Raw genomic sequence first — 47942 nt, forward strand, 5'->3', positions numbered from 1 at the left:
GGGAGGCCGCCCAGGCCGAGGCCCGCTGGGCGGCGGCGCTCAAGCCTGCCCGGTCGGGCGGCTCAGCCTACGCCCGGAGCTGGGCGCGGCTGAACCGCGTGGCGGCGCTGCCGCGTCAGCCCATCGGGTAGAGGATTTCCTTGGAGATGGCGTCGATCTTCGACAGCACTTCGGCCGACAAGGTGACGTCGGCGGCGGCGAAGATGTCGGGGAGTTGCTCTTCCTTGGAGACGCCGACGATGGTGGAGGCGACGAAGTCGTGCTGCTTGCTCCAGGCGGTGGCCAGGGTCACCGGCGACATCCCGGCCTCGGCGGCGACGGCGGCGAAGCGTTCGGTGGAGGCCAGGGACTTCTCGTTGACGAAGCGTTGGGCCATCACCGCCTGGCGCCCGCCGAGCGCGATGTAGCGGGAGAAGCGCGCGCCCTCCGGGGTCGCCCCGCCCTGGTACTTGCCCGAGAGCACGCCGCCGGCCAGGGGCGAGAAGGGGATCAGGCTGACGCCCTCCTGGCGGCAGGCCTGAGCCAGCTCGTCCTCGAAGCGGCGGTTGTTGAGGCTGAAGTTGTTCTGAATGGTCTGGTAGCGGGCGACGCCGAGGCGTTCGGAGGTCGCCACGCTCTTCATCAGGCCCCAGGTGGTCTCGTTGCTGCAGCCGATGGTGCGGACCTTTCCCTCGCGGATCAGCTCGTCGAGGGTCTCCATGGTCTCGTCATAGGCGACGCCGTGGTCGGGCCAGTGGGTCTGGTAGAGGTCGATATAGTCGGTGCCCAGGCGCTTGAGGCTGGCCTCGACGGCGCGGGTGATGTTGTGGCGGTCGAGCGCGGTCATGCCGGCCCGCTGGGCGCCCTTGATCCAGCCGTGGCTGGGGCCGCAGACCTTGGTGGCGAGGATCACCTCGTCGCGGCGCTTGGTTTTCAGCCAGCGGCCGACGATCTCCTCGGTGCGCCCGGCCCATTCCTCGCTGGGCGGCACCGGATAGTTCTCGGCGGCGTCGAAGAAGTTGATCCCGGCCTCCAGCGACTTGTCGAGGATGCGGTGGGACTCCGCCTCATCCACCTGGGAGCCGAAGGTCATGGTCCCCATGCAGATCTTGGAGACGACGATGGCGCTCTTGCCGAGGCGATGGGTCTGCATGAAGGGGTCCTTGAAATGGGAGCGTGGCCTGGGCCGGCGTCAATGCCGCGCAGATAGGCGCAAGGTCCCGGAGCGCGCAAGCGGGCGGCTGGCGGTCCCGGGCCGAACGTGATTGCCTGGGCTCGCCAAGGAGATCCCGAGCATGAGCGCCGACTTCGGAGACAACCACCCGGATTTCGCGGCGTGGTGGATGCCGTTCACCGCCAACCGGCAGTTCAAGGCCGATCCGCGGCTGCTGACGGAGGCCAGCGGCATGTACTACCGCGCCGCGGACGGGCAGGAGGTGCTGGACGGGACCTCGGGCCTGTGGTGCGTCAACGCCGGCCACGGGCGGGCGGAGATCGCCGAGGCGGTGGCCCGCCAGCTGATGACGCTGGATTTCGCGCCCTCGTTCCAGATGGGCCATCCGATCGGGTTCGAGTTCGCGCAAGCCCTGACGCAGATCGCGCCAGCCGGCCTGGACCGGGTGTTCTTCACCAACTCCGGCTCGGAGTCGGTGGACACCGCGCTGAAGATCGCCATGGCCTATCACCGGGCGCGCGGCGAGGGGCAGCGAGTCAAGCTGATCGGGCGGGAGAAGGGCTATCACGGGGTGGGCTTCGGTGGCCTGTCGGTGGGTGGGCTGGTGAACAACCGGCGCAGCTTCGTCACCCTGCCAGGGGTGGACCACCTGCCGTCGACCTATGACCTGGCGCGCAACGCCTTCTCGCGCGGACTGCCGCTCCACGGGGCGGAGAGGGCCGACGCCCTGGAGGGGCTGATCGCCCTGCACGGGGCCGAGACCATCGCCGCGGTGATCGTCGAGCCGGTGGCGGGGTCGGCGGGCGTGCTGCCGCCGCCGGTGGGCTATCTGGCGCGCCTGAGGGAGATCTGCGACCGGCACGGCATCCTGCTGATCTTCGACGAGGTGATCACCGGGTTCGGGCGGGTCGGCGCGGCCTTCGCGTCCCAGGCCTTCGGGGTGACGCCCGACATCATGACCACGGCCAAGGGTCTGACCAACGGGGTCATTCCCATGGGGGCGGTGTTCGTGCGCCGGGCGGTGCACGACGCGGTGGTGCAGGGGCCGGAGGGCGCGATCGAGTTCTTCCACGGCTACACCTATTCCGGCCATCCCGTGGCCTGCGCGGCGGGCCTGGCGGTGCTGGAGATCTATGCCCGCGAGGACCTGTTCGCCCGGGTCGCGGCCATCGCGCCGCTGTGGGAGGCGGCGTTGCACGGGCTGCGCGCCGCGCCCCACGTCATCGACATCCGCAATGTGGGGCTGATGGGGGCCATCGAGCTGACGCCCCGCGACGGGGCGCCCGGCGCGCGAGGCTATGAGGTGCTGGTGGGCGCGCTGAAGGCCGGCCTGCTGGTGCGGGCGACCGGCGACACTATCGCGCTGTCGCCGCCGCTGATCATCTCGCAGGCGGAGATCGACAAGCTGACCGGGATCCTGGGCGGCGTGCTGGCGGGGATCGCCTGAGCGCGGCTATAGAGGGGCCGCCCGTCGGAGAGCCCCATGCCCCACACCGTGCTGATCTCCCACCCCATGCTGTCGCTGATGCAGGCGAGGCTGGAGGCGCATGGCTACCGCGTCGTGCGGCGCTGGGAGATGGCAGACGGGGACGCCCAGGCGGTGGAGGCCATCGTCCATGCCGGCGAGATCTATCTCACCGCCGACTTCCTGGAGAGCCTGACCAACCTCAAGCTGATCGCCAATGTCAGCGTCGGCTATGACGGGGTCGACGTGCCCTGGTGCCGGGCGCGGGGGATCGAGGTGTCCCACGCCGACGGGCTGAACGCCGAGGACGTCGCCGACCATGCGCTGGGCCTGCTGATCGGCGGTTGGCGCAACATCGTGGCCGGCGACCGGATGCTGCGGGCGGGGCGCTGGAACCATGACCGCCTGGAGGTCGGGCAGGGGCTGAAGGGCCAGCGCGTGGGGATCATGGGGCTGGGCCATATCGGCGTGGCGGTGGCCAGGCGGGTGGAGGCCTTCGGCATGACGGTGGCCTGGTGGGGACCCAACGAAAAGCCGGACGCCGCCTGGCCCCGGGCCGAGAGCCTGCTGGCGCTCGCCCAGGACAGCGACATCCTGGTGGTGGCCTGCCGCGCCGATGTGTCCAACCGCCAGGCGGTGAACGCCGAGGTGATCGAGGCGGTGGGTCCCAAGGGGATGATCGTCAATGTCGCGCGGGGCTCGGTGATCGACGAGGACGCCCTGATCGCGGCGCTGAAAGCGGGCCGGCTGGGTCGGGCGGGCCTGGATGTGTTCGCCACCGAGCCGACGCCGGCAGAGCGCTGGGAGGGCGTGCCGAACACGGTGCTGACCCCGCACAGCGCCGGGGGCACGGTGGATTCCCTGCCCTCGATGATCGGTCAGACCTTCGAGAACCTGCGCCGCCATTTCGCCGGCGAGGCCCTGCTGAGCCCGGTCGCCTAGGAGGCAGGATCATGGCCAAAGCCCTTGGAATCGGTGGGGTTTTCTTCAAGACCTCAGACCCCGGCCAACCTGGCCGCCTGGTACGACCGGGTGCTGGGGTTCGGCGGCGGGCCCTGGCCGGGCGCGATGTGGCCGCACGGGGACAAGGGCTACACTCTCTGGTCGCCGTTCAAGGCCGACACCACATATTTCGAGCCCTCGGCCTCGCCGTTCATGATCAATTTCATCGTCGATGATATGGACGGGGTCTTGGCCCGCGCCGCCGCCGAAGGGGTTGAACCCACCGGCCGCGACGACTCCGATCCCAACGGGCGCTTCGCCTGGCTGATGGATCCGGCCGGTCTGAAGATCGAACTCTGGGAGCCGGCGGTCGCCCCTCCCGAGGCTTGACATAAAGACATAAAGATATCTTTATGTGCCAATGAGTCTTTCAGCGATCCAGGCTGTGGAAGTGTTGCGCGCGGCGGGCGAACCGACCCGCCTGCGCATCCTCGCCCTGCTGTCCCACGAGGAACTGGCGGTCCTGGAGCTGTGCAAGGTTCTGGACCAGAGCCAGCCCCGTGTCTCGCGGCACCTGAAGCTGCTGGCCGAGGCCGGTCTGGTGGAGCGGTTCCCGGACGGGGCCTGGGTCTTCTACCGCCTGGTGGCCGGCGGCCTGGCGCGTCGGCTGGCCGACGAGACCTTGGCGGTGGTGGACCTCGCAGACCCCATCCTGGCCCGCGACGCCGAGCGGCTGCAGGCCGTGCGCGCCGAGCGCTCCACCGAGGCCGGGGAATACTTCGCCCGCAACGCCGCGCGCTGGGACGAAATCCGCTCGCTCTACGTGTCGGAGACCGACGTCGAGGCCGCGGTGCTGGAGGCCGCCGGCCCCGGACCCTTCAAGCGCCTGGTGGACCTGGGTTCCGGCACCGGCCGCATGCTGACCCTGCTGGGGCCGCATGCCCAAGCCGCCGTTGGGCTGGATCTGTCGCAGCAGATGCTGAACATCGCGCGCAGGCATGTCGCCGACGCCGGGCTGGAGCGCTGCGAACTGCGCCACGGGGACATCTTCGGCACCCGCTTGCCGGGCCAGAGCGCCGATCTGGTGGTGGTCCACCAGGTGCTGCACTATCTGGGCGATCCGGCCGCCGCCGTGCGCGAGGCCGCGCGACTGGTGGCCGAAGACGGCCGACTGATCATTGTCGACTTTGCGCCCCACAGCCTGGAGTTCCTGCGCGAGCAGCACCAGCACCGCCGCCTCGGTTTCGCCGAGGCGGAGATGGAGCGGTGGCTGAACGAGGCGGGCCTGACCAAGGTCCGCGCCGCCGCCCTGCCACCCGCCCGGGGCGAGGGTTTGACCGTCAAGATCTGGACCGCCGAGCGCGTCCGCAAAGCTGTAAGGAGCGCCGCATGAGTCCGCTGGAAACCGCGCTGGGACCGGTGGCGCGCGCCGGCGCCGGCCTGGCCAAGCGCCCCTCCGTCTCCTTCGAATTCTCGCCGCCCAAGGGGCCCAAGAGCGAGGAGAGCCTGTGGGAGGCCATCCGGCGGCTCGAGCCCCTGAACCCGTCCTTCGTGTCGGTGACCTACGGCGCCGGCGGTTCGACCCGGGACCGTACCCACCGCACGGTGGTCCGGATGCTGCACGAGACCACCCTGCGCCCCGCCGCCCACCTGACCTGCGTGGAAGCCTCCCGCGCCGAGGTGGACGAGGTGATCCAGGACTATTGGGACGCGGGGATCCGGCACATCGTGGCCCTGCGCGGCGACCCGCCGGGATCGCTGGGCGGCGCCTATACGCCCCGCGCCGATGGCTATCAGAACGCCACCGAGCTGACCGCGGGCATCCGGGCGATCGGCGACTTCGACGTCAGCGTCGGGGTCTATCCGCAGATCCACCCGGAAAGCCCGTCGGTGGACCATGACATCGACGTGCTGAAGGCCAAGATCGACGCCGGGGCCACCCGGGCGATCAGCAACTTCTTCTTCGACATCGACGGCTACCTGCGGTTCGTCGAGAAGATCCGCAAGGCGGGGATTACGGTTCCGATCCTGCCCGGCATCATGCCGGTGAGCAGCTATGAGGGACTGAAGAACATGTCCCAGCGGATCGGGGTCAGCCTGCCTGGTTGGCTGGGAAATCTGTTCGAAGGCCTCGATGACGACCACGAGACCCGCAAGCTGCTGGCCTGCTCCGTCGCCGCCGAGATGTGCGCGCGGCTGGTGGAGGAGGGGTTCTCGGACTTCCATTTCTATACCCTGAACAGGGCCGACCTCGTTTACGCCATCTGCCGGGTGCTGGGCGTGCGAGAAGAGCCGACGGAGAAAGCCGCATGAGCCCGCGCTCAGAACGTATTGAAAAGCTGAAGCAAATATCTCGTGAGCGCGTGTTAATTCTGGACGGCTCCTGGGGGGTGATGTTCCAGAAGCGCAGGCTGGACGAGGCCGACTATCGGGGCGAGCGGTTCCAGGACCATCCCGGCCAGCTGAAGGGCAACAACGACATCCTGTGCCTGACCCGGCCGGACATCGTCGGTGACCTGCACGACGAATATTACGGCGCCGGCGCGGACATCAGCGAGACCAACACCTTCTCGGCCACCACCATCGCCCAGGCCGACTACGAGCTGGAGAGCGCGGTCCGCGACATCAACTTCGAGGGCGCGCGGATCGCCCGCGAACGGGCCGACGCCTGGACCGCCAGGGAGCCGCACAAGCCGCGCTTCGTGGCCGGCTCGGTGGGGCCGCTGAACAAGATGCTGTCGATGTCCTCGGACGTGAATGATCCGGGCGCGCGGCTGGTGACCTTCGACGAGGTCTACACCGCCTATCGCGAACAGATGATCGCCCTGCACGACGGCGGGGTGGACCTGTTCCTGATCGAGACCATCACCGACACGCTCAACTGCAAGGCCGCCATCAAGGTGATCCTCGACATGGAGGACGAGGGCTACGAGCCCCTGCCGATCTGGATCTCCGGAACCATCACCGACCGCTCGGGGCGCACGCTCTCGGGCCAGACGGTGGAGGCTTTCTGGAACTCGGTGAAGCACGCCAAGCCCTTCGCCATCGGCCTGAACTGCGCGCTCGGCGCCGACCTGATGCGGCCGCACATCGCTGAGCTCAGCCGCGTGGCCGACACCCTGGTGAGCGCCTATCCCAACGCCGGCCTGCCCAACGCTTTTGGCGAGTACGACGAGGAAGCCCACCAGACGGCGCACGAGCTGCACGAGTGGGCCTCGCGCGGCCTGGTCAACATCCTGGGCGGCTGCTGCGGCACGACGCCGGACCACATTCGCCACGTGGCCGAGGCGGTGAAGGGTGTTAAGCCCCGGCAGATTCCGGAACGCCCCAAGGCCATGCGGCTGGCCGGGCTGGAGCCCTTCGAACTGGCTTAGGCCGGCGGGAAGACACACCGATAGATTTGACAGACCCTCGATCCCGCCCCGCGGGGTCACCGTCTCCCGCAAGGGAGCGGACCGGGCAGCGAGCGGAATTGATGCGACCCATCTTCATAAATGTCGGCGAGCGGACCAACGTCACCGGTTCGGCCAAATTCCGTAAGCTTGTCGCCGAGGGGGACTATCCCGCGGCGCTGAGCGTGGCGCGCCAGCAGGTGGACGCCGGCGCCTCGGTGATCGACATCAACATGGACGAGGGGCTGCTGGACAGCGTCGCGGCCATGAAGACGTTCTTGAACCTGATCGCCGCCGAGCCCGACATCGCCCGCGTTCCGATCATGATCGACTCCTCCAAGTGGGAGGTGATCGAGGCGGGCCTGAAGTGCGTCCAGGGCAAGGCCATCGTGAACTCGATCTCCATGAAGGAGGGCGAGGACAGGTTCCGCGAACAGGCCAAGGCCTGCCTGCGCTATGGCGCGGCCGTGGTGGTGATGGCCTTCGACGAGGTCGGCCAGGCCGACACGGCGCAGCGCAAGATCGAGATCTGCACGCGGGCCTATCGGATCCTGGTGGACGAGGTCGGCTTCCCGGCCGAGGACATCATCTTCGACCCCAACATCTTCGCCGTGGCGACGGGGATCGACGAGCACAACAACTACGCGGTCGACTTCATCGAGGCGGTGCGGGTCATCAAGCAGACCCTGCCGCTGGCCCGGATCTCGGGCGGGGTGTCCAACGTCTCGTTCAGCTTCCGCGGCAACGAGCCGGTGCGGCGCGCGATCCACGGGGTGTTCCTCTATCACGCCATCGCCGCGGGCATGGACATGGGCATCGTCAACGCCGGCGACCTGCCGGTCTATGACGACATCCCGGAAGAACTGCGCGAGGCCGTCGAGGACGTGATCCTCAACCGGCCGCAGCGGACCAACATCTCCAACACCGAGCGGCTGGTGGAACTGGCGCCCAAGTACAAGGGCGGCAAGTCGGAGGCCAAGGGCCCCGACCTCGCCTGGCGCGAACTGCCGGTGGAAAAGCGGCTGGCGCACGCCCTGGTGAACGGCCTGACCGACTTCATCGAGGCCGACACCGAGGAGGTGCGCCTGTCGGTGGAGCGGCCGCTGCACGTCATCGAAGGTCCGCTGATGGACGGGATGAACGTGGTGGGCGACCTGTTCGGCTCGGGGAAGATGTTCCTGCCCCAGGTGGTGAAGTCCGCCCGGGTGATGAAGCAGGCCGTGGCCTATCTCATGCCGTTCATGGAGGCCGAGAAGGAGGGCAAGCCGCGCGAGAACGCCGGCAAGATCCTGATGGCCACCGTCAAGGGCGACGTCCACGACATCGGCAAGAACATCGTCGGCGTGGTCCTGCAGTGCAACAATTACGAGGTCATCGACCTGGGCGTCATGGTGGCCTCTGACCGCATCCTGGACGAGGCCATCGCCCACAATGTCGACATCGTCGGCCTGTCGGGCCTGATCACGCCGAGCCTGGACGAGATGGTCTATGTGGCCAGCGAGATGGAGCGGCGCGGCTTCAAGATCCCGCTGCTGATCGGCGGCGCCACCACCAGCAAGACCCACACGGCGGTGAAGATCGAGCCCGGCTATCAGGGCGGCTCCACCACCTATGTGCTGGACGCCAGCCGCGCCGTCGGCGTGGTCTCGGGCCTGCTGTCGAAGACCGAACGCGACCGGATCCAGGCCGAGACCCGGGCCGACTACGCCAAGGTCCGCGAGCAGTTCGCCCGCGGCAACACCAACCGCGCCCGCGCCACCCTGGCCGACGCCCGGGCCAACGCCTTCAAGGTCTCCGGCTGGCAGGCGACGCCCCCCAGCTTCATCGGGACCCGCACCTTCACGGCCTATGATCTCGGCGATCTCGCCAAGCACATCGACTGGACGCCGTTCTTCGCGTCCTGGGAGCTGGTGGGCCACTACCCCGCCATCCTGGAGGACGACGTGGTGGGCCAGGCCGCCACCGACCTCTTCAAGGACGCCCAGGTCATGCTCAAGCAGATCGTGGACGAGAAGTGGTTCGAGGCGCGCGGGGTGGTGGGCTTCTGGCCGGCCAATTCCGACGGCGACGACGTGGTGGTCTGGACCGACGAGACCCGCACCGTCGAGCTGACCCGCCTGCACACCCTGCGTCAGCAGATGTCCAAGGGGGAGGGCGGCCGGGCCAATGTGGCGCTCTCAGACTTCGTGGCTCCCATGGGGGAACGCGACTGGATCGGCGGCTTCGCGGTGACCGCCGGCCACGGCGAGCCCGAGATCGCCAAGGCCTTCAAGGACAAGGGCGACGACTATTCGGCCATCCTGGCCGCGGCCCTGGCCGACCGCCTGGCCGAGGCCTTCGCCGAGGCCATGCACCGCAAGGTGCGCACCGAGCTGTGGGGTTACGCCCCCGATGAGCCCTTCGATATCGAGGCGCTGATCGGCGAGAAGTATCGCGGCATCCGCCCGGCCGCGGGCTACCCCGCCCAGCCCGACCACACCGAGAAGGCAGAGCTGTTCCGCATCCTGGACGCGCCCGCCCAGACCGGCATGGAGCTGACGGAGAGCTTCGCCATGAATCCGCCGGCCTCGGTCTCGGGGCTCTATTTCGGCCACCCGGAGGCGCACTATTTCGGCGTCGGGCGGATCGAGAAGGACCAGGTCGAGGACTATGCGCGGCGCAAGGGCTGGGACCTGAAGACCGCCGAGCGCTGGCTGGCCCCGATCCTGAACTACGAGCGGGGGAAGTAGGGCGGCGAGTTTGGGCTTGTCCTGAGGACCCATCCCTCGGCCGCACGACGGTGGGGTTCTGAAGACTGGAACCACGAGCCGCACGAACCCCACGAACGGCGACCCGATGACCACCTTCAACGAAGCCGCTCGCCTGGCGAGCCTGCACGCCGCCCAAGGCCGCGCGGCGGCCCTGTTCGCCGCCATCGAGGCGGGCGGCCTAGTGCGCGCGGGCCTGCGGGAGAGCGAGCTTTCCAACGAGATCCATGCCCTGGCCGCCGGGCAGTTCGGGGTCGAGGCCCACTGGCACAAGCGGGTGGTGCGGGCCGGCGCCAACAGCGTCACCACCTATCATGACGACCCCGCCGACCTGGTGATCGCCGCCGACGACATCCTGTTCGTGGACCTGGGCCCGGTGTTCGACGACTGGGAGGCCGACTTCGGGCGCACCTTCGTGCTGGGCGATGATCCGGTGAAGCAGGCCCTGCGCCGCGACCTGCCCTTGGTGTGGCAGGAACTGCGGGCCTTCTACGAGGCCGATCCCCACATGACCGGCGCGGCGCTCTATGCGCAGGCGCACCGGACCGCCGAGCAGCGCGGCTGGACATTCGGAGGCAATATCGCCGGCCACCTGGTGGGGGAGTTCCCGCACACGGCCTTCCCCGGCGAGCGTTCGGTGTCCCTGGTGGCGCCCGGCAACGACACGCCGATGCGCGACCCCGACGCCGATGGGCGCGAACGCTACTGGATCCTGGAGGTCCATCTGGTGGAGCCGCAGGGGCGGTTTGGCGGGTTCACCGAGGAACTGCTGAGCCGGTAGGGGCGGGGTCAGAGTTCACAAACCTCGAGGCCCCTGTGGGGGGGCGCCTGTCCCGCATGTGAAATCCGGACGCTCAGGTCGGGGGATGGAGCCTGGTGTCCAAGGCGAAGGGCTCCTGCAAGACCACGTCATAGCCGCCGCTCGCCACCGTGGCGACGAACACCAGGTTCCAGCTGTGGACCGAAACCGCGCTTGGAATAGCCATGAAAGCGTGGGTGTGGAGGATGTCGTCTCCGAACCTCTGTTGACCAGCACTCGGTACGCCGGGACGGATCCAGTTCGGATTAGGAACATCTTCGGGCTGAACAATCCGGACGGACATAGGGTCCCTGATGCGGAGGGCGGTCAGGACGTGGGGAACGGTGTCCAGAGTCCTGAAGCCCTTGTGCACAGCCACTTCAAGAATGGCCGTTGACGGGTCGAGCGCACAGTAGACGGATCGAACGCCTTTGCTGTTCCAGCGTCCGCCAAAGAGGTATCCGCCTTCCCCGCTGTCCCAACTTGGCGCGAAGCGAGCCTCATCCAGCCGCCAGGCGATGACCTCAGGCGCCCCCAAGGGGGAGGGCAGCGGTGTCACGCGTAGACGCCGTACTCAAGACGTCCAAGGTGCTCCTCGACGGCCTCGATCCCTGCGGCTGTGGAGAGCAGGTCGAGGGGCTTTCGCTGGTTCAGGCCCATGGCGGGATGCTGTAGCCACTGCTCCGCCTCCAACTGCGAGCCGAACACCGCCGTCGCCTTCGCAAGGATTTCCGCGAACTTCCACGTCCGTCCGCCCTGCTCAGGGTTCAGCGGCCGATGAAGCTCCTCCCGTCGCCGTTGGAGCGTGCGTTGGCTCATACCGACAGCCTTCTCGAACTGATCGGGGGAACGGAGCAGTCGTACGTGATCAACGAGGTGCGTCAGCGCCCGCGCGGGCAGGCCGGCCTGAAGCAACTCGTGCGCGTCGAGGGGGCCGTCCACGTCGCGACGCAGGATGTCTCTGCCGCCCAGGAGGGCCGAGACGCGCGTCCAGATTCCGGAGAGCCGGGCGCTCTCCGCGATGGCCATGTTCGCGTGTAAATTGGCTTCCCCGACTGACTGCGCGTAGGCAATCTGGACCTCATGGCCGCGATCCAGCGCCGCCATCGCCTGATCCGCTGGCTCCCCGAAGTGTCCGAAGTCGGGGGATGCCTCGGGTTCTATCTCGTCGAGGATGGCCCTGTTTAGCCATTCGCCAAGCGATATGCCGGAACGGCGCGCTTGGCTTTCCGCCATCTCGCGCGCTTCGGGATTAATCCCTTTCACACTCCACGGGTCCGCTCCCGTCGAATAGCCGCCGCCGATCCTCACCTTGTCACGGGGGCTATGAGGCTTGGTCGCCACGTTGGTTCCTATATCTATTCCGCATCTTGCGTCAGATGTCATATTCCAGAGTGACAGCTGTCGCCGGGGATTTCAAGGCGCCGAGCCTGCGAAAATCGGGCGGACCTCACTGTCCGCTGAGTGCTGACCAAGAGAATAGATGTTCCTGTTTTGTTCTTGACGGATCGACCCGTCCGTGAGAGGCTGCGAGCCTCCCCGAACAATCCCCAGAGGCCCATGTCGTCCAAGTCGCCGCCGTTCGGGCGTTCCGACCGCCGTCCGCAGGTGCGGTACTCGCCGGCGCTCGGCAAGCTGATCTGCGAGCGGATCGCGGCTGGGCAGAGCGAGGCGTCGCTGGGGCGGGAGCCGGGGATGCCCTCGGTGCAGGCGATCTACAAGTGGCGCGAGCGGGAGCCGGGGTTCGGTGAGGCTTATGAAGCGGCCCGCGACCGGGCGCGGCGCGAGCGGCAGGCCAGCGACCGGGCCCAGGATCGGGCGCAGGACGAGGACCGCCGCTGGCGCCAGGCCCTGCGGCCGCGCAACCGCCAAGGGCGGGTCTCCACCTATAGCGACGAACTGGGCGGGGTGATCCTGCGGCGGATCGCGGGCGGGGAGACGGTGCTGTCCATCGGGGCCGACGCCGACATGCCGTGCGCCTCGACCATCTATCACTGGATCCGGGCCGACGACGGCTTCCACGACGCCTATCTGAAGGCCAAGGCCGTGGCCGCCGACATCTTCGCCGACGCCATGCTGGAGATCGCCCTGGAGTCCACCGAGAGCACGGCGCGGGGCGACGCCCTGCGCATCAAGACCCTGCGCTGGACGGCCGCGATGCTGGCGCCGAAGAAGTACGGCGCGCGGCGGGCCCTCGCGCCCGAGCCGGAGGAGGAGGCGCAGCAGCCCATCGTGGTGGTGATCCGCAAGTTCGGCATGAGCCACGACGAGGCGCTGGCGACGGTCGGGCGCGGGCCGTTGGCGGAGAAGCCTGAGCCGGAGCGGGATTGGTGGAGTACGCCCAGCTGAGGCGGGCGCCGGTCCGGGCGCCGCCGGTCAGGGCCCGGTTGCCCGGCTGACGCCCCTGATCTAGGCTTTCGGCAGAGACAGGCGCCGCCCCAAGAGCGCCCGGAGGAAGCCCATGGCCGTCGCCACCCTTTCCAAGCACGTCCCCATCGCGGGCGAGCGGCGCACGCAATACGGGACCTTGCGGGTGACTCCGATCTCGCCCCACATCGGCGCGGAGGTCGAAGGCGTCGATCTCTCCGGGCCGCTGTCGGCCGAGCAGCTGCGGGACATCCGCGCGGCCTGGGCCGACTGGATGGTGCTGGTGTTTCGCGACCAGCATCTCGACCGGGAGGCGCACAAGGCCTTCGGCCGGCATTTCGGCCGCCTGCACGTGCACCCCATGAACCACGGCCGTCCCGGCCAGGACTCCGAGGTGCTGGTCGTCAAGACCAACGCCCAGTCGGCCTATACGGCGGGCGAGGGCTGGCACACCGATGTCACCTGCGACGAGATCCCGCCGCTGGGCTCGATGCTGTACATCACCGAGACCCCGGAATGCGGCGGTGGCGACACGCTGTTCGCTGACATGTACATGGCCTACGAGATGCTCTCGCCGCCGATGAAGGCCTTCCTCGAGGGCCTGACGGCGGTGCATGACGGCGCCTTGCCCTATATCGGCAACTACCAGTCCAAGCCGCCGGAGGGGGGTTATCCCCGCCACGAGCATCCCGTCGTCATCCGGCATCCGGACACCGGTCGGAAGGTGCTGAACGTCAATTCGGGCTTCACCACCCACATCGTCGGACTGCAGCGCTGGGAGAGCCGCGCCCTGCTGGACAGCCTGTTCGCCCTGTTGCCGCGCGAGCCCAAGCTGCACTGCCGGGTGCGGTGGGAGCCCAATACCCTGACCTTCTGGGACAATCGCTGCACGCAGCACCACTCGGTCTGGGACTACTATCCGCACTCCCGATACGGGGAGCGGGTTTCCATCGTCGGCGAGCGCGCCCCGAGCGCCGCGTCCGCCGGCTGAGGCCGTCGGCGAGAGGGAGGCTCAGGCCCGGTCGGTCGCGCCGGGGTAAAATCGGATAAAAAGGCTATAATTCAAAATGTTAGAGCAATTTTCTATCCGATAGCGGTTTCACGCCTATCGAAAAGTGCCCTAGTCGTCGCTCCCGCCGGCGCGCGCCGGCCCCAGGGTGCGGGCGACGAGGACACCGGCGAGCATGGCGGCGGCGAAAATCCAGATCGGGGGGCCGGCCAGGCCCAGCAGGACGATGCCGGGGCCGGGGCAGATGCCCGCCAGGCCCCAGCCGGCGCCGAACAGGGCCGAGCCGATCACCAGCCGCCGGTCCAGGGGCCAGCGGTCGGGAAGCTTCAAGGGGTCGCCCAGCAGGGTCGTGGTCCGCCGGCGCGCGATCAGGAAGGCGGGGAAGGCTGCCAGGATGGCGCCGCCCATGACGAAGGCCAGCTGCGGGTTCCAGGCGCCGGCCACGTCGAGGAAGCCCAGCACCTTGTCCGGATCGAGCATGCCGGAGATCAGCAGGCCCAGGCCGAAGATCACCCCGAACAGGGCCGCGGTGAGCACCTTCATGCCGCCAGCCTCGCCGCTAGGGCCGGCAGGTCCGCGCCGTGGCGGGTGACGAACACCGTCAGGGCGGCCACGGCCATGAAGATCACCGTCGCCGTCAGCGACCGCGCCGACAGGTTGGACAGCCCGCAGACCCCGTGACCGCTGGTGCAGCCGTTGCCGAGCTGGGTTCCCACCCCCACCAGCAGGCCGGCGCCGATCAGCATTGGCAGGCCCGTGGCCGCCAGGGCGGGCGGGGCCGGCTGGCGCAGCCAGGCCGCGGCGACCCCCACCGACACCAGGCCGGCGAGGAAGGCCCATCGCCACAGGCCGGGCCTCAGGGCCGCGGCGTTGGAGAGGATGCCGCTGATCCCGGCGATCCGGCCGTTGGTCAGCAGCAGGCCGGCGCTGGCCAGGCCGATCAGGCCGCCGCCGATCAGCGACTGGAGGAAGGGGTGCATGGTCGGTTCCGCCCTAGTGCTTCCAGCCGAAGCTCACCCCGACCACGGTCTCGCTCATCGAGAGGTCGGCGTTCCCGCCGCCGAAGGCCGGCGGGATCGAGCCCGCGCCGCGCAGGGTCTTCTCCGGCGCATACATGGCGTAGCCGCTGATTTCCAGGCCCGAGGGCCGGGTCCAGGTGGCGCCGAGGGTGTACTGGTCGGTGATCACGGCGGGGGCGACGATGTTCAGCAGGGTCTGGTCGGCCGGGATCGGGTTGTCGGTGTGGTCGTAGCCGGCGCGCACCTGCCACTGGTCGTCGACCCTGTAGTTGACGCCGAGCTTGATGACGTCGGCGTCGCGCCAGCCGAAGCCGGGGCCGTTGTCGGCGCCGAAGGCGTGGCCGGCGAACAGGCCGGCGATGGGCGTCCCCACCGACTTGACCTTGCTGAACTCGATCCGGCGCCAGTCGGCGACGAGGTCGAGCTTCGGCGTCACCTTGAAGGCCGCGCCGAGGCCGTAGGTCGAAGGCGCGTCGAAGTCGCCGCCCTCGGCGAACAGGCCGCGATACTTGTCGAAGGCCTCGAACCGGGTCTCCGACTGCCAGAAGGCGCCCAGCGACAGCCGGTCGGTCACCTGGCCGAGATAGCCCAGGCGCAGGCCGTAGCCGAAGGCCTTCTCGACCCTCTGGTTGCTGAAGTGGGCGGGGTCCTGGGAGAAACCGGCGAAGGGGCCCAGGCCGCGGGCGCGGAAGGTCTGGCCGGCCAGATTGACCGACAGGCCCAGGCTGTGGCCCGGCGCGAACCGGTAGGCGACCGTGGGGGAGATGAAGAGCTGCTGCAGCTCCACCCCGGCGGCGCCGGTCGCCCCATAGCGGGCGAAGGGATTGGTCTTGTAGTCGGTGACCATGCCGCCATTGCCGTAGGCCGCGATCCCGAGGGCGAGACGGTCGGAGACCTGGGCGACCCAGCCGGCCTCGGGGATGAAGGAGACCGGATTGCCGTCGCCGTCATAGGCCCGGTCCTGGGCCGTCCCGCGGAAAGCGGCGGTGCGGGTCGGCTTGAAGACGTCGAGGCCCACGTCCCAACGGTTCCCCAAGGCCGTGGCGGCGGCCGGGTTGGTGGCCAGGGCCAGGCTGTCCTGGGGATAGGCCAGGCCCGCGCCGGCCATGCCCTTCGAGGCCGCCCCGTAGCCGTGGGCGAAATAGCCGTCCGTCGCATGGGCCGGCGCGGCGGCCAACAGCAGGGCGGCCAGGGCGGTGGCGGACAGCAGACGCTCGGCGCGCGGGCCGGGGCGAATGAACTCGGACATTTCTATTCCCACAATTTCGATGGGGGAAAGACGCCGATATGGTCCCGCTGCGCCATGCAGTTTTTCTGCGCACCCTTGCAGGAATGCGCGGCCAGCTGGGCTGTCCCCGGCTTGCGCCGGGAGCTGCTGCACCTTTAGGTATTCTCTTTCGCCAGGGTCCCCACGACGCCCAGGCAGATCCGCAGCTGGCCGGCGAAGTAGAGCGCCCAGACGCCGAAGCCGACCCAGGGGTTGTGCTCCAGGGGGCCGGCGCGGGCGAAGATCAGCAGGTCCGAGGCCACGAACATCAGGGCGCCGAGGCCCACGCTCATGCGCGGGAAGCGGCTGATCCAGGCGGCGGCGGCCATGAGGGCCAGGCCCGTGGAATAGAAGGCGATGCCCGGCGCGCCCGCGCGGTCGGCGGGCAGCAGGTAGGCGATAATCACCGTGGCCGGGACGATGAGGATGGCCAGCAGGAGCTGGCTGGGTTCGAGGGCCGGGCGGCGGTTGCGGAGATAGAGGGCGATGGCCACCAGGTGGCCCGCCAGGAAGGCCACGGCGCCGGTGATCAGGCCGTGGGTCTCCAGCAGCACGTCGCCGGTGGCGCCGAGCGCCATGACCAGGGCCAGCAGCCAACCGTCGGGGGTCTTGGCGCGGGTGGCGGCGTAGAGCGCCAGCAGGGCGACGCCCGCGCCCTTCCAGACAATCGTCGCGGCCTCGGGCAGGGCGAAGCGGTTGGCGGCCAGGAAGCTGACGCCCGCCAGGATGGCCAGGGTCAGGATGAGTTTCGATGCGAGGCTCGGCCGGTCCATGTGGTGCTTCCCCCGTTGATTGGCGGCAGTCTAGGCGGGTTTCGCTGCGGCGCCCAAGCGGCGCCCCGAGATTCCCCCGAGGGTTGTCGGGCGCGCCGTTAAGGTCCAGCTTGGCGTGACATCCTGGGGAGGACGACATGATCAAGAAACTGGTGGCGGAATTCATCGGCACGGCCTGGCTGGTGCTGGGCGGGTGCGGGGCCGCGGTGCTGGCGGCGGCCTATCCGGAGCTGGGGATCGGCTTTGTGGGGGTGTCGCTGGCCTTCGGGCTGACGGTGGTGACCATGGCCTACGCCATCGGCCACGTCTCCGGCTGCCACCTCAATCCGGCGGTGTCGGTGGGGTTGTGGGCCGGGGGGCGGTTCCGGGGCGCCGACCTGCCGGGCTATGTCATCGCCCAGGTGGCGGGCGGGCTGGCGGGGGCCGGCGTGCTCTATGTGATCGCCAGCGGCCAGGCCGGGTTCGATGTGAGCGCCGGCTTCGCCAGCAACGGCTATGGCGAGCACTCGCCGGGGGGCTACGCCCTGACGGCGGCCCTGGTGTGCGAGGTGGTGATGACCTTCGCCTTCCTGTTTGTGATCATGGGATCGACCCACGGTCGGGCGCCGGCGGGCTTCGCGCCCCTGGCCATCGGCCTGTGCCTGACGCTGATCCACCTGATCAGCATTCCGGTGACCAACACCTCGGTGAACCCGGCGCGCAGCACCGGGCCGGCGATCCTGGTGGGGGGCTGGGCGTTGCAGCAGCTGTGGCTGTTCTGGGTGGCGCCGCTGGTGGGGGCGGTGCTGGCCGGCGTGACCTATCGCTGGCTGTCGAAGGACGACCCGGCGCCGGTGGACGTCTCGGGCAAGGCCTGACGAATTCGCCGGAGGGGCGAGGCGGCGGCGTGCTAGTGTCGCCGCAACGCACCAGCTGAAGGGACACCGCCATGGCCAAGGGTCAGAAGAAGAGCAACAAGGAAGTTCGCAAGCCCAAGGCCGAGAAGCCCAAGGCGACCGCGCCGGCCGGCTGGACCCCCAACGTCCTGAAGAAGTAGGTCGCGCGTGGCGATCGAGACCGTCCACCTGGTCCAGTCCTATATCGCCGGCAAGGGCAAGGCGCTGAAGGCCGAGCCCGTCGTGATCTGCAAGTCGGCGGAAGAGGCGCGGCGCAAGGCCGACCGGCTGTCCGACACCCGGCTGGGGGTGGTGGCCTTCTCCGCCTCGGCCGACGCCGAGCTGGGGGACTATGACGAGAACCCGGTGATCCTGTTCAAGGCGGGGCAGTTGCCGCCGCCGTTTGACGAGGCTTGAGCCTCGTCAAACGAGTCCCTTTTGGAGCGGGATGCGGGCGGAAAACCGCTGCGCACTTTTCCTCATCCCGCTCGTGACGAAGCCTGAGCCTCGTCAAACGAGTCTCTGCGCCGGTGGTGACGGGTCCCTGGGCCGCAGCACGGCGATGGCCTGGGTGGGAAAGTCCGCGCCGCCCTCGATGATCGCGGCCACGGTGAAGTCGGCCTCGGCGAGCGCCCGGAAATGGGCGCGGCGGGTCCAGGCCGACAGGTAGTTGCTGCCCTCCAGGGCGTTGTTCCAGACGACATAGGCCTCGCTGGCGAGGCGCTCGGCGACCTGCGGCGGACCCCAGGCGTGGGCGTAGGTCTCGTCATGGAAGGTGAGGATGGCGCAGCCGTCGGGCTTCAGCAGGCGGCGCAGCTCGGCCAGCCAGGCGCGCGCGGTGTCCTCCGTCAGGTGGGTCAGGACCGAGTGGGAATAGACCAGGTCCAGGCTGGCCCGCGCCAGCGGCAGGGGCGGGCGCAGGCCGTTGCGCAGGTAGCGGCCGGGCAGGGCCTCAGCGCACCAGGCCACCAGCTTGGGATGGATGTCGCAGCCGAGGAACTGTCCCCCCGCGGCGGTGACGTCGGCCGCCAGCCAGCGGGCGATGCGGCCGCAGCCGACCCCCCAGTCGAGCACGGTGCGGGGCTGGGTGAGGTCGATCCCCTGTTCGAGGGCGAGCGCCCGGAACTGCGCGGCGTCCTCGCGGCCGCGCTCGGAATACCAGGCCTGGCCCGCCGCGCCCGAGACCAGGGTCAGCAGGGCGGGCGGGGGCATGGGCAGGCCGTCGTCCACCGGATCGCTGACGATGGCGGCCAGGCGAGCCTCGCGCCAACGGTAGTAGGGGCCGATCAGGCCGGTGGCCTCCAGCACCCGGCGCAGCTGCGTCTTCCAGCTCATCGCGCCACCTCGGCAGGGAGCCAGTCGCGCAAGGCGCTGAGCGGCAGGGTGGCGAGCGGGCCTGACATAAGCTGAGCTGATGCATAGAGCAGCAGGGCCGCCTTGTCACCGAGCCGGCCGCACCAGGAAGCCCTTCCCCCGGCGCGGGGGAAGGGCGTCCAGGCCTAGCCCTTGACGGGCGGCGGCGGGGCGCAGCGGCCGGCGCGGGCCTGGACGACGAAGAACAGGGCGCGGTTGGCCGCGAAGTTGCGGTGTTCGGCGATGGCGCTGGTGGGCTCGCCGGTGACCAGGCTGATGGCGTCGGAGGGGCCGGCCGGGCCCGACAGCGACGCCTGGTTCCAGGCCGACAGCGCCGAGCTGCAGGCCGCGATGGTGGCCTCGGCCACCACCTCGGCGGAGTCCTTCGCCCCGGCCAGGCTGTAGGCCCAGCGATGCAGGCAGTCCTCCACCGGACCGGCGCCGTCCGCCACGGCGGCGGGCGCCAGGGCCGGGACGCCGGCCGTGGTGGTGGCGGCGGCCGGCGTGGCGGCGAAGGGGGTGCAGATACCCTTGGCGACCTTGACGTCGTCAGTGTCGCTGCAGGCGGTGAGCGACAGGGCGGCCATCAGGGCCAGGCCAGCGGCCCTCATTGGCCACACACGCGCGTCTGATGATAGCTGACCCGGCCGCGGTCGTCGTAGTAGGGGCGGCTCACCATGCGGCACTCGGCCGACGCCTGGCGGTAGTTGCTGTTGCGCGCGGTCGCGCGGTTGCTGGCGCGGCTGTAGGTCCGACCGGTGTCGCACTTGGTGCGGGCGAGCTGGTTGCCCACCACAGCGCCGCCGACCCCGCCGATGATGGCGCCCTTGCCGTCAGCCACGGCGTTGCCGATCAGGGCGCCGCCGACGGCGCCGAGCACGGTGCCGGTCACCTTGCGGTCGTGGGCGCGCTGGTCGCAGGCGGTGCGCGCGCTGGCCAGGGTCGGCGCGGCCGCGGCGGCCACCACCAGTCCCGTAATCAAAAGCAGATGTCTCATAGCCAAGCCTCCTAAGTCCCTAAGCCGACACAACGCGCCGATGGGGGGATGGATGCGCCCGCCATGCTCAAGCCTTGATCGCCCCCCAGAACCTCCCGCCCATCCAAGCGGAGAGACCGAGTGCGTAGAGTCTGGATCCTGGCCGCCGCGGCGGTGCTGGCGAGCTGCAGTCCCAAGGCGCAGACCGGAGCCGAGGCGAAGTATGGCGGCCTGGACGAGGCGATTCTGGCCTGGCGCCAGCAGATCGTGAAGACCGACGCTGCGTGCCTGGCCAAGGCCGAGGGGTGCCAGGGCTTCGAGGTGCGCTGCAAGGGCGAGCGCGAGACCACCGCCACCGACCAGGCCAAGGGCGTCACCGCCAAGCTGGTGGTGGCGATGAACTGGGAAGGCTGGGACGCCGTGCGCAGCGAGTACCGGTCGCAGTCGGGGTTCTCGGAGTTCACCAAGGTCGAGGGCGGCTGGCTGCGGGCGGCGACCGCCCCGGTCAATATGAGCAGTTGCGTGAGTGGATAGGCGCGCCGCAATCCGGAACCCGACCGAAAGCCAAGCGTACAACGGCCATGGTTGCTATGAGACGTTTTCGCCGGGACACGGCGGTGCACGAGAAGCTGAGCAGGTGACCGAAGCGCGTATCACGGAGGCCCGGGTCCGGTCGCTCATGGCGACGGGAATCCTGGATACAGCGGCGGAGACCGCCTTCGACGACGTCGTGCGCCTGGCGGCCCTGGTCTGCAAGGCGCCGATCGCGGTGGTGAGCTTCGTCGACGCCGATCGCCAGTGGTTCAAGGCCAGGATCGGGCTGGAGGTCAGCGAGACCCCGGTGGAGATGGCGATCTGCCGTCATGTCCTGGTGTGCGACGACATCCAGCTGTTTTGCGACCTGACGGCCGACCCGCGGACCGCCGACAATCCCCTGGTGACCGGGGCGCCGTTCCTGCGGTTCTACGCAGGCGCGCGGGTCGACAGCCCCGATGGCGTGCCCATCGGCTCGGTGGCGGTCATCGACACCGTGCCCCGCCCGCAGGGCCTGAGCGCCGACGAGACCGAGACCCTGCTGGCCCTGGCGCGCCAGGTCATGGCGCAGCTGGCCATGCGCGCCCAGACCGCCCGCCTGAAGGATGGGGAAGACCGGTTCCGGGCCATCGCCGACTCCATGCCGCAGATGGTGTGGTCGACCCAACCGGACGGCTTTCACGACTATTACAACGCCCGCTGGTACGAGTTCACCGGCGTGCCCGCCGGCTCCACGGACGGCGAAGGCTGGAACGACATGTTCCACCCCGACGATCAGGAGCGGGCCCGGGCCCTTTGGAGCCACAGCCTGGCGACCGGCGACCCCTATGAGATCGAGTACCGGTTGCGACACCACTCCGGCGCCTATCGCTGGACCCTGGGACGCGCCCTGCCGATCCGTGACGAGGCGGGCCAGATCACCCGCTGGTTCGGCACCTGTACCGACATCGACGACGCCAAGCGGCTGGCCGAGGAGCGGGAGCTGGTCAGCCAGGAGCTGAGCCACCGGATCAAGAACATCTTCGCGGTGATCTCGGGCCTGATCTCGCTGTCGGCGCGCACCCATCCGGAGTCCAAGGCCTATGCCATGGCCCTGCGCGACCGGGTCATGGCCCTCGGCCGGGCCCACGATTTCGTGCGGCCCCACAGCAAGGTGTCGCAGCCCAACGCCCGGGCCGCGACCGCCTTCGCCCTGCTGACCGAACTGTTCGCGCCCTATGACGGCGCCGGCGGCCTGCGGATCAGCGTGGCCGGTGACGACATCCCCATCGATGACCGGGCCGCCACCCCGCTGGCGCTGATCTTTCATGAGCTGGCTACCAACGCCGCCAAGTACGGGGCGCTGTCGGCGCCAGAGGGACATGTAGCCATCACCGCCGAACGGGTGGGGGATGCCTACCGCCTGAGCTGGCGTGAGAGCGGCGGTCCGTCCGTGGCGGGGCCGCCGGCCTCGGACGGCTTCGGCTCGACGCTCTCGAAGGTCTCGGTGGAGGGCCAGCTGGGCGGGACCCTGATCCGCGAATGGCTGCCGGAAGGCTTGATGGTCACCATGACCGCGCCGGCGACGTCGTTCACGCGGCCGAGCCGGGTGAACTAGCACCTTGTCCTTCTCCCCTTGCGGGAGAAGGAAACCCTCTACGCAAACAGCCGCAGTTCGCCCGGGGGCGAGAGCAGGGCGCTGCGTCGGCCAGCGTATTCCACGACATCGGCGACGGCCTTGCGGCTGGCGGGCTTGTGGAGGACGCCGATCGTGCCGGCGACGCCGTCGCGCAGCAGGCCGGGATTGGCGGTGACGAAGATCACGGCGGCGCGGCGGTCGGCCAGGGCGCGGCCGATGTCCACGCCGGTCTCGCCGTCGCGGAGGTTCAGGTCCACGAGGGCGACGTCGATCTCCTCGGCCGCGAAGGCCTCGAAGGTGCGCCAGTCCGGAGCGATGCCCACGACGGTATGGCCCAGGTCGTTGAGGGTTTCCTCAAGTTCCATGGCGACCAAAATCTCGTCTTCGACAATCAGAATACGCAAGATCCAACCCCGGACTCCGGCGTCTTCGCCGTCACGTCTGAATGCGGCCACCGACAGATGGTTGCGAGGAGAAGTGTCACCTAGCCGACACCTGGCCTCGGCGTGGGTTTCAAGACACACTGAGTCCTTTCAAACACGCGAGGCCGCCATGACGCCCCACTGGGACGGCCCGCCGCTGGAAGCCTGGGACGCCTGGACGCCGGAGGAGGCGGCCGCCCGGCTGGCCGGCATCGCCGCGCCCTGGTGCGTGGTGGGCGGCTGGGCCCTGGATGTCTGGCTGGGTCGCGAGAGCCGCCCGCATGAGGATCTTGAGATCGCCATCCCCAAGCCGTTCCTGCCGGAGATGCGGGCGCGGCTGGCGGGACTTGATGTCTATTCGGTGGGGGACGGCGAGGTTCTCACCTTGGCGCCCGGGGCCGAGCCGCCGGAAGACAAGTACCAGATCTGGGTGGCGGAGGGTGGCGCCTGGCGGCTGGACGTCATGGCCGAGCCGGGTGACGCCGCGACCTGGGTGTTCCGGCGCGACGAGAGCGTGACAGCCCCAAGGGCGCAGATGATGGGGCGGTCGCCGACCGGCGTGCCCTATCTGAAGCCGGAGGGTGCGCTGCTGTACAAGGCCGCCAAGCTCCGGCCGAAAGACGAAGCGGACTTCACGCTTTTCGCGCCCTTGCTGGATGAGGCCGCGACGGTGTGGCTGCGAACGCTGATCGCGCGTCTCTATCCCGGCCACCCCTGGCTGGCGCGCCTGGCCCCATAGAAAGAGGCTCCGACCGCCTGGAGAGGCGATCAGAGCCCTGATCTAGGTCAACCCGGTGGGACGCGGCGAGGCGTCCCCGGTCCGGTCTTAGTTCTTGGAGGCGTCAGCGGCCGCATCGACCTTGTCTTCGGTGGCTTCACCGGCGGCCTTCATGGCGTCTTCGGCCTTGTCGCCGGCTTCCTTGGCGGCGTCGGTGGCGGTGTCGGCAGCGTCCACCGCGACGTCGGCGGCGGTGTCGGCGGCGGCGGCGGCCTGATCGGCGGTGGCGTCAGCGGCGACCGGGGTCGTGGCTTCTTCCTTCTTGGTGCAAGCGGCGGCGGCGAGGCCGAGGGCGGCAACAGTCATCAGGGTGGCAAAACGCATGGTCGTCTCCGAATTTTGGGGGGATTTGGCTTGAGCTGACCGCCACCCCCGCGTGGCGTTCAGTGCTCCCGCCAAGGCCGGAGCCTCACCACAACGCTGCGATCACAACCTCGTTCCCGGTTCCATCACGAATTCGTGCCAAGCCTGTGCATACTCCCCGGTGGGGGCCGCGAGGCGGTCGAAGTCGGTGCTCATGGCGTATCTCCTTTTTCCAAAGGACGAAGCAGGGCGGCGCGATCCGACAGGCTAGGATGCCGCCCGGAGAGACGCAAAAGATGGCCTGGATCCGCGAGATCGTCGTCGACAGCCTGCATCCGGCGTCCCTGGCCCGGTTCTGGGCCGGGGTGCTGGAGGGCTATGAGGTGCGCGCCTATGACGCCGCCGAGATCGCGCGGCTGGCGGGTCTGGGCCTGACGCCGGAAACCGATCCCTCGGTGATGGTGGACGGACCGGGGCCGATGCTCTGCTTTCAGCAGGTGGCGGCGCTGACGCCCGGGCGCCGGATGCACCTGGACGTCGTCGGCGGGCCTCGGCGCGAGGAGGTGGCGCGGATTGTCGCCCTGGGGGGGACGGTGCGTGATACCCATGACACTCACACAGTGATGCTCGATCCGGAGGGCGCGGCCTTCTGCGTGCAGGACACTCGGGAGTAGGCATGCTGGACGACACCCCCCGGATCGCAGTGCTGGGCGCCATGGCGAGCGAACTGAGCGCCCTGCGCAAGGTCCTCACCGACACCACTGAGCATGGGGTGGCCGGTGCGGCCTTCACCACCGGCACGCTGGCGGGCAAGGCGGTGGTGCTGGTCTGCTGCGGGGTGTCGATGGTCAATGCGGCCATGATGGCTCAGCGCACCCTGGACCTGTTTAACGTGACCCATCTGGTGGTGAGCGGCTGCGCGGGCGGGGTCGATCCTGAGCTGAAGGTGGGCGACGTCTTCGTGGCCAGCCAGTGGGGCCAGTACCTTGAGGTGGTGATGGGCCGCGAAGGCCCCTCGGGGTTCGAGCCAGCCTCGGGCATCCCCAGCGGCTATGGCAATTTCGGGATGATGTTCCCCAAGCCGGTGATGGTGACCGGCCCCGACGGCGAGACCGAGCGGCGGTTCTGGTTCCCCGTAGGGCCAGCCATGCTGGCGGCGGCGCGCAAGCTTTCGGCGGCTGTGGTGCTGTCGAAGGGCGCCGGCGCGGCGCAGTTGGACAAGACGCCCAAGGTGGTGGTCGGCGGCAATGGCGTGTCGGGCGCGGCCTTCGTCAACAACACCGAGCTGCGGGACTATGTTTTCGCCACCTTCGAGGCCGGCGTGCTGGACTGCGAGAGCGCGGCGGTGGCCCATGTGGCGTGGTGCAACGCCAAGCCGTTCGTGGCGGTCCGCGGACTGTCGAGCCTGGCCGGCGCCGGCGACGGGGACAAGCTCTATACCGCCTTCAATCAGCTGGCCTCGGACAACGCGGCCCTGGTGACGATGGGGATCCTGCGGGCGCTATAGTCGCCAAAGAGGAGACACCGATGATCAAGCTCACCTTCGCCCTGGTGCGCCTGCCGAGCCTGAGCCGGGAGGATTTCCAGGCCTATTGGCATGGGACCCATGGGCCCCTGGTGACCAGCGTGCGCGAGGTGCTGGGCATCCAGCGCTATGTCCAGATGCATAGCCTGCCCGACCAATTCTCCGAGCCGGTGCGGGCCAGCCGCGATGCGCCGCAGCCCTACGACGGGGTGGCGCAGCTCTGGTACGAGAGCCTGGAGGCGCTGGGCGCGCTGATGACGAAACCCGCGGCCCAGGCGGCGGCGCGGCTGTTGCTGGAGGACGAGCGCAGGTTCATCGACCATGCCCGCTCGCCCCTCTGGTGGGGTCAGGAGCGGGTGATCTTCTAGAGCGCGTCAGGGTTAAGTGGAGGCCGGTTAACCCGTCCGACGCGCTCTACACTTTGAACTTATAGCCTTTTTGAACGGGTCAGATTTCATCTGACCCTAAAAGGCTCTAGGCCGCCCGGTCGAACCGCGCCTCAGCCGCGTCGGCCAGGTCAAGCTGGCCCGGCGAGAGCTGGGCGCCGCGGCAGTCGGCGTAGCTGAAGCGGGCGCCGGTGAGGTCGGTGGCGGTGGTGCGGCCGCCGATCTCCATGTGCGTCAGGATCGCGCCGCGCAGGTCGGCGCGGGCCAGGTTGGCGCCGGTCAGGCGGGCGCCGCGCAGGTCCGCGCCCCGCAGGTTGGCCCCGCGCAGGTCGGCGCCCTCGAGATTGGCCGCCTGCAGGAAGGCGCCCTCCAGATTGAGGCGCACGAAACAGGCGCCGGGGGCCTGAAGGCCGGTGAGCTGGCCAGCGGCCAGGGCGTCGCCGACGACGCGGAGATCGGCCCCTTCGACCTGGGCCGCGCCGCCCTGCTTGCCGTTGGTGAGGCACCAGACCTGATGGCCGGCCAGGGCCTCCAGCAGGGCCGGTCGCCTGGCCAGCGCGTCGGCCGAGGGGGCGTGAACCACGCGGTCCATGATGGCGTCGTGGGTGGTGGAGCCCATGAGCTGGGCGCCCGACAGCACGGCGTTGGTGAAGTCGGCGTTCTCCAGATTGGCGCTGGTGAAGTCGGCCTCCTCCAGCAGGGCGCTGGTGAAGTTGGCGGACTTCATCTTGGCGCCGTTCATCTTGGCGCCGCGCAGGGTGGCGTCGGAGAAGTCGGTGGCGAAGGCGGTGTTCACATCGGCGCGGATGCGGCTGGAGATGCCGTCGGGCATGCCGGCGCGTTGGCGCTGGGAGACCGCCACGAAGCCGAGGGCCGAGTGGGCGGCGATCTGGCCGGGGCGGAAGTCGGCGTCGGTCAGGTCGGCGTCGGAGAGGTCGGCGCCGCACAGCACGGCGCCGCGCAGGTCGGCGCGGCTGAGGCTGGCGCCGGCCAAGTTGGACCCGCGCAGGTCGCTGCCAAACAGCATGGCGCGGTCGAGGATGGTCCCGGAGAGGTCGCAGCCGCGCATGCTGGCGCCGCTGAGGTCGGCGTCGGCGAGGTTGCGGCGGGGCATGGCCAGGCCGGTGAGATCGACCATGGGCAGGATCATCCGGCGCCCGCCGGGGCTGCCGGCCAGGAACTTCTCATGGCTGAGGACGTGGCCCACCAGTTCGGCCTGGGTGAATGGTTCGACGGCTTTCTGCACCCAGACCCCACGCGCGTTCGGCCATTTGGGCCGTTCGTGATGAAACCGCACGTTGCGGGCAGAAGATGAAAAAAACTGAACGGGACTTGGTGAAGACCGTGGGACGGATTGACGCAGTATGGTCAAGCTTGGGGCCTTATGCCGCCTGGCCCGCGCACCATCCCGAGGACCAGGCCCATTGGAAGTTGTACCCGCCCAACCAGCCGGTGACGTCGACCACCTCACCGATGAAATAGAGGCCGGGAACCGCAAGGGCCTGCAGGGTTGCGGGGTCCAGCGCCTGGGTGTCGACGCCCCCCAGGGTGACCTCGGCGGTGCGATAGCCTTCCGAGCCCACCGGCTTGACGGTCCAATGGTTCACCGCGGCGTCCACGCGGGTCAGCACCTTGTCGGGCAGGTCGGCGATGTTGCCGAGCGCGCCCTCGTCCTCGGCGATCATCTGGGCCAGGCGCTTGGGGAGATGGTCGGCGAGCACGGTGGCCACAGCCTGGCGGCCGCGGGTGGTCTTGGCGAGCTTCATGGCCGCCATCAGGTCGACGCCAGGCGCCATGGCGACCGTGATCTCCTGGCCCTCGCGCCAATAGGACGAGATCTGCAGGATGGCGGGCCCCGACAGGCCGCGATGGGTGAAGAGCATGGCCTCGGCGAACCTGGTCTTGCCGCAGGCGACCACGGCGTCGACCGCCACGCCGGCCAGGGGCTTCAGCCGCTCCAGGGCGCCGACCTCGAAGGTCAGGGGGACCAGGGCGGGGCGGGTCTCGACCATGGGCAGGCCGAACTGGGCGGCGATCTCGTAGCCCCAGCCGGTGGCGCCCATCTTCGGGATCGACTTGCCGCCGGTGGCCACGACCAGGGACGCGCAGGACACCACGCCGCCCGGCAGGGCGAGCTCGAAGCCGGTCGCGGTCCTGGTCACCTTGGCGACGGCGGTGTCCAGCCGCAGCTGGACACGGGCGGCCTTCATCTCCGCCAGCAGCATCGCGATGATGTCCTTGGCGCTGTCGTCGCAGAACAGCTGGCCCAGGGTCTTTTCGTGCCAGGCGATACCGTAGCGGTCCACCAGGTCGATGAAGTCGCGCGGCCGGTAGCGGCGCAGCGGTCCCCTGGCGAAGCGGGGGTTGGCGGAGATGAAGTTGTTCGTGCTGGCGCCCAGATTGGTGAAGTTGCAGCGGCCGCCGCCGGAGATGCGGATCTTCTCGCCGGCCGCCTTGGCGTGATCGATCACCAGGACCGAGCGGCCGCGATTGCCCGCCTCGATGGCGCACATCATCCCGGCGGCGCCGGCGCCCACCACCACCACGTCGAAGCTCTGCATGGCTAGTTGAGCGGGCCGGAGAGCCAGGCTTCCAGGGTCGGGATCACGGTCTCGCCCGACTGGTAACCTCGGGTGACGACGGCATAGGCGCCGGTCTCCATGGGGCCCGCGATCAGGGTCGGGAAGCCGGTGACGCCGGCCTGCTGCGAGGTTCCGTAGTCGCGCCAGGTCTCGTGCTTGAGGTCGTCGCTGTCGAAGATGTCGAGGAAGCGCTGGCCGTCCATCTCGCGCTCGGTGATCAGGGTGGCCAGGACCTCCGGATCGGCGATGTTGCGGTTCTGGGCGTAGAAGGCGGCCTGCAGGTCAGCGAGGAAGGTCAGGGCCAGCTCGGTGTCATGGCGGCGCACGAAGACCACGGCGCGGGCCGCCGGGTCGGTGTCATAGAGGAAGCCCGGGGTGTCCAGCACGTCAGGGTCGAAGGGCAGGCCCGAGGCCTCGGTGACGTGGGTCCAGTGGCCCGCGAGCTCGGTCTTGGCCTTGTCGGTCATGGGCGTGTCGGTCCCCGGACGCAGGCCCCCCATGATCAACTGGATGGGCAGGGTGCGGCCGAAGGTCCTGCGGATGTCGGCGATCACCGGCGAGAAGCCGTAGCACCACGAGCACATGGCGTCGGCGAAGTAGATCAGGTGCGGGGTCTGCATGGTGAGCTGAGTGTAACACCCGGCCACCGGCGCGCGCACCTAGTTCGGATGCGCGCCCTTGGCCTTGGCGAGCTTGAGGGCCTCGTCCAGGGCCTGGTCGGTGTGGACGGCCACGTCGGGGGTGACGCCCTTGCCTTCCCAGCCCCAGTTGGTGTCGGGGTCGTAGGAGCGGCCGACGGGGACGAAGGCGGCGAAGCGGTCGCCGATGTCCAGCAGGCCGCCATAGTGACCGGCGCCGCGGGTGGTCTCGCCCACCAGGGTGGCGCGGTGGGTGCGCTTGAAGGCGAGCGCCAGGTGCTCGGCGGCCGAGGCGCTGCGCCGGGAGGTCAGATAGTAGATGGGCGCGGTCTGGAGGCGCGTCTCGGTGGTGTCGGGGATCACGACGTGGTCGTGGCTGACCAGGGTGGGCGCGGAGTTCTGGCGCACCAGGGTCGGACCGTCGGCCATCGGACCCTCGTCCTCGATCCCGGCCCGGGTGTCCATTCGAACCAGGTGCGTGGTCTTGGCGTAGAACAGCGGCAGGATGGCGTCCATTTCGTCGAGGCCGCCGCCGCGGTGCGGGCGCGCGTCGATGATGACGGCCTTGGCGTCGGCGTGGGCCAGCAGGAAGGCGCGGGCCTTGCGGACCGTCTCCGGATCGCCGGTGAACTGGTTGAAGCGGAGATAGGCGACGTCGCCGATCATCGCGGTCTCCTCCAGGCCGGGCGCGCCCACGGGCCGGGCGCTGGCCGGCACATCGGCGGGCGACGGCCGGCGCGCCTGGAAAGCCGTCTGGGTCGCCAGGCGCAGGTGGCCGTCCGGGGCCACAGCCTGGAGGTCGGCGGTGACCTTGGCGCCGAAGGCGTCGGGATCGGTCAGGCTGTCATAGGCGCCGCTGGCGAGGTTGGCGCGCAGCATGGCGGCATAGCGGGCGCCGATCTCGGGGAAGACGAAGTTGGCGTCCAGGGTCTTGGCCAGCTTCTCGACGACGTCGCGGCGCTCGGCGGCGTCCATCGGCTTGACGGCGGGCGCCGTGGCGGGCGCCGACGCGGGCTGGGCCTGGGCGGCGGACAGACCGGTGGCGAGAATGAGGGCCGCGCCGGCGGCCAGCAGATGACGACGCATGAGGGTCTCCCTGACTGCGGCGCTGATAGGCAAGCCGCGGGAGGAGGGCAAATTAAGCTCCCGTAAGCTTGGCCGAGCCTCGGTTTCAGCTTGATTGCGGGCGCCTGAGCGCCACACTCCGCGCCCTGGGATCGGGAGTGACGGAATGGGTGCGAGTCGGGTTGCGATGGCGGCGGTGGCCGCCCTGCTGGTGAGCACGGCGCCGGCCCTGGCCGCGGGCAAGGACGCCAAGGTGTGGGCCGCCGCGGAGAAGGCCCGCGCGGGCCAGCTCGACCTGCTGGAGCAGGTGGTGAACATCGACAGCGGCACCGGCGACATCGAGGGCGGGCGCAAGGTCACGGCCCTGCTGGTCCCCCGGCTGAAGGCCCTGGGCATGACCATCGAGACCGTGCCGGCCGAGATCCCCGGCCTGCCCGAGAACACGGTGGCGACCCTGACCGGGTCCGGCAAGGCGAGGATCCTGATGATCGGCCACATCGACACGGTGTTCGGGCCGGGCACGGTGGCCAAGTGGTCCTATTCGGTGGAGGGCGACCATGCTCGCGGCCCCGGCGTGGCCGACGAGAAGGGCGGGGTGGTCGAGGGCCTGTATGCGCTGCAGATCCTGCGCGACCTGCGCTTCACGAACTTCGAGCGGATCACCTTCCTCCTCGACACGAGCGAGGAGCGGGGCTCGCCGGGCACGCGCGCCCTGATCGACAGGCTGGTGCGCGCCCACGATGTGGAGCTGAACCTGGAGCCGGGCGACGCGCCGGACGTGATCACGGTCTGGCGTAAGGGCTCCATGACCCTGAACATCGATGTGAAGGGCCGCGCCGCCCACGCCGGGGTCGCGCCCCAGGACGGCCGCAACGCCGCCGTCGAACTGATCCATCAGCTCGCCGCGGTGGAGAGCTTCCCGCGCTCCGGCGACGGGCTGACCGTCAACCTGACCACGATCCAGGCCGGCACGCGCCACAACATCATCCCCGAGGCCGCGCGGGGGCAGATCAATATCCGGGCTCGCCAGAAGGCCGATCTCGACAGGGTCGAGGCCGCGGTCAAGGAGAGCGCCAAGTCCACGGTGGTGCCCGACACCACGGTGACGGTCAGCCGCGAGAACGCCTTCCCGCCGCTGGCCAACAACCCGGCGACCGACGCCCTGGCCGCCCGCGCCCAGGCGATCTATGCGGGCCTCGGCCTGAAGCTCGCCACCGGCGGCAATGGCGGCGCCTCGCAATCGGCCCTGGCCTATGAGGCGGGCACGCCGGCCCTGGACGGGCTCGGCCCGGTGGGCGGGGGCTTCCACTCCGAGAAGGAGTTCATGGACCTGAGGTCGGTGACGCCAAGGCTCTATCTGCTGACCAAGCTGATCATGGACCTGAGCGCCAACCCGCCGAAGAAGTAGGGCGCTTTCCACCACGGCGTGGGCCCGCTAGCCTGACGTCATGATGATCGGTTTCGTCGCGGTCTGACCGCGCCTCCAGCCCGTTCGACCTGACTGCGTGGTCCGCCAGGGCCGCGCGATTCTTTATGTCTTGAGCGCGACGGCCGCCGAAACCGGCTGCCACTTTCGGCTGTCGCGCTCTGAGCGCCTGTGCGCGCGCGCATCATCTGAAAGACAAGACATGAACCTGATCATCCGCGGGGCCGCGCGCCCCGACGACGCCTACATGCCCATCTGGGCGCCCTTGCTGGCCTTCAACGAGAAGACGGTGGGCGACGCGCAAGGCGCGCCCTTCGCCCTGACAATCACCGAGCCGGACAGCGAAGAGGTGCTGGGCGGGCTCTGGGCTCTCTCGCTCTGGGGTTCGTTCTATATCGGGCTGGTGGTGACCCCTGAGGGCGCGCGCGGCGAGGGGCTGGGAACCGAGCTGATGGCCCAGGCCGAGGTCGAGGCGGTCGCCCGGAACTGCCACAATATGTGGCTCGACACCTACGCCTTCCAGGCGCGGGCCTTCTATGAGCGGCTGGGGTTTGCGGTGTTCGGCCAGATCGACGGACCAGCGCCGATGTTCCCGCGCTGGTTCATGCGCAAGGATCTGTAGCGGACAAAAAGAAGGGCGGCGTCCTTGGACGCCGCCCTTTGAGTTAAGTTCTCGAGGGGGAAGAACCTCTAGAACTTTTTGGTGACGCCCAGCTTGAAGTAGCGGCCGAGCGGATTGGCGGTGAAGGGGTCGTAGCTGAGGTCCAGCCGCGCGAAGGACGGGTCAGCGTCGAAGACGTTGATCACCGCGGCCGTCAGCGTGGTCTCCCAGGGCAGGAAGACGCGGTAGCTGAGGTCGTTGGTGACGAAGGCGTCGATCTTCTGGCCCAGCGGGCTGGTGGCCGTGAAGGTCGAGGTGCCGACGCGGGTGTCGATCATCCCATCGATGTAGCGCAGGGTCCAACGGAGGTTGTGGTCGCCGTTGGTGTACTCGCCGAAGACCGTGGCCTTCCACTGCGGCTGCGAGCCGTAGCCGAGGTAGTCCATCGTACCGGCATAGTCGCGGGCCGGCTTGACGGTGACGCCTTCGATGACGGTGGGAGCGACCTCGTACTTGAGCACATAGGTCAGATCCAGGCCGAAGGAGAGGTCGCCGCCGGCCAGCACGTCGCGGGCCTTGTAGCTGGCCGCGAAGTCCAGGCCGCTGGTCTTCAGGTCCGGGCCGTTGACGACGTTCAGGCGGGTCCGGTTGATCGCCGAGGGGAGGCAATCAGGGGTTCCGTCGGAATTGATGTCGTTGAAGGTGATCCGGTTGCGAAGGCCGGCATAGGCCGCCACGCCGCAGTTGTTGGGCAGGGTCGTCGACGTGCCGTTCGGGAACAGCGCGTTGATGATGCCCGAGCCGCTCTCGTTGTCGATCGGACCGGCGAAGTCGAAGGACCAGTAGTCGAGGGTGGCGTTGAAGTCGCCGATCTCGAGGATGGCGCCGACGTTCAGGGTGTTGGCCTTTTCCGGCTCCAGGTTCGGGTTGCCATAGACGTCATAGGCCCGGTAGCCGGCCGCCGCGGTGGTGTAGGCCAGCGAGGTGGTGACGGACGGGGCGATCTGGGTCTGCGGCGGGGCGCGGAAGGTCGAGCCCGCCGAGGCGCGGAAGGCCAGCCAGTCGGTGGCTTGCCACTTCACGGCGACCTTGGGGTTGGTGGTGGCGCCGATGTTTCCGCCGTAGTCCTCGTAGCGCACGGCGAGCGTGGCGGTGAGGCTGTCGAAGATCGGAACCTGCAGTTCGCCGAAGCCCGCGATGACCCCGTAGTCGAGGTTGTAGTCGGTCAGCGGGCCGAAGAAGGAGAAGCCGCCGTACTGGTTCACGCAGGTGGCCGCCGGGTTCACCGGAGAGTCGGTGCAGGGGGTGACGGCGATGTTGGTGTAGTCGCTGGTCTGACGCTCGATGGAGCTCCAGCGGTACTGCGTGCCGGCGGCCCAGGCCAGGGGGCCGGCGCCGAAGTCGATGGGCAGCTCGCCGTTGAAGACCAGGTCGGCCGCGAACAGCTTGGTGCGGGTCTTATAGGAATAGTCCTCGAACAGGTAGTCGAGGATCGCCTGGTTGTTGACGGTCCCGGCTACGTAGTTCGGGTTGGCGCGGCCGTCGAGGACGTTGCCCGCCGTGCCGGTGGAGAAGGGGTTGAAGTACTGGCAGGCGCCCACGCCGGCGACGCCGGTGGAGGGGTTGCAGCCCGCGCCGCCCAGGCCGCGCAGGGCGAGCTGGAGGCGGGAGATCAAGATGTCCGGAGTGGCGATGTCGCTCCAGTCTTCCATGTAGGTCAGGCCGGCGTCCCAACCGATGCCGTTCTCGAACTTGCCCTTCAGGCCCGACGAGAGGCGATAGGCGGTGAACTTGCGCTTATCTTCCTTGCCGCCGTTGTCGTAGAGGCCGTTGCCGCCGACGCCGATCGGACGCCAGGCGATCGAGGTGAACAGGCCCGAGGTAGCCGCCGAGGCCGGGGCCAGGCCCTTGGCGATCAGGGCCTGCAGGCCGGGGTTGGACGACGGGATGAAGAAGCCGTTGCCCTGGGCCTTGGTGGTCAGGCCCGAGGTCGGGAAGTTGTTCGGCGGATAGGAGGGCGAGGACTTCTCTTCCGGCACGTCGTGGCCGGCATAGAGGGCTTCCATGTGGAAGGTGGTGGTGTCGGTGAGGTCGAAGTTGATCTCGCCGTAGAGCTGGTAGTGCTCTTCACGCTCCGTGAGGTTGTCGAAGCCGATGTAGTTGAAGTTGCAGCTCGCCGCCGTGCCGGGGCCGGAGATGGCGTTGCAGGACGGGTCGACATAGGGGCTGGTGAAGCTCAGTCCGCCGTTCGTGCTCGAGAGATAGAGGCCCGGGTTGCCGAAGCTGGACCAGCCGCCCTGCGGGTTCTCGGTGATGGAACGCCGGGTGTAGTCGCGCTCGCGGGTGTTGAGTTCCGAGCGGTGACGATAGCCGGCGGTGAGCAGGATGTTGCCGCGGTCGCCGCGCCAGCCGTAGGCGATGGACGTCCCGTAGTCGTTGCCGTCCGAGCCGTCGACGTGGGAATAGTCGCCGCGCACCTCGAACCCGTCGAGGTTGGTGCGGGTGATGAAGTTGACCACGCCGCCGATGGCGTCGGAACCGTAGGTCGCCGCGGCGCCGTCCTTCAGGACTTCCAGGCGGCCGATGGCGGCCGTGGGGATCAGGTTGGTGTCGACCGAGGTGCCGCCGGGGGAGACGGCCATGCGGCGGCCGTTCATCAGCACCAGGGTGCGGGTCGCGCCCAGGCCGCGCAGGTTGATGTTGCCCGAGCCCGTCGTCTGACCGGCGCCGAACTGGTTGGATTCGCCGATGGCGCCGCTGACCGCGGGGATCGACTTGATCAGGTCCACCGTCGAAGGCGAGCCCTGCTTCTGCATTTCGTCGGAGCCGATGACGTTTACCGGCAGGGCCGCGTCTTCCGGCGAGCCGGCGATGAAGGAGCCGGTGACGACGACTTCGGAAACTTCGGCATCCACGTCCTGGGCGAAGGCCTGGCCGGCGCTGAGGGTGATGACGGCGGCCAACGCAATAGAAGAGGCCCCTGCAAGGTATCTGGTATTAAGCACGCGTTTCCCCTGTTTCAATATAACTGCGTTATCCATCTGAATGGTGACAGATCGCTGGCGGGGTAAGAGCGGCTACAGTCCTTAAACTCAAGTCTCTTTTCTGTCAGAGTTGACGCGGAAGCAAACTATCGCTGACTGTATTGTCAAAACTAGTTGAAAACCAAGATTCAGTTTTCTGAGTTACGTCAAAAACGTACCCAAACTTCGAAGTTCGCCAGAAAAAGGCTTTTGGAAACAGTCCGGCCGGTCGGTAAAAAGTTGACGTCACGGCAGAAAGGTCGCGCTGTCGTTTTTCCGCAACATGCACGCGCAAAACCGCCGCCGGAGTCGGTTCGACAGCCGGGGCGGTTCGCTTACAGCGTCAGAAAAGTCGGGGCTCTGGGTTACCGAGTCGGGGCGACGGCGCCCGCGGTCTCCGGGTTCGCTTCGACGGGCGCGCTTTCAGGCGCCGGCGCGGGCTCAAGCTCGGCCGGGTCGGTGTTCACCTGGAAGGTCTTGCCCATCAGCTTGGCGCGCTGTTCCAAGGCGTGGGCCGTGGGGGTGCAGCGGACCGGCAGGGTCCAGCCCATCCAGTTCTGGGCGACCTGACGCTTGGGCATGTTGGCGGCGGCGGCCCAGGCGTTGTGGCCCTTCTTCACCGCGGCCGCGCCGAGGATGTTGATGGGCTTGAGGCTGGCGCGCTCGGCGGCCTCCATGGCGCGGGCGAACAGCTTCATGTCCTGCTTGGCGCGGACCTGGATGGTTTCGTAGGCCGCCAGCTTCTGCGCCAGGGTGGTTTCGGGATTGCTGGGGGGCGACTTCTCGATCTCGGTGACGTCCGGCATCATCTGGTCGTGCAGGTCGACGTAGCCGCGCAGGGCGCCGTAGCACCAGCCCACCAGGCCGTAATCGTCGCGCGGCGCGCCGGCCGGATAGGGCATGTCCTCGGTGAGGGTGAGTTCGGCGGGCGCGCCGCCGGCGGCGGCGGCGGGCTCGGCGGCGGCGAACAGGGCGAGGGCGGCGATGAGTGCGGACATGAGGCCTTGGAACCTTGAAACTGTGTCGATCAGGAGGCGAGGCGTGATCCGAAGCCTCCGCCCCCGGGGGTTTTGATCTCGATCACGTCGCCAAGCTGGACTGTAACCGAGAAGCAGCCGGGAAGTTCCTTTACCGCGCCGTCAGCGCCGAACAAACGCTGCTCGCCCGCCAGGGCCGGGCCGCCGCCCGCGATACCCTGGGGGGCGTGGTCGCGGCGGGTGGAGAGCAGGGCGGCCTCCATGGGCGCCAGGAACCGGATGCGGCGCACCGCGCCGTCGCCGCCTTTTCGCAGACCGTCCCCGCCGGAGCCCTGGCGGATGGCGTAGGTCTCGACGCGGACCGGGAAGCGGCGCTCCAGGATCTCCGGGTCGGTGAGGCGGGAATTGGTCATGTGGGTATGGACGGCGCTGGCTCCATCGGCATCGGCCGTGGCGCCGGCGCCCCCGCAGAGGGTCTCGTAGTACTGCCGGGTCTCGTCGCCGAAGGTGAAATTGTTCATCGACCCCTGGGCGTTGGCCATGACGCCCAGCGCCGCATAGAGGGCGTCCACCACGTGCTGGCTGGTCTCGACATTGCCGGCCACCACGGCGGCGGGTGAGGCGGGCGCCAGCATGGAGCCGGGCCGCGTCAGGATGTTCAGGGGCGCCAGGCAGCCGGAGTTCAGCGGGATATCGTCGTCCACCAGGGTGCGGAAGACATAGAGGGCCGCGGCGTCGACGATGGCCGAGGGGGCGTTGAAGTTTGACGGCAGCTGGTCGGCGGACTGGCGGAAGTCCAGGGTCGCCTCGCCGGCCTCTGCGTCCACCGTGGTGACCACGATGATCTGGCCGCCGCCGTCCATCGGCACCCGGGCCTCGCCGTTCGACAGCTTGCCGATGGCCCTGCGGACGCTGGCGGTGGCGTTCTGCTGCACGAAGGTCATGTAGGCGGCCACGACCTCGCCGCCGAAGCCGTCGATCATCCCGGCGACGGCTGCGGCGCCGGCCTGGCAGGCGGCGATCTGGGCCTTGAGGTCGGCGATGTTGCGGTCGGGGGCGCGGGAGGGCCAGCGCCCGGTGGCGAGCGCCGCGCGGGTGTCGGCCTCCAGGAAGGCGCCGCCGCGCATGATCGGGATGGCGTCCAGCATGACGCCCTCCTCATCGATGGTCCTGGAGAAGGGCGGCATGGAGCCCGGCTGCACGCCGCCGACATCGGCATGGTGGCCGCGGGCGGCGACGTAGAAGGCCGCGGTCCGCGCGCCCGGCATGAAGACCGGCATGACCACGGTGATGTCGGGCAGGTGGGTGCCGCCGGCATAGGGATTGTTCAGGGCGAAGGCGTCGCCGGGCTTCAGCGTGGGATGGCGGTCGCGGACGGCCCGCACGCTGGCGCCCATGGAGCCCAGGTGGACCGGCATGTGCGGAGCGTTGGCCACCAGGCCGCCGCCTTCGTCGAAGAGGGCGCAGGAGAAGTCCAGCCGCTCCTTGATGTTCACCGAGTGGGCGGTGCGCTCCAGGGCCGCGCCCATGGCCTCGGCCACCCCCATGAAGCGCCGGTTGAACAGCTCCAGCGTGATGGGGTCGGGGCGGTCCAGGGCGATGGCGCGGGTCTGGACCCCGCCGGCGCGGGTCAGGCGGATCAGGCCGTCGGCCTCGGCGACGGCGCGCCAGCCCAGGGGCAGGGCGATCTGGGTGTCGGGGCGGACGATGAGGGCCGGGCCGTCGAGCGTGGTCAGGGTTTCGGCGGCGACGATGGGGGCGGGGGTGGTTTGGCCGTGGGCGAACATCTCGATCCGCTCATCCCCGCGGACTAGAGATGGGCTGCCCCCGCTTTGGGTGCTTCGCGCCGCCGCTTCGCGGTCGCGGGGATGAGCGGTATTTTGAATGGCCTCCGCCTCGACGCTGGCGATGACGATGGTTCGGTCCGGCTCCACGAAGCCGAACAGGCGGCGGTGGGCGGTTTCAAAGGCGGCCTTCACCTCGGTCAGGGCGCCAAGGGCGGTGGGCAGTTCGGCGTCGGCGCCGTCGTAGCGCAGGCGCAGGGTGCGGGTGAGCGCGCCGTCTTCGGCGCCCTGGTCGGCCAGGGCCTGGCGGGCGTCGGCCTCCACGCCCTCCAACAGGGTGGCGGCGCGGGCGAGGCCGGCGTCGTCGAGCGCCGCGTCCAGACCGGCCTGCTTGAGGGCCGTGACCCGCGCCTGGCCGATGCCCCAGGCTGAGAGCACGCTGCCGTGGCGGGGGCACAGGACTTCGTCCACGCCAAGCGCCTCGGCGACCTGGCAACCGACCTGGCCCGCCGCGCCGCCGAAGGCCACCAGGGCGTGGCCGCGCGGATCGAAGCCACGCTCGGTGGAGATGCGGCGCACGGCCTGGGCGGTCTGTTCGACGGCGATGGCCACGAAGCCCTCGGCGGCCGCCTCGACGCTGTCGGCCTGCATGGCTTGGGCGAGTTCCGTCAGGCGCGCGCGGGCGGCCTCGACATCCAGGGGCGCGTCGGCGGCGGGGCCGAAGATCGCTGGGAAGAAGCGCGGATCGAGCCGGCCCAGCACCAGGTTGGCGTCGGTGACGGTGGCGGGGCCGGCGCGGCCGTAGGCGGCGGGACCGGGATTGGCGCCGGCGCTGTGGGGGCCGACCCGGGCGCGCAGGCCGTCGAAGAACAGGATCGAGCCGCCGCCGGCCGCCACCGTCTCCACGTCCAGCATGGGGCTGCGCAGCTTGACGCCGGCGATCCGCGCGGTGTCGCGGCGCTCCAGGCGTCCGGCGTAACGGCAGACATCGGTGGAGGTGCCGCCCATGTCGAAGCCGAGCGCTTGCTGGGCATGGGCGGCCTGGGCGGTCTGCGCCACCCCCACCACGCCGCCGGCCGGGCCCGAGACCACGGCGTCGCGGCCCCGGAAGGCGGCGGCCCGCACCAGGCCCCCCGCCGAGGTCATGAAGTAGAGCGGCGCGCCGGCCACAGCGCCGGCCACCTTCTCCACATAGGCGCGCAGGATCGGGGTCAGATAGGCGTCGGCGACGGTGGTCTCGGCGCGAGGGATGTAGCGGGGCAGGGGTGAGACCTCGTGGCTCAGGGCCACGAATTCGAAACCGGCGGCGCGGGCGAGGGCCCCAGCCGCGATCTCGTGCTCCGGATTGAGGTCGGCGTGCAGGAAGGCGATGGCGGCGGCGGTGTAGCCCTCCGCGACCGCGTGCCTGAGCTTGGCGGCCAGGTCGTCGCGGTCGAGGGATTCGACAACCGCGCCGTCGGCGGCGAGACGTTCGCGGGCCTCCACGACACCGGAATAGAGCGGCTCGGGGCGCACGATGTTGAGGGCGAACAGGTCGGACCGCGACTGGTCGCCGATCGCCAGGGCGTCGGCGAAGCCTTGGGTCGCCACGAACAGGGTCCTGGCGCCGCGCCGCTCCAGCAGGGCGTTGGTGGCCACGGTGGTGCCCATCTTGATGGCCTCGACCCGGTCGGCCGGGAAGGGGGCGCCTGGGGCCGCCCCCAGCACCCGGCGCATGGCCTCGACGGCGGCGTCCTCATAGGCCGGCGAACTGGACAGCAGCTTCAGCGACACCTCCTCGCCATCCTGCGCCTTGCCGATCACGTCGGTGAAGGTGCCGCCGCGGTCGATCCAGAAATTCCAGAGTCTGTCCAAAACTTAACCTGCCTCGGGTGCGATGCGCGTTGTGTTCGCCGCAGTGCGGAACTAGGCTTGTCGATACTCCCATGAGTTTCTGGCGCAACATTGCTGGGCTCGCCGTCCGCCGCCCAGATGGTTGCGAAGACTGCGATGAGTGTCCTCCGGGTCTGCCCGGCGAGGACCCCACCTTCACGACTGCTGTCACGGCCCTGGGCGCCAAGCTCGCCAAGGTCGACGGCCGGGCCAGCGTCGGCGAGTTCGACGCCTTCGCCGAGGTGTTCCAGACCGACGCCGCGTCCGAGCGCAACATTCACCGCCTGTACGATCTCGCCCGCCAGACGACCCGAGGTTACGAGAGCTATGCGACCCGCCTGGCCAAGCGCTACCGCAACTGCCCGACCCTGCTGGAAGATGTGCTGGACGGCCTGTTTCACATCGCCGGTTCGGATGGCGCGGTGACCCATGACGAGCTGAGCTACCTGGAGAGCGTCTCGAGCCTGTTCGGCTTTTCGCCCCTGGTGTTCCGGCGGCTGAGGGCGACCCACCTGGGCCTGGGCGCCGACGATCCCTATGGCGTGCTGGGGGTGGCCCACGACGCGCCCGACGATGCGGTCCGCAGCGCCTGGAAGGGCGCCCTGGTGGTGTCCCACCCCGACCGGGCGCGGGCCCGCGGCCTGCCCTCGGAGTTCATCGAGGTGGCGGAGGCCAAGGCCGCCTCCATCAACGCCGCCTTCGACACCATCATGCGCGAGCGCCGGGAATTGGCGCTCGAAGGGGCGGCATAGGTCAGATTTCGTTGGTTTTTGAGTTGTGAAGCGTTGACGACGGGCGTCGCCCGAACAACATAATCGTAGCAGCCACCGGAAGAGGTGGCGCCAGAGGAAGCCATGGTCAGGGAATTCGCCCGCAAGCACGGTTCGGCGCTCCGCAGCTTCGCGGTGCTGGGCGGCGCTCTCGCCACCACCGCGGCTGTCGTCATCGCCGCGGTCCTGGCCCTGTTCGCCGCCGCCACGGTGGTGGTGATCGCGGTGATGTCCTCGGCCCTGCTGGCCTTGGCCGGTCTGGCCCTGCGCGCCAAGCGCACGGCCCATGCGCAGCGCGACGACGGGATCATCGAAGCCCGCAACCTGGGCGGCCACCACTGGGTCGCCTACGGCTGGAACGAGCGGCGGTAGGTCCGCTCATCCGGGTCATCCCGTCATCCTAGGCCTTGTGCCTAGGACCCCTCTCAACACTGCCAAATTTTCGCCGGCTGAAGCGGATGCGACTGTGCGCGCCCGGCGGCTCAACGCGACCGACAGAGGGGTCCTAGGCACAAGGCCTAGGATGACGCGGCGTAGGGCTTGCGGCTCTCAACCACCCAATCTACCGTCGCCTCAAACAAGCGTTGGGAGAGAACGGCATGATTGGTGTGATCGCGGTCCTGAAGGTCGCTGAAGGCAAGAACGCGGAGTTCGAGGCGATCTTCACCGACCTCGCCAAGCAGGTGCGGGCCAATGAGCCTGGCAACATCGCCTACCAGCTCACCAAGAGCCGCACCGATCCGCAGATCTACAAGGTCCTCGAGCTCTACAAGGACCAGGAGTCCCTGACCGCCCACGGCGGCACCGACTACTTCAAGGCCGCGGGCGCGAAGATGGGCCCCTGCATGGGCGGCCGCCCCGAGATCGAATACCTCGACGGCGTGTAGGAGGCGGGGCGCATGGACCTCGACTTCTCGCAAGGTGACCTCGCCTTCCGCGACGAGGTCCGCGCCTTCATCGCCCAGGCCTTCGACGATGACATGCGGGCCCACATGGCCCAGGCCAAGAACGCCCATATCGACAAGGCCGGCCAGGTCCGCTGGTGGAAGCGGCTGAACGAGAAGGGTTGGATGGCCCCCGACTGGCCCGTCGAATACGGCGGGACCGGCTGGACCCATGCCCAGAAGTACATCTTCGACATGGAGATGGCGCTCGCCGGCGCGCCCGACACTTCCAACATGGGGGTGCGGATGTGCGCACCCGTCGTGATGGCCTTCGGAACCGACGAACAGAAGAAACAGCACCTGCCCAAGATCCTCTCCAGCGAGGTCTGGTGGTGCCAGGGCTACTCCGAACCGGGCTCCGGATCGGACCTCGCCTCGCTTTCCATGAAGGCCGAGCGCGACGGCGATCATTATGTACTGAACGGTTCAAAAATCTGGACGACCTACGCCCAGCACGCCGACTGGATGTTCTGCCTGGTGCGGACTTCCGTTGAGCCGATCAAGCAGATGGGCATCAGCTTCCTGCTGCTGGACATGACGACGCCGGGGATCAGCATCGTGCCCCTGCCGACCCTGGACGGGCCGCCGGACGGGGAGCAGGAGATCAACCAGGTCTTCTTCGAGAACGTCCGGGTTCCGGTGGCCAACCGCATCGGCGAGGAAAACCAGGGCTGGACCTACGCCAAGTACCTGCTGCAGTTCGAGCGCGGCAACGCCTATGCGCCGGGCCTGACCAACATGCTGGCCAAGGTGAAGATGATCGCCGGGGCCGAGCGCTCCGACGGCGGTCGGCGGATGCTGGATGACACCGATTTCCGCCGCAAGCTGACCGAAACCCAGATCAAGGTCGATGCGCTCAACGCCACCGAGCTGCGGATGTTCGCCGCGCGCACGGCCGGCGAGGCGATGGGGGCGGCGTCCTCGATGTTCAAGCTGGAGGGCAGCCAGGCCCAGCAGGCGATCACCGAACTGGCCCTGGAGGCGGCGGGCGTCTACGCTCAGCCCTTCGTCCAGGACACCTTCGCCGAAATCCGCGGCGAGCGGAACGAGCCCCGCGCCGGGCCCGACTACGCGGCCACCGTGGCGCCGATGTACTTCAACTACCGCAAGACCTCGATCTATGCGGGCTCCAACGAGATCCAGCACAACATCATCGCCAAGATGGTGCTGGGGCTGTGAGCTTCCGGGCCTTCGAGGCGGCCCTGGCCAAGGCCGTCGATGAGGGCAAGATCGCCGGTGCGGTGGCCCTGGTCACTGACCGAGACGCTGTGACCTACGAGCACGCAGCGGGGCTCCGGGCTGTCGGTCAACCGGCGGCGATGGACGGCGCCACCGTGTTCTGGATCGCCTCGATGACCAAGGCGGTGGTGTCGGTGGCGGCGCTGCAGCTGGTGGAGCGCGGCAAGCTGACCCTGGATGGCGACCTGGGCGAACTGTGCCCGGACCTGAAGGATCTGCAGGTCCTGGAGGGCGTGGCCGAGGGCAAGCCCAGGCTGCGGCCCGCCAAGGGCTTCGTCACGCTACGCCAGTTGCTGAGCCACACCTCCGGCTTCGCCTACACCTTCACCCATCCGGAATTCCTGGCCTTCTCCCAGACCGAGGGGGCGCTGGATCCCAACTCCGGCAGCCGCGCCGCCCACCGCCAGCCGCTGATGTTCGACCCCGGCCAGGGCTGGATCTACGGCATCGGCATCGACTGGGCCGGCATCGTCATCGAGGCGGCCAGCGGCCAACGCCTGGACGCCTATCTGGCGGAGAACATCTTCGCGCCCCTGGCGATGTTCGACACCGGATTCGCCCTGTCCGAGGGCCAGGCGCCGCGCAAGGCCAGCGTCCATGTCCGCGGGCCCGACGGCTCGCTGATCGCCATACCCTTCGGCCTGCCCGCCAATCCCGAGGTGCTGTCGGGCGGCGGCGGGCTCTATTCGACGGCGGCCGACTACGGCAAGTTCCTGCGCATGCTGCTGGGGGACGGCGGCCCGGTGCTGTCGGCCAGGACCCTGCGCAGCCTGTCGGAGAGCCATAGCGGGCCCCACAAGGCCGGCTACATCAAGTCGGCCATGGCCACCATGTCCAACGACTTCGACCTCTATCCGCACATGGCCACCGGCCACGGCCTAGCCACCATGATCACGCCCGAGCCCACCGGCGACGGACGCGGCGCGGGCAGCCTGGCCTGGGCGGGCCTGGCCAATACCTACTACTGGGCCGACCCGGAGGCCGGGCAGGGCGGGGTGCTGATGACCCAGCTGCTGCCGTTTGCTGATCCCGAGGTGCTGTCCCTGCTGCGGGCGCTGGAGCGCGGGGCCTACGGGCTCGACTAGCTAGGTCCTTCCCAGGTGCAGCGCCGATGTGGGCGCGCTTCGCGCCAGCTCCCCCAGGAGGGGAGCATCTCCTACGACCGCGCGATCAACGCGGCCAGGCGCCTCACCCCGTCCTCGATCTCCGCGTCGGTGGGCAGGGAGTAGCTGAGGCGGATGGCGTTGGCGGTGGGGACCTCGGCGAAGAAGGGTTCACCGGGCACGAAGGCGACGCGCTCCTCGGCCAGGGACCGTTCCAGCAGGACCTTGCCGTCCATGCCTTGCGGCAGCCACAGCCAGACGAACATGCCACCCTGCGGCCTCGACCAGGTGACGCCTGCCGGCATGTGGCGCTCGAGGGCGGCCAGGGTGGTGGCGGCCTTGGCGCCATAGGCGGTGCGCAGGGCGCCCAGGTGCTGCTCGTAGCCCTCCGACACCGTGGCGTGGATAGCCATCTGGTTGATGGTGGAGACATGCAGGTCGCAGCCCTGCTTGAGCAGGACCAGTTTCTCGATCACCGCCTTGGGACCGCAGACCCAGCCGATGCGCAGGGCCGGCGAGATGGTCTTGGAGAAGGTGCCACAGAAGAGGGTGCGGGCCGCCTCGATGGAGCCGGCGCGGGCGATGTCCAGGGACAGCAGGGTCGGCAGGGCCTCGCCGTCGAAGCGAAGCTCGCGATAGGCGGCGTCCTCGATCAGGGTCATGTCCAGCTCGGCCGCCAGGTCCAGCAGGGCCTCGCGTTCAGGGAGCGTCAGGCTCTCGCCGGTGGGGTTGGCGAAGTCGGGGACGAAGTAGCCGAGCGGATTGGGCTCGCGGCCGGCCATCAGGGCGGCGGCGTCCACGCCGTCGCGCAGGGCGCGTTCGGGCAGATCGAGATAGGCCGGCTCGTAGGCGTTGAAGGCCTGCAGAGCGCCCAGATAGGTGGGCCTGGCCACCATCACCGTGTCGCCGCGGGTCAGGAACAGCTTGCCGATCAGGTCGAGGGCCTGCTGCGAGCCGGCGGTGAGGATGATGTTGTCCTCGTCGCATTCGACCCCGTTCAGGGCCATGCGTTCGGCGATCCAGCGGCGCAGGGGCAGGTAGCCCTCGCTCACGGAGTACTGCAGGGCGGCGCGGGACTGTTCCGGGTCGGCGAGGATCGCGTCGTAGGCCGCCTTGATCTGATCGGCGGGGAACAGGGCGGGATCGGGGATGCCGCCGGCGAAGGAGAGGATGTCGGGCTGATCCAGCAGCTTCAGCAGCTCGCGGATCTCGCTGGCGCGGACGCGGGTCATCCGCTCGGAAAAGCGCGTGGCCCAGTCGGGGGTCGGGGTGGTCATGAGCTTGGTCTCTAGTTCGTATCGCCGACGCCGGAAAGGCGCCCAAGGACAGCGCGGCGCGCGCGGCGTCTCACCTGATCAGTTCAGAGGCGTCATACGAGGGGGTGCGAGATCGGGCTCATGGCGTGAAGCTCAGTGGGGCAGGGGGCGGATTGAAAACCCACGTCATCCCGGGCGACCGCAGGGAGACCCGGGACCCAGGGGATTGATCGCGGCCCCTGGGTCCCAGCTCTCCGCTTTGCTGCGGCCGGGATGACGCTGGTTAGTTCTTCGAGGGAATGATCACCGTCATGCTCTCGTAGCCCTTCACGAAGGCCGAGGGCACGCGCTTGGGTTCTTCCACGACCTTGATGGTGGGGAAGCGGGCCAGGATCTCTTCCCAGAGGATCTTCAGCTGCAGCTCGGCCAGGCGGTTGCCCACGCAGCGGTGGATGCCGAAGCCGAAGGAGAGGTGCTGACGGGGGCGTTCGCGGTCGATGATGTAGGCGTTCGGGTTCTCGATCACGTCTTCGTCCCGGTTGCCCGAGGCGTACCACATGATGACCTTGTCGCCCTTCTTGATGGTCTTGCCGCCCAGCTCGACATCCCGCGTCGCGGTGCGGCGCATGTGGGCCAGAGGCGTCTGCCAGCGGATGGTCTCCGAGACCATGGAGGGCACCAGCTCAGGGTTGGCGCGCAGCTTGTCGTACTGGTCGGGGTTCTGGTTCAGGGCCCAGACCGAGCCCGTCATGGAGTTGCGGGTGGTGTCGTTGCCGCCGACGATCAGCAGGATCAGGTTTCCCAGATACTCCATGCGATCCATGTCCTTGGTGGCCTCGCCGTGGGCCAGCATGGAGATCAGGTCGCCCTTGGGCGGCTGGGCGATGCGCTCAGCCCACAGGCGGCTGAAGTAGTCCACGCATTCGAACAGCTCCATCTTCCGCTCGGCCTCGACGATCTCGGGGTCATCGGAACTGAACAGGCCCGACTCCGGGCCCGCCGTGGCCACGTCGGACCAGCGGGTCAGCTTGCGGCGGTCTTCCCAGGGGAAGTCGAACAGGGTCGCCAGCATCTGGGTGGTGAGCTCGATGGAGACGCGGTCGACCCAGTCGAAGGGCTCGTTGATCGGCAGGGCGTCCAGGGTGTTCTGGATCCGCTGGCGGATGAGGGGCTCCAGAATCTGCAGGTTGTGCGGCGAGACGATGGGGCTGACGGTCTTGCGCTGGACGTCGTGCTTGGGCGGGTCCATCGCGATGAACATCGGAAGGGTGAAGTCTTCCTTGGGGTCGAAGATCGTGATCGACGGCTCCGAGGAGAAGGCCTCGTGGTTGGTGTCGACGGCCATGATGTCGTTGTACTTGGTCACCGACCAGAAGGCGCCGTCCTCGTGGTGCTCGGCGGGGTGCAGGTGGACCGGGTCCTCCTTCCGCAGGCGCTCGAAGTAGGGCCACATGGTCTCGGTGCGCCATAGCTCGATGTCGGTGGGGTTGATGTCGTCCAGCGGCATGGAATAGGCGCGCGCCCTGGCTTCCGCCTTCAGGTCGATGTTGCCGTCGCTCATCAGGTGTCCTCCGAAGCCGTCTGGGCGGCTATCTTATCACTGTTCAGACAAGAATGCTTGAGGCTGAGCCGCAAGGCAAGAGGCCGGTCAAGCCGGGCGGGGCCGGTTCGCAGAAAAACTGTACAGACGGAAGCGCACGACCGTGCTGTAACGGGCGCTTCTCGAACAGATGTTTGACTGGATCGCCCATGGCCGCCGACGCCCTCTTCAAGCCTTTCGACTACAAGGGCCTGCACCTCAAGAACCGTATCGTCATGGCCCCGATGACCCGGTCGTTCTCGCCGGGCGGCGTCGTCACCGACGACGTGGTGGCCTATTACAAGCGCCGCGCGGCGGCCGAGGTCGGGCTCATCGTTTCTGAAGGCACGGGCGTTGACCGGCCGATTTCGGTGAACGACGCCAAGGTGCCGCGCTTCCACGGCGAGGCGGCCCTGGCCGGCTGGAAGCGGGTGATCGACGCGGTGCACGAGGCTGGTGGCGTCATGGCGCCCCAGCTGTGGCACGTCGGCGCGGTGCGCGCCCGCGACCCCGAGTTCCTGCCCGCAGGCCCCTATGACAGCCCGTCGGGCCTGTCGCGTCCCGACAAACAGTTCGGCGAGGGCATGTCCGAGGAAGACGTCGCCGACGCCATCCGCGCCTTCGCCGAGGCCGCGGCCCACGCCAAGGCCCTCGGCTTCGAAGCCATCGAGCTGCACGGCGCCCACGGTTACCTGATCGACCAGTTCTTCTGGGAAGGCACCAATGTCCGCGAGGACGCCTACGGCTCCAAGGAGCTGACCGGCCGGGCGCGCTTCGCCGCCGACATCCTGAAGGAGGTCCGCAAGGCCGTCGGCCCCGACTATCCGGTGATCATCCGCATCAGTCAGTGGAAGCAGCAGGACTACACCGTCCGCCTGGCCCACGATCCCAAGTCCATGGAAGCCTGGCTGGGCGCCCTGGTCGACGCCGGCGCCGACATCCTGCACTGCTCGCAGCGTCGCATCTGGGAGCCGGAGTTCGAGGGTTCTGACCTCAACTTCGCCGGCTGGGCCAAGAAGCTGACCGGCGTGCCGACCATCTCGGTGGGCTCGGTGGGCCTGTCGGGCGAGTTCATCGCGGCCTATGGCGGCGAAGCCTCTCAGCCGGCCTCGCTGGACGAGCTGGAACGCCGCATGGACCGGGGCGACTTCGACCTGGTGGCTGTCGGCCGCGCCCTGCTGCAGGACCCCGAGTGGGTGCTGAAGATCAAGGAAGGCCGCAACGACGAGCTGAAGAGCTTCGAGCGCTCGGCCATGGCGGTGCTGTACTAAAATCCAATTCCACCGGTTTCCTTCTCCCCTTGCGGGGTCGAGAGCGGCAGTTCGCCAAATCGTTGGCGAACTGCATAGCCGGGCTTAAGTAGCCCGGCTCGCTCTCGAC

General features: G+C 68.9%; 48 protein-coding genes. 27 read left to right on the forward strand and 21 right to left on the reverse strand.

All coding sequences use genetic code 11. From position 1 onward, the window contains the following. Positions 1-115 precede the first annotated feature (115 nt). Positions 116-1132 (reverse strand): aldo/keto reductase, encoded by a 1017-nt coding sequence (locus OCL97_RS17995; RefSeq protein WP_304778915.1) that lies wholly within the window; start codon positions 1130-1132, stop codon positions 116-118. A 142-nt stretch (positions 1133-1274) separates the two neighbouring features. Here OCL97_RS17995 and OCL97_RS18000 point away from each other — a divergent pair, with 142 nt between their 5' ends. The 8 genes from OCL97_RS18000 (at position 1275) to OCL97_RS18035 (ending at position 10480) form a co-directional block, all read left to right on the forward strand. Continuing rightward, positions 1275-2600, forward strand: coding sequence for an aspartate aminotransferase family protein (locus OCL97_RS18000; protein ID WP_377371204.1), 1326 nt, complete (start codon positions 1275-1277; stop codon positions 2598-2600). Positions 2601-2636: 36 nt separating this feature from the next. Continuing rightward, complete coding sequence (locus OCL97_RS18005; RefSeq protein ID WP_377371205.1) at positions 2637-3560, forward strand: 2-hydroxyacid dehydrogenase; 924 nt, start codon at positions 2637-2639, stop codon at positions 3558-3560. Positions 3561-3593: 33 nt separating this feature from the next. Further along, positions 3594-3950, forward strand: a complete 357-nt coding sequence (locus tag OCL97_RS18010; protein ID WP_377371206.1) for a VOC family protein — start codon at positions 3594-3596, stop codon at positions 3948-3950. A 31-nt stretch (positions 3951-3981) separates the two neighbouring features. Continuing rightward, positions 3982-4953 carry an ArsR/SmtB family transcription factor gene (locus tag OCL97_RS18015; protein ID WP_304778908.1) on the forward strand — a complete coding sequence of 324 codons (972 nt, stop codon included), beginning with the start codon at positions 3982-3984 and terminating at the stop codon, positions 4951-4953. Beyond that, positions 4950-5873 carry a methylenetetrahydrofolate reductase [NAD(P)H] gene (metF, locus tag OCL97_RS18020; RefSeq protein ID WP_377371207.1) on the forward strand — a complete coding sequence of 308 codons (924 nt, stop codon included), beginning with the start codon at positions 4950-4952 and terminating at the stop codon, positions 5871-5873. Before OCL97_RS18015 ends, metF begins: the two co-directional genes overlap by 4 nt. Next, positions 5870-6934 carry a homocysteine S-methyltransferase family protein gene (locus OCL97_RS18025; protein WP_377371208.1) on the forward strand — a complete coding sequence of 355 codons (1065 nt, stop codon included), beginning with the start codon at positions 5870-5872 and terminating at the stop codon, positions 6932-6934. The genes metF and OCL97_RS18025 overlap by 4 nt, the downstream gene beginning before the upstream one ends. 101 nt (positions 6935-7035) lie before the next feature. Beyond that, positions 7036-9681 carry a methionine synthase gene (metH, locus tag OCL97_RS18030; RefSeq protein WP_377371209.1) on the forward strand — a complete coding sequence of 882 codons (2646 nt, stop codon included), beginning with the start codon at positions 7036-7038 and terminating at the stop codon, positions 9679-9681. Positions 9682-9787: 106 nt separating this feature from the next. Then, positions 9788-10480 (forward strand): M24 family metallopeptidase, encoded by a 693-nt coding sequence (locus OCL97_RS18035; RefSeq protein ID WP_377371210.1) that lies wholly within the window; start codon positions 9788-9790, stop codon positions 10478-10480. Between the two features lie 73 nt (positions 10481-10553). On the opposite strand, the gene OCL97_RS18040 is transcribed toward OCL97_RS18035, so the two are convergent. Both OCL97_RS18040 and parS read right to left on the reverse strand, forming a co-directional pair. Next, positions 10554-11057 (reverse strand): RES family NAD+ phosphorylase, encoded by a 504-nt coding sequence (locus tag OCL97_RS18040; protein WP_377371211.1) that lies wholly within the window; start codon positions 11055-11057, stop codon positions 10554-10556. After that, positions 11054-11842: a type II RES/Xre toxin-antitoxin system antitoxin gene (gene parS, locus OCL97_RS18045; protein ID WP_377371212.1), complete on the reverse strand. Its 789-nt coding sequence runs from the start codon at positions 11840-11842 to the stop codon at positions 11054-11056. Before parS ends, OCL97_RS18040 begins: the two co-directional genes overlap by 4 nt. A gap of 216 nt (positions 11843-12058) precedes the next feature. Here parS and OCL97_RS18050 point away from each other — a divergent pair, with 216 nt between their 5' ends. Continuing rightward, positions 12059-12847, forward strand: coding sequence for a terminase small subunit-like protein (locus tag OCL97_RS18050; RefSeq protein WP_377371213.1), 789 nt, complete (start codon positions 12059-12061; stop codon positions 12845-12847). A gap of 112 nt (positions 12848-12959) precedes the next feature. Continuing rightward, positions 12960-13856: a TauD/TfdA dioxygenase family protein gene (locus tag OCL97_RS18055; RefSeq protein WP_377371214.1), complete on the forward strand. Its 897-nt coding sequence runs from the start codon at positions 12960-12962 to the stop codon at positions 13854-13856. A gap of 129 nt (positions 13857-13985) precedes the next feature. Here OCL97_RS18055 and OCL97_RS18060 read toward each other — a convergent pair whose 3' ends face one another. The 4 genes from OCL97_RS18060 to OCL97_RS18075 form a co-directional block, all read right to left on the reverse strand. Beyond that, a complete protein-coding gene (locus tag OCL97_RS18060) occupies positions 13986-14417 on the reverse strand; it encodes a DUF6691 family protein (RefSeq protein WP_377371215.1) in 432 nt (143 codons plus the stop codon). After that, positions 14414-14854 carry a YeeE/YedE family protein gene (locus tag OCL97_RS18065; protein ID WP_377371216.1) on the reverse strand — a complete coding sequence of 147 codons (441 nt, stop codon included), beginning with the start codon at positions 14852-14854 and terminating at the stop codon, positions 14414-14416. Before OCL97_RS18065 ends, OCL97_RS18060 begins: the two co-directional genes overlap by 4 nt. Before the next feature lie 13 nt (positions 14855-14867). Beyond that, positions 14868-16142, reverse strand: coding sequence for an OmpP1/FadL family transporter (locus tag OCL97_RS18070; protein WP_377371217.1), 1275 nt, complete (start codon positions 16140-16142; stop codon positions 14868-14870). A 134-nt stretch (positions 16143-16276) separates the two neighbouring features. After that, on the reverse strand, positions 16277-16933 hold the full coding sequence (locus OCL97_RS18075) for a lysoplasmalogenase family protein (protein ID WP_377371218.1): 657 nt from the start codon (positions 16931-16933) through the stop codon (positions 16277-16279). A gap of 137 nt (positions 16934-17070) precedes the next feature. On the opposite strand from OCL97_RS18075, the gene aqpZ reads away from it, so the two are divergent. The 3 genes from aqpZ (at position 17071) to OCL97_RS18090 (ending at position 18225) form a co-directional block, all read left to right on the forward strand. Further along, on the forward strand, positions 17071-17790 hold the full coding sequence (aqpZ, locus tag OCL97_RS18080) for an aquaporin Z (RefSeq protein WP_377371219.1): 720 nt from the start codon (positions 17071-17073) through the stop codon (positions 17788-17790). A 71-nt stretch (positions 17791-17861) separates the two neighbouring features. Then, positions 17862-17969 carry a hypothetical protein gene (locus tag OCL97_RS18085; RefSeq protein WP_304778880.1) on the forward strand — a complete coding sequence of 36 codons (108 nt, stop codon included), beginning with the start codon at positions 17862-17864 and terminating at the stop codon, positions 17967-17969. A gap of 7 nt (positions 17970-17976) precedes the next feature. Continuing rightward, positions 17977-18225 (forward strand): hypothetical protein, encoded by a 249-nt coding sequence (locus tag OCL97_RS18090; protein ID WP_293495182.1) that lies wholly within the window; start codon positions 17977-17979, stop codon positions 18223-18225. Positions 18226-18318: 93 nt separating this feature from the next. On the opposite strand, the gene OCL97_RS18095 is transcribed toward OCL97_RS18090, so the two are convergent. The 3 genes from OCL97_RS18095 to OCL97_RS18105 form a co-directional block, all read right to left on the reverse strand. Further along, complete coding sequence (locus OCL97_RS18095) at positions 18319-19143, reverse strand: class I SAM-dependent methyltransferase (protein WP_377371220.1); 825 nt, start codon at positions 19141-19143, stop codon at positions 18319-18321. 164 nt (positions 19144-19307) lie between these two features. Further along, complete coding sequence (locus OCL97_RS18100) at positions 19308-19772, reverse strand: hypothetical protein (RefSeq protein ID WP_377371221.1); 465 nt, start codon at positions 19770-19772, stop codon at positions 19308-19310. Beyond that, on the reverse strand, positions 19769-20158 hold the full coding sequence (locus OCL97_RS18105) for a YMGG-like glycine zipper-containing protein (protein ID WP_377371222.1): 390 nt from the start codon (positions 20156-20158) through the stop codon (positions 19769-19771). The genes OCL97_RS18100 and OCL97_RS18105 overlap by 4 nt, the downstream gene beginning before the upstream one ends. A 120-nt stretch (positions 20159-20278) precedes the next feature. On the opposite strand from OCL97_RS18105, the gene OCL97_RS18110 reads away from it, so the two are divergent. After that, a complete protein-coding gene (locus tag OCL97_RS18110) occupies positions 20279-20671 on the forward strand; it encodes a hypothetical protein (protein ID WP_377371223.1) in 393 nt (130 codons plus the stop codon). 103 nt (positions 20672-20774) lie between these two features. Continuing rightward, positions 20775-22268: a sensor histidine kinase gene (locus OCL97_RS18115; protein ID WP_377371224.1), complete on the forward strand. Its 1494-nt coding sequence runs from the start codon at positions 20775-20777 to the stop codon at positions 22266-22268. A gap of 38 nt (positions 22269-22306) precedes the next feature. On the opposite strand, the gene OCL97_RS18120 is transcribed toward OCL97_RS18115, so the two are convergent. Next, positions 22307-22693 carry a response regulator gene (locus tag OCL97_RS18120; protein ID WP_377371225.1) on the reverse strand — a complete coding sequence of 129 codons (387 nt, stop codon included), beginning with the start codon at positions 22691-22693 and terminating at the stop codon, positions 22307-22309. A gap of 148 nt (positions 22694-22841) precedes the next feature. On the opposite strand from OCL97_RS18120, the gene OCL97_RS18125 reads away from it, so the two are divergent. Continuing rightward, positions 22842-23450, forward strand: a complete 609-nt coding sequence (locus OCL97_RS18125) for a nucleotidyltransferase domain-containing protein (RefSeq protein ID WP_377371226.1) — start codon at positions 22842-22844, stop codon at positions 23448-23450. A gap of 87 nt (positions 23451-23537) precedes the next feature. On the opposite strand, the gene OCL97_RS18130 is transcribed toward OCL97_RS18125, so the two are convergent. Then, positions 23538-23813, reverse strand: a complete 276-nt coding sequence (locus tag OCL97_RS18130; RefSeq protein WP_377371227.1) for a hypothetical protein — start codon at positions 23811-23813, stop codon at positions 23538-23540. 275 nt (positions 23814-24088) lie between these two features. Here OCL97_RS18130 and OCL97_RS18135 point away from each other — a divergent pair, with 275 nt between their 5' ends. The 3 genes from OCL97_RS18135 to OCL97_RS18145 are packed head-to-tail and all read left to right on the forward strand — an operon-like array spanning position 24089 to position 25685. Next, entirely contained in the window at positions 24089-24466 is a 378-nt protein-coding gene (locus tag OCL97_RS18135; RefSeq protein WP_377371228.1) for a VOC family protein, read from the forward strand. Between the two features lie 2 nt (positions 24467-24468). Beyond that, positions 24469-25299 (forward strand): 5'-methylthioadenosine/S-adenosylhomocysteine nucleosidase, encoded by an 831-nt coding sequence (locus OCL97_RS18140; protein WP_377371229.1) that lies wholly within the window; start codon positions 24469-24471, stop codon positions 25297-25299. Positions 25300-25319: 20 nt separating this feature from the next. Then, the gene (locus OCL97_RS18145) at positions 25320-25685 is read left to right on the forward strand and encodes an EthD domain-containing protein (protein WP_377371230.1); all 366 of its coding nucleotides are present in this window, start codon (positions 25320-25322) and stop codon (positions 25683-25685) included. Positions 25686-25791: 106 nt separating this feature from the next. Here OCL97_RS18145 and OCL97_RS18150 read toward each other — a convergent pair whose 3' ends face one another. From OCL97_RS18150 to OCL97_RS18165, 4 genes are all read right to left on the reverse strand, one after another. After that, a complete protein-coding gene (locus OCL97_RS18150; protein ID WP_377371231.1) occupies positions 25792-26949 on the reverse strand; it encodes a pentapeptide repeat-containing protein in 1158 nt (385 codons plus the stop codon). A gap of 136 nt (positions 26950-27085) precedes the next feature. Continuing rightward, entirely contained in the window at positions 27086-28264 is a 1179-nt protein-coding gene (locus tag OCL97_RS18155) for a BaiN/RdsA family NAD(P)/FAD-dependent oxidoreductase (RefSeq protein WP_377371232.1), read from the reverse strand. A 2-nt stretch (positions 28265-28266) separates the two neighbouring features. Next, complete coding sequence (locus OCL97_RS18160) at positions 28267-28905, reverse strand: DsbA family protein (RefSeq protein ID WP_377371233.1); 639 nt, start codon at positions 28903-28905, stop codon at positions 28267-28269. 39 nt (positions 28906-28944) lie between these two features. After that, positions 28945-30009 carry a S41 family peptidase gene (locus tag OCL97_RS18165; protein WP_377371234.1) on the reverse strand — a complete coding sequence of 355 codons (1065 nt, stop codon included), beginning with the start codon at positions 30007-30009 and terminating at the stop codon, positions 28945-28947. Between the two features lie 145 nt (positions 30010-30154). On the opposite strand from OCL97_RS18165, the gene OCL97_RS18170 reads away from it, so the two are divergent. Together OCL97_RS18170 and OCL97_RS18175 are read left to right on the forward strand one after the other, a co-directional pair. Continuing rightward, complete coding sequence (locus tag OCL97_RS18170; RefSeq protein WP_377371235.1) at positions 30155-31396, forward strand: glutamate carboxypeptidase; 1242 nt, start codon at positions 30155-30157, stop codon at positions 31394-31396. Between the two features lie 220 nt (positions 31397-31616). Beyond that, positions 31617-32036 (forward strand): GNAT family N-acetyltransferase, encoded by a 420-nt coding sequence (locus OCL97_RS18175; RefSeq protein WP_377371236.1) that lies wholly within the window; start codon positions 31617-31619, stop codon positions 32034-32036. A gap of 68 nt (positions 32037-32104) precedes the next feature. Here the strand turns inward: OCL97_RS18175 and OCL97_RS18180 are convergent, their stop codons facing one another. From OCL97_RS18180 to OCL97_RS18190, 3 genes are all read right to left on the reverse strand, one after another. After that, positions 32105-34978, reverse strand: coding sequence for a TonB-dependent receptor domain-containing protein (locus OCL97_RS18180; protein WP_377371237.1), 2874 nt, complete (start codon positions 34976-34978; stop codon positions 32105-32107). Positions 34979-35403: 425 nt separating this feature from the next. Beyond that, positions 35404-36036 carry a hypothetical protein gene (locus OCL97_RS18185; RefSeq protein ID WP_377371238.1) on the reverse strand — a complete coding sequence of 211 codons (633 nt, stop codon included), beginning with the start codon at positions 36034-36036 and terminating at the stop codon, positions 35404-35406. A gap of 29 nt (positions 36037-36065) precedes the next feature. After that, a complete protein-coding gene (locus OCL97_RS18190; protein ID WP_377371239.1) occupies positions 36066-39653 on the reverse strand; it encodes a hydantoinase B/oxoprolinase family protein in 3588 nt (1195 codons plus the stop codon). Positions 39654-39724: 71 nt separating this feature from the next. On the opposite strand from OCL97_RS18190, the gene OCL97_RS18195 reads away from it, so the two are divergent. From OCL97_RS18195 to OCL97_RS18215, 5 genes are all read left to right on the forward strand, one after another. Then, on the forward strand, positions 39725-40423 hold the full coding sequence (locus tag OCL97_RS18195) for a TerB family tellurite resistance protein (RefSeq protein ID WP_377371240.1): 699 nt from the start codon (positions 39725-39727) through the stop codon (positions 40421-40423). A 102-nt stretch (positions 40424-40525) separates the two neighbouring features. Next, positions 40526-40813, forward strand: coding sequence for a hypothetical protein (locus OCL97_RS18200; RefSeq protein ID WP_304778644.1), 288 nt, complete (start codon positions 40526-40528; stop codon positions 40811-40813). A gap of 227 nt (positions 40814-41040) precedes the next feature. Beyond that, complete coding sequence (locus OCL97_RS18205) at positions 41041-41328, forward strand: putative quinol monooxygenase (RefSeq protein WP_304778641.1); 288 nt, start codon at positions 41041-41043, stop codon at positions 41326-41328. Positions 41329-41340: 12 nt separating this feature from the next. Next, complete coding sequence (locus tag OCL97_RS18210; protein ID WP_377371241.1) at positions 41341-42564, forward strand: acyl-CoA dehydrogenase family protein; 1224 nt, start codon at positions 41341-41343, stop codon at positions 42562-42564. Next, on the forward strand, positions 42561-43709 hold the full coding sequence (locus OCL97_RS18215; RefSeq protein WP_377371242.1) for a serine hydrolase domain-containing protein: 1149 nt from the start codon (positions 42561-42563) through the stop codon (positions 43707-43709). The genes OCL97_RS18210 and OCL97_RS18215 overlap by 4 nt, the downstream gene beginning before the upstream one ends. Positions 43710-43780: 71 nt before the next feature. On the opposite strand, the gene OCL97_RS18220 is transcribed toward OCL97_RS18215, so the two are convergent. Together OCL97_RS18220 and OCL97_RS18225 are read right to left on the reverse strand one after the other, a co-directional pair. Continuing rightward, complete coding sequence (locus OCL97_RS18220) at positions 43781-45004, reverse strand: aminotransferase-like domain-containing protein (RefSeq protein WP_377371243.1); 1224 nt, start codon at positions 45002-45004, stop codon at positions 43781-43783. A 262-nt stretch (positions 45005-45266) separates the two neighbouring features. Further along, positions 45267-46544 carry a cytochrome P450 gene (locus OCL97_RS18225; RefSeq protein ID WP_377371244.1) on the reverse strand — a complete coding sequence of 426 codons (1278 nt, stop codon included), beginning with the start codon at positions 46542-46544 and terminating at the stop codon, positions 45267-45269. 188 nt (positions 46545-46732) lie between these two features. On the opposite strand from OCL97_RS18225, the gene OCL97_RS18230 reads away from it, so the two are divergent. Further along, positions 46733-47833, forward strand: a complete 1101-nt coding sequence (locus OCL97_RS18230; protein WP_304778630.1) for an NADH:flavin oxidoreductase — start codon at positions 46733-46735, stop codon at positions 47831-47833. Positions 47834-47942 lie beyond the last annotated feature (109 nt).

Origin of the sequence: Phenylobacterium ferrooxidans (assembly GCF_042714595.1) — a bacterium.
GTDB classification, from domain to species: Bacteria; Pseudomonadota; Alphaproteobacteria; order Caulobacterales; family Caulobacteraceae; genus Phenylobacterium; species Phenylobacterium ferrooxidans.

Bases quoted from the DNA above. Each gene is read 5' to 3' on its own strand.
- OCL97_RS18185 (WP_377371238.1), bottom strand. From the start codon at position 36,036: ATGTCCGCACTCATCGCCGCCCTCGCCCTGTTCGCCGCCGCCGAGCCC.
- OCL97_RS18065 (WP_377371216.1), bottom strand. From the start codon at position 14,854: ATGCACCCCTTCCTCCAGTCGCTGATCGGCGGCGGCCTGATCGGCCTG.
- OCL97_RS18200 (WP_304778644.1), top strand. From the start codon at position 40,526: ATGGTCAGGGAATTCGCCCGCAAGCACGGTTCGGCGCTCCGCAGCTTC.
- OCL97_RS18070 (WP_377371217.1), bottom strand. From the start codon at position 16,142: ATGTCCGAGTTCATTCGCCCCGGCCCGCGCGCCGAGCGTCTGCTGTCC.
- OCL97_RS18205 (WP_304778641.1), top strand. From the start codon at position 41,041: ATGATTGGTGTGATCGCGGTCCTGAAGGTCGCTGAAGGCAAGAACGCG.
- OCL97_RS18160 (WP_377371233.1), bottom strand. From the start codon at position 28,905: ATGCAGACCCCGCACCTGATCTACTTCGCCGACGCCATGTGCTCGTGG.
- OCL97_RS17995 (WP_304778915.1), bottom strand. From the start codon at position 1,132: ATGCAGACCCATCGCCTCGGCAAGAGCGCCATCGTCGTCTCCAAGATC.
- OCL97_RS18000 (WP_377371204.1), top strand. From the start codon at position 1,275: ATGAGCGCCGACTTCGGAGACAACCACCCGGATTTCGCGGCGTGGTGG.
- OCL97_RS18165 (WP_377371234.1), bottom strand. From the start codon at position 30,009: ATGCGTCGTCATCTGCTGGCCGCCGGCGCGGCCCTCATTCTCGCCACC.
- metF (WP_377371207.1), top strand. From the start codon at position 4,950: ATGAGTCCGCTGGAAACCGCGCTGGGACCGGTGGCGCGCGCCGGCGCC.
- OCL97_RS18230 (WP_304778630.1), top strand. From the start codon at position 46,733: ATGGCCGCCGACGCCCTCTTCAAGCCTTTCGACTACAAGGGCCTGCAC.
- OCL97_RS18170 (WP_377371235.1), top strand. From the start codon at position 30,155: ATGGGTGCGAGTCGGGTTGCGATGGCGGCGGTGGCCGCCCTGCTGGTG.
- OCL97_RS18105 (WP_377371222.1), bottom strand. From the start codon at position 20,158: ATGAGACATCTGCTTTTGATTACGGGACTGGTGGTGGCCGCCGCGGCC.
- OCL97_RS18025 (WP_377371208.1), top strand. From the start codon at position 5,870: ATGAGCCCGCGCTCAGAACGTATTGAAAAGCTGAAGCAAATATCTCGT.
- OCL97_RS18155 (WP_377371232.1), bottom strand. From the start codon at position 28,264: ATGCAGAGCTTCGACGTGGTGGTGGTGGGCGCCGGCGCCGCCGGGATG.
- OCL97_RS18095 (WP_377371220.1), bottom strand. From the start codon at position 19,143: ATGAGCTGGAAGACGCAGCTGCGCCGGGTGCTGGAGGCCACCGGCCTG.
- OCL97_RS18135 (WP_377371228.1), top strand. From the start codon at position 24,089: ATGGCCTGGATCCGCGAGATCGTCGTCGACAGCCTGCATCCGGCGTCC.
- OCL97_RS18050 (WP_377371213.1), top strand. From the start codon at position 12,059: ATGTCGTCCAAGTCGCCGCCGTTCGGGCGTTCCGACCGCCGTCCGCAG.
- OCL97_RS18225 (WP_377371244.1), bottom strand. From the start codon at position 46,544: ATGAGCGACGGCAACATCGACCTGAAGGCGGAAGCCAGGGCGCGCGCC.
- OCL97_RS18005 (WP_377371205.1), top strand. From the start codon at position 2,637: ATGCCCCACACCGTGCTGATCTCCCACCCCATGCTGTCGCTGATGCAG.
- OCL97_RS18055 (WP_377371214.1), top strand. From the start codon at position 12,960: ATGGCCGTCGCCACCCTTTCCAAGCACGTCCCCATCGCGGGCGAGCGG.
- OCL97_RS18145 (WP_377371230.1), top strand. From the start codon at position 25,320: ATGATCAAGCTCACCTTCGCCCTGGTGCGCCTGCCGAGCCTGAGCCGG.
- metH (WP_377371209.1), top strand. From the start codon at position 7,036: ATGCGACCCATCTTCATAAATGTCGGCGAGCGGACCAACGTCACCGGT.
- OCL97_RS18140 (WP_377371229.1), top strand. From the start codon at position 24,469: ATGCTGGACGACACCCCCCGGATCGCAGTGCTGGGCGCCATGGCGAGC.
- OCL97_RS18085 (WP_304778880.1), top strand. From the start codon at position 17,862: ATGGCCAAGGGTCAGAAGAAGAGCAACAAGGAAGTTCGCAAGCCCAAG.
- OCL97_RS18060 (WP_377371215.1), bottom strand. From the start codon at position 14,417: ATGAAGGTGCTCACCGCGGCCCTGTTCGGGGTGATCTTCGGCCTGGGC.
- OCL97_RS18195 (WP_377371240.1), top strand. From the start codon at position 39,725: ATGAGTTTCTGGCGCAACATTGCTGGGCTCGCCGTCCGCCGCCCAGAT.
- OCL97_RS18175 (WP_377371236.1), top strand. From the start codon at position 31,617: ATGAACCTGATCATCCGCGGGGCCGCGCGCCCCGACGACGCCTACATG.
- OCL97_RS18100 (WP_377371221.1), bottom strand. From the start codon at position 19,772: ATGAGGGCCGCTGGCCTGGCCCTGATGGCCGCCCTGTCGCTCACCGCC.
- aqpZ (WP_377371219.1), top strand. From the start codon at position 17,071: ATGATCAAGAAACTGGTGGCGGAATTCATCGGCACGGCCTGGCTGGTG.
- OCL97_RS18210 (WP_377371241.1), top strand. From the start codon at position 41,341: ATGGACCTCGACTTCTCGCAAGGTGACCTCGCCTTCCGCGACGAGGTC.
- OCL97_RS18075 (WP_377371218.1), bottom strand. From the start codon at position 16,933: ATGGACCGGCCGAGCCTCGCATCGAAACTCATCCTGACCCTGGCCATC.
- OCL97_RS18220 (WP_377371243.1), bottom strand. From the start codon at position 45,004: ATGACCACCCCGACCCCCGACTGGGCCACGCGCTTTTCCGAGCGGATG.
- OCL97_RS18015 (WP_304778908.1), top strand. From the start codon at position 3,982: ATGAGTCTTTCAGCGATCCAGGCTGTGGAAGTGTTGCGCGCGGCGGGC.
- OCL97_RS18130 (WP_377371227.1), bottom strand. From the start codon at position 23,813: ATGCGTTTTGCCACCCTGATGACTGTTGCCGCCCTCGGCCTCGCCGCC.
- OCL97_RS18035 (WP_377371210.1), top strand. From the start codon at position 9,788: ATGACCACCTTCAACGAAGCCGCTCGCCTGGCGAGCCTGCACGCCGCC.
- OCL97_RS18125 (WP_377371226.1), top strand. From the start codon at position 22,842: ATGACGCCCCACTGGGACGGCCCGCCGCTGGAAGCCTGGGACGCCTGG.